Below are 56,123 nucleotides of genomic sequence, written 5' to 3'. Positions count from 1 at the left end.
CGCCGGGCTGCTGGCGATCGAGATCTTCGACCTGAAGCTGCACGTGGTGGCGCACGACATGGCCCTCTACGGCGGGGCGTGGCTGCTCGGCTTCGCCCACCACGACGGGATGCTGCGGAAGCTGAGCCGCGCCACCCTGGTCAAGCTGGCGGCGGGGCTGGCGATCCCGGGCGCGATCTGGATCGCGACGCACCCCGGGCCGCGCGGTTACGACCTCAACGACAACCCGATCGGCAACGTGCTCTGGTCCACCGCGTTCATCCTGATCGCGCTCGGCTGGCCCACGCCCCCGGTGGTCAGGGAGAGCCGGATGCTCACCGTGCTGAACGCGCGGGCGCTGAGCATCTACCTCTGGCACATCCCCCTGATCGTGGCGGTCAACCAGGTCGCCCTCGACCACCACCTGCCGGTCCGCGGCTGGATCGGCATCGGCTGGCGGATGGCCGTGGTGTTCGCGCTGCTCTTCGTGGTGATCATGCTGGTCGGCTGGATCGAGGACGTGGCCGCGGGGCGGCGCGCGACGCTGCTGCCCGGCCGGAAGGTCCCGGTGCCGGTCTCGCCCGCCCCGGCCTTCTCAGGGAGCACCGGTGACCGAGAGGTCGCCGGTGCTGGTACGTAGGTCGAGCACGTTCACGGCCTTCGCGTCGTTCGTCACGCGGCCGGCCACGTCCACGTCGCCGCTCTCGGTGTCGGTGCGGATCCGGTAGGACCCGCCCGGCACGATCGCCTCGACGTCCCCGGTGGTGCTCACCGCGGTGACCGAGGCGGCGGTGGTCATCTCCACGTCGATGTCGCCGGTCGTGGTCCGGGCGTCCACCGCGCCGGCGATGTCCCGTACGTGCAGATCGCCGGTGGTGGCCGTCAGGGTCGCGCTCGGCGCCCCGGTCACGGTCAGGTCGCCGACGCCGGACTTCAGGGTCACCGGGCCGCCGGCGTCGTCCACGTGGATGTCGCCCGCGGTCAGCCGTACGTCGACGGTGCCGATGCCGGTCAGTGAGACGTCGCCGTACGCCAGCTCGCCCCGGACGTTCACCCCGGGCGGTGCGGCGATCTCGTACGACACCTGGCAGTCCCCCTGGCACTCGGTGCCGAGGGTGAGCCGGGTGCCGTCCAGCGTGTAGGAGGGGCCGGGCTCACTGCCGCCCCGGACGATCCGGCGGATCCGGGTCCCGTCGGTCACCGCGTCGGTGGTGACCGTGACGTCCGCCGCGCCGCCGGTCAGCACGATCTCGGTGACCTTGACCGCCTCGGTGTCGTCGTAGGTCAGCTTGGCGCCGACCACGCCATCGCAGGCGGCAAGGAGGGTAGCGGAGAGGGCGAGGACGGCGACACGCTTCATGACCCTGACGCTAGGTGGTCCGCGCATCGACGGAATCCGGACGCGCCCCCGAGTCGACCCTGAGATCCGGGTCAGGGTTCGTCGTAGGTACCGGGCAGAATGGTCGGGTGCCCGCCGGATATCGACGCCAGCTCTACCGCGACGACGCGGTGGTGCTGCGTGTGCAGAAACTGGGCGAGAGCGACCGGATCGTCACCCTGCTGACCCGCCGCCACGGCCGGTTGCGTGCGGTGGCCCGTGGCGTGCGCCGGATCAACTCGCGCTTCGGCGCCCGGCTGGAGCCGTTCGGTCACATCGACCTGCAGCTGGCCGGCTCGCCCGAGGGGCTGGGCTCGTCGCTGCACTCGGTCAGCCAGGTCGAGGCGGTCCAGCTGTTCGGCAAGAACCTGCTGGGCGACTACCCGCGCTACACCGCGGCGAGCGCCATCTGCGAGACCGCCGAGCGGCTCACCCCGGTCGAGCGGGAGCCCTCGCTGCGGCTCTTCCAGCTCACCCTGGGCGCGCTGAAGGCCCTCGCCGCCGGTGAGCACGCCGGTAGCCTGGTGCTCGACGCGTACCTGCTGCGCGCGATGGCCTTCGCCGGCTGGGCGCCCGCGCTCACCGAGTGCGCGGTCTGCGGCGACCAGGGGCAGCACGCCGCCTTCGCGGTGCCGGCCGGCGGCGCGGTCTGCCCGGACTGCCGTCCGCCCGGTGCCGCGCACCCCAACCCGGCCACCCTGGGCCTGATGGCCGCCCTGACCTCCGGCGACTGGACGACCGCGGACGCCGCGGACGCGCCGATCCGCCGGGAGTGCAGCGGCCTGGTCGCCGCCCACCTGCAGTGGCACATGGAGCGGGCGCTACGCTCGCTGCCGCTTGTCGACCGACGGGAGTTGAACACGTGAGCCCGCGCCCGCCCACCCCGCACCTCTCCGGAGCCCGGCCCCCGCAGCTGCCGGCCGCCGCGATCCCGCGCCACGTGGCGATCGTGATGGACGGCAACGGCCGCTGGGCCAAGGAGCGCGGGCTGTCCCGGACCAAGGGGCACGAGCAGGGCGAGTACTCGCTCTTCGACACCGTCGAGGGCGCCATCGAGATGGGCATCCCCTACCTCTCGGCGTACGCGTTCTCCACCGAGAACTGGAAGCGCTCGCCCGAGGAGGTGCGCTTCCTGATGGGCTTCAACCGCGACGTCATCCGCCGCCGCCGCGACCAGCTGGTCGACCTCGGTGTCCGGGTGGTCTGGTCCGGCCGGGCCGGCCGCCTCTGGAAGAGCGTGATCTCCGAGCTGCAGACCGCCGAGGAGATGAGTAAGCACAACTCCACGCTCACCCTGCAGTTCTGCGTGAACTACGGCGGCCAGGCCGAGATCGCGGACGCGGCGGCGGCGATCGCCCGGGACGTGGCGGCGGGCAAGCTCAAGGCCGACCGGGTCAACGAGAAGACGTTCGCGAAGTACCTCTACCACCCCGAGGTGCCCGAGGTGGACATGTTCCTCCGGCCGTCGGGGGAGCAGCGTACGTCCAACTACCTGATCTGGCAGTCGGCGTACGCGGAGATGGTCTATCTGGACACGCTCTGGCCCGATTTCGACCGCCGGCACCTCTGGTACGCCTGCGAGCTCTACGCCCAGCGCGACCGGCGCTTCGGTGGCGCCCTGCCGAACCCGGTCAGCCCCACGTGACGGTTCGTCATCTGTGGATCGCCAGGCATGCCGAGGCGTCCCCCGATGAGGCCACGCTGACCGAGGCCGGTGAGCGCCAGGCGTCGCTGCTCGGCGCGCGCCTGGCCGGTGCCGGCCTGTCGCTCGCCGCGATCAGCCACGGGCCGCTGCCCCGGGCGGCCCGGACCGCCGCCATCGTCGCGGAGTCCTTCCCCGGCGTGCCGGTGGAGGCCGTGGACGAGCTCGACGACCGGATCCCGACCGATGCCCCCGAGATGTCGGCACGGATGGTCGCGCGCTTCACCGGCCCGGCACCGTCCGAGATCCACGAGCTGGTGATCACGCACGCGTTCCAGGTGGCGTGGCTGGTCCGGGAGGCGCTGGAGGCACCGCCCGAGCGATGGCGGGGGATCAACTCGTGCAACACCGGGCTGACCCTGATCCGCTACCTCCCGGGGCGCAAGCCGCGGCTGATCATGTTCAACGACGTCACCCACCTGCCGGAAGAGCTGCGGTGGTCCGGCTTCCCGGCCGAGTTACGCCCTTTCTGAGTACGCCGTGAGCGCCCGTACGGCGGCGTCGGCGTCGCTCAGATCGGGCAGGACCACGTGCGCCCCGGCGGCCGCCAGATCGTCGGCCGAGGTGGCGCCGGTGGCGACCCCGATCGCGACGGCGTCGTTGGCCAGCGCGGCGATCACGTCGTAGACGGTGTCGCCGATCACCACGGGCTGGAACGGCTCACCGTACTTGGCCCGGGCCCGGTCCAGACTGCGGCGGACCAGGGTGGCCCGGACGCTGTCGTCGGTGCCGTACCCGCCCACCTCGGCGTCGAACGAGCCCTCCAGCCCGAACGCCGCCACCTTGGCCGCGGCCACCTCCGGGACGTTGCCGGTGACCAGGGTCTGCACCACGCCCGGGTCGCCGCTCAGCCGAGTCAGCACCGCACGGACGCCCGGCATCAGCTCGCCCTGCTCGGCGAACTGGTGCCGGACGGTCTGGACCACCTCGACGTACCGGGCGAAGAAGCGCTCCGGCGTGCAGTCGGTCACCCCGTGCACCTCGAACACCTCGGCGCAGATGTCCCGGTCGGTGCGGCCTCCGAAGATCGGCGTGTCCCGCCAGGCCACCCCGGTCACCTCGGTGAACGCCGCCTTCCAGGCCGCCGCCGCGACCCCGCCGCCGCGCAGCAGCGTGTAGTCGATGTCCCACATCACCAGGCGTCTCACGGCTGCTTCAGCACCCGCTCGATGTGCTCCACCTTCGCGGTGATCGCCCCGGTCACGCCCGGCCGGACGTCCGCCTTGAGCGACAGGCTGACCCGTGGGGCCCGCTCGGCGACGGCCTCCACGGCCTTCTTGACCACCGCCATCACCTCGTCCCACTCGCCCTCGACGGTGGTGAACATGGCATCGGTACGGTTCGGCAGACCCGACTCGCGGACCACCCGGACGGCCTCGGCGACGACGTCACCGACCTCGTCCCCGATCCCGATCGGTGTCACAGAGAACGCTACGAGCATGTCCCCATCCTTCCAGCAGATCGATGACTCCCGGACAACCCGGGGGCGGGCATCCCGTCCCGGCCGCTGATTCCTAGGGTGGGGGCATGACTCGTGCCCGACTACCGCAACTGCTGGCGGAGGCGCGCAGTGGCGTGCTGCTGTTCAGCGTCACGCCGCCGAAGCGGAGCCATCCCGAGGAGCGGGTCAAGGAGATCGCCCGGCTCACGCTGGAGCGCCTCGACGGGCTGGACCTGGACGGCCTGATCCTCTACGACATCGACGACGAGTCGGACCGGAACCCGCAGGAGCGGCCGTTCCCGTTCCTGGCCACGCTCGACCCGGTGCGCTACTACCGGGAGCGGCTCGGCGGGTGGAGGCTGCCGGTGGTGATCTACCGGTGCGTGGGGAAGTACCCCGAGGACGAGCTGCGCGACTGGATGCGCGGCGCGGACCCGGAGACGGTGCTCGGCGTCTTCGTCGGCGCGTCCAGCGGCAGCAAGGAGGTGCACACCACCCTGCGCCGGGCCCAGGAGCTGCACGCCGAGGTCTGCCCGGAGATGCCGCTCGGCGCGGTGGCGATCGGTGAGCGCGACGGCGAGCACCTGCGGATGCTGGCCAAGCAGGAGCGCGGCGTGGGCTTCTTCGTCACGCAGGTGATCTACCACGTCAACGAGACCAAGAACCTGATCTCCGACTACTTCTACGAGTGCCGGGCGCGGGGTGTGCAACCTCGGACAGTGATCTTCACGGTGTCGCTCTGTGGGTCGCTCAGGACGCTGGAGTTCCTGCGGTGGCTCGGCGTGGACGTGCCGCGCTGGCTGGAGAACTCGCTGCGGCACGCGGACGACACCCTGGCCGAGTCGTACCGGCAGTGCCTGGACATCGTGCGGGACCTGCGGGACTACTGCGAGCACCTGGGCTTGCCCTACGGCTTCAACATCGAGAGTGTGTCGATCCGCAAGGCCGAGATCGAGGCGACCCACCGGCTCGCGGCCGACGTCGCCGAGCTGCTTCGAGAGTTCCGTCCGTCCGAGATGAGGGGCAATTCGTGATCGATTTCGCCAACGGGTCCGTCTTCAAGCTCAACCCGTGTGACCCGCAGGAGCTGTATCCGCAGGTGGCGCCCTTCCTGATCCAGGGCGAGCAGATCGTGTTCGCGTTCCGCTCGGTGCGCGACTTCGTGGTCTTCACCAACAAGCGCCTGATCGCGGCGAACGTGCAGGGGATCACCGGCTCGAAGACGGACTTCACGTCGCTGCCGTACAGCAAGATCCAGGCCTTCTCGGTGGAGACGGCGGGCAGCCTGGACCGCGATACCGAGCTGGACCTCTGGTACTCCGGCCTCGGCAAGATCCGCCTGGAGTTCAAGCGGAACGTGGACATCCGGCAGCTGAGCCAGATGATCGCCACCTACACGCTCTGATCGATCTCGGTCAGATCCTCGGGCCGCAGCGTGAGGGCGCCGGCGGCGATGTTCTGCTCCAGGTGGGCGACGTCGCCGGTGCCCGGGATGGCGAGGACGTGTTCTCCCCGATGCAGCGTCCAGGCGAGGCGGAGTCGCATCTCGGCGAGCGCTCCGAACCGTTCGGCGAACGTGCCGGTGCCGGTGCGCACCATCCGCAGGTTGACCAGGTCCAGCGTGTCCACGCCGAGCAGGCGCAGGTTCTCCTCGACCTGCCGGCGCAGCAGTGCCGGGGAGGCCATGTCACCCCAGCGGTGGTCCGGCAGGCGGTTCGGGCCGACCTTGGTCGCGATCACGAGCGTTTCCGGGTACGGCGAGAGGGCGTTTCGGATCAGCTCCGTGGCGTACCGGACGGGTCCCGGACCGACGTCGATGATCCCGCCCGGCGTGCGGTAGAAGGCGGCGGTGTCGATGTGGTCGACGCCGAGCTCGACGGCGCGCCGGAGAACCCGGATCGCCGCGCCGGTCTCCGGGTTCACGGTGAGCCGCATCGAGCCGAAGCCCATGCGGCGAACGGCCCGGTCGCCGAGGCGGTAGGAGCCGGCGGCCGACGCATCGATGTCGTTCGGTGTCATGGGGAAAGGTAGGGGAGCGCGGGGCCCTTCGCCCTCGGATGTCCGACCGATACCGTTTAGTGGATCTTGCTGCTACTTTTCTGGTGTGGACGCGAGCGGCATGGGTCCGCGTCGAGAGTGCGTGTGCGTCTACAGCCCGCGGGCGGCGGGCTGGCGATCCGGGGCGCCTCGGGGCGGTGGGCTTGTGGTCCGGGGTGTCTCAAGCCCGCCGAGTGACCCGTGAAGGCCAGCCGTGCCGGGTGAGCTGGCGCTCAGAGGTCGCTCGGACCGACCGAGACACCCGTGGTCGCCAGCCGTGAGGATCGCCCGTGGTCGATCATGGAATGTTGATCGAGTTCGGTCATGCAGGGGTCCAGCCAACCGGGAAACGGTGGGCGTTCGGCGGACGGGGTCAACCGGTGATCGGGCGGAAGAGGCCGAGCAGCGCGGTCGTGGTCAGGATGCCGGCAGAGAGGAGGACGGCCGCGATCAGCAGGGCGCCGTCGGCGGTGGTGAAGCGCTGCAGCCGGGCGTGGGTGCGCGGCGTGCCGGCGTCGAAGCCGCGGGCGTCCATCGCGACGGCCAGCCGTACGCCGCGTCGCAGGGCGCCGACCAGGAGTGCGAAAGCGGTCGTCAGGAAGAGGCGCGGGCCGGGGGCGAGACCGCGGGCGCGCCGGGCCAGGCTGAGCGTCTGCCACTCCTGGCCGAGCAGCGGGAGCAGCCGGAACGCGGCGAGCGCGCCGATCGCGAAGCGTTCCGGGAGCCGGGCGTTCTGGACCAGCGCGTCGGCCAGGTCGGTCGGGTCGGTGGTGGCGAGGACCAGGATGCCGGGCAGGGCGACCGCGAAGATCCGCAGCGTCAGCCCGGCGGCGCCGGAGAGCACGCCGGTGGTGACGTCGAACGGGCCGGCCGTGGCGAGCAGGTCGCCGCCCCGGTCGGCGGCGAAGAGCAGCATGCTGATCAGCACTCCGGCGGCCGCGATCAGGAGCGGCCAGGCACGGCGGGCGAGCAGGGACGGGCGTACGCCGGAGAAGGGGATGACCGTCAGCTCGACGGCGAGCGCCAGGGCCGGGGTGAGCGGGTCGACCGTCGCGATCAACGGGAGGGCGAAGAGCAGCGCGGCACCGAGTTTGGCGACCGGGTTCCGCCGGGCCAGCGGGGGTACGGGTGTCACGGGAGCCGCCGGGCCGGTGAGAAGAGGCGCGGGGCTGCTGAGAGAAGGCGTGGAGCCGGTGGGAGCGGGCGTGTCACCGGCGCCGCCGTCGGGGCAGTGGGTCGGGTGAGGGCTCTCCGAGGGCCAGGGTGCGGTCGGCGAGCGTACGGGAGAAGGCGGTGTCATGGGTGACCGCGACGATGCCGTGCCCCTCGTCGCGCAGCTCCGCCAGCAGCGCGACCAGTTCCCGCCAGGTCCGCCGGTCCTGACCGAACGTGGGCTCGTCGAGCACGAGCAGCCGTGGCGCGGTCGCCAGCGCGGTGGCGACGCTGAGCCGCCGGGCCTCGCCGCCGGAGAGCGTGTACGGGTTCGCCCCGGCGAGAGGCGCGAGCCGGAGCCGGTCCAGCAGCCCGTCCACGATCCGGGTGACCTCGGCGGTGGAGCGGCCGAGCCGGCGCGGGCCGAGGGCGAGCTCGTCGGCGACCCGCCCGGTGACGAACTGGTGCTCCGGGTTCTGGAAGACCGAGCCGATCCGCCCGGCCAGTGTGGACGCTCGCCAGCGGTGCGGCGGCCGTTTCTCGTCGCCGACCGTGATCCGTCCCGAGGTGGGCGCGAGCAGCCCGCCGAGCAGCAGGGCGAGGGTGGACTTGCCGGCGCCGTTGGGGCCGGTCACGGCGAGCACCTCACCGGCGCCACAGCTCAGCGAGACCGGCGGAAGCCGATGCGTGTACGCCGTCTGCTCGGCGGTCAGGAGCGGCGATCGTACCGGAGAGGGGGTTGAACGCAAGGGGGTGATGGCGGTGAAACCGGGGACCCAGACGCCCTCCTCGGCCAGCCGGTCGCCGTAGGCGGCGAACACGAGCTCGGGCGCGCCGTCGGCACGCACCCCGCCGCCGGGCTCCAGCACCACCACCCGGTCCACCAGCGGCAACGACTCGGCCACCCGGTGCTCGACGAGGATCAGAGTGGTCTCCGGGCCGCACGCGCGCCCGACCGCCTCGCGTACCAGCTCGGCGCCGGCCGGGTCCAGGTTGGCGGTCGGCTCGTCCAGGAGCAGCAGCCCCGGCCGGGTCGCCAGGACACCGGCGAGGGCCAGACGCTGCGCCTCGCCGCCGGAGAGGGCGGTGGTCGAGCGGTTGATCGGGTACGGGAACCCGACCCGGTCCAGCGCGTCCGACACCCGCGGCCAGATGTCGCCGCCCGGCACGCCCCGGTTCTCCAGCCCGAACGCCACGTCGTCGCCGCTACGCTCCATGATCAGCTGGGTCTGCGGGTCCTGGAAGACGACGCCGACCCGGTCGCGGGCCTTGCGCGCGTCGAGCCCGTCGATCTCGACGGTGCCCTCGGACTCGCCGGAGTCCTCGGGCAGCAGCCCGGCCAGCGCGGCGAGCAGGGTGCTCTTGCCGGCCCCGGAGGGACCCAGCAGCAGCACTCGCTCGCCGTGCCGGACGTGCAGGTCCAGACCGCGGACCGCCCAGGCGCGGCGACCGGCGTGCCGCCAGCCGAAGCCGCGGATCGCGACGTCGCTCATGGCGGTCTAGATGAGCGCCCGCTCGCGGCCCGCCTCGAAGCGGTCCAGCACACCGGTCGGCGCGAGCGCCCGGACCAGCGCCCACGCGCCCAGGCCGGCCACGACCGTCGCGCTGACCACGGTGATCGCCGCGTACGGGACGCGGTAGTCCCAGAGCGCGTACTCGGAGTTCCAGGCGAAGAAGTCGAAGACCGCCGCGCTGAGCCCGGTCAGTGCGCCGGCCAGCAGCGCGGTGGGCAGCCGGTACGACCGGTAGCGCAGCGCCGCGAAGGCCAGTTCGGCGCCGAGGCCCTGGACCAGCCCCTGCGGGATGACCATGGCACCCCACTGGTCGCCGAGGAGTGCCGAGATCAGCGCGGCCACCGTCTCGGTGTAGATCGACGCGCCCGGTTTACGGATGATCAGGGCGGAGAGGACCGCGGGCAGCAGCCAGACGCCGTAGAGCAGCGTCTGCGCCGGCGGGAAGAAGGCGAACGCGCCGGAGGTGACGCTCCAGACCGTGTTCCAGGCCCAGAAGATCACGCCGAACGCGACCGCGATGATCGAGGCGATCACGATGTCGATCGTGCGCCAGCTATTGCCTTTCATGACTGCCTCCATGCTCCCTGCGCTGGCATTACCCAGATCAGGTCCGAGGGTCTGCGGCCGTTTCGTGAACCGGCCGCACTCTCAGCGCGGTGCGCTCCCCTGTCGGAGCGATGTTTTCTTCGCGACCCACCTCGACCCGCGCGTCGCGTGAGCGATGCAGATGGTCCTCGCCGTCGCGAACAAACATCGTTGAATATGTTTCGATGAAAAGTAACACCTGGTCGGGGTACGGGAGAAGGTGGCGAACCTCATGCAGGTCACGGCGCGGGGACTGACGTTCGACGTGCATGTCGGTGGTCCGGAGGACGGGCAGCCGGTGCTTCTGCTGCACGGCTTCCCGCAGGATCACCGTGAGTTCGACCTGATCCTGCCCCGGCTGCACGCGGCGGGGCTGCGGACGTACGCGATGGACCAGCGCGGCACCTCACCCGGCGCCCGTCCGGCGCAGGTCGAGGCGTACCGGCTGCACGAGCCGGCGGCCGACGCGCTCGCGGTACTGGACACTCTCGGCATCGCGTCCGCGCAAGTGGTCGGGCACGACTGGGGCGCTCAGGTGGCGTGGCTGCTGGCCGGCCGGCATCCGGAGCGGGTGCGCACGCTGACCGCGGTCTCGGTCCCGCATCCGCGGGCCATGCTTCTGGCTCTTCGGGTACGCCCGAGCCAGAAGGCCCGTCTCTGGTACTTCCCGGTCTTCGGCTCACGGGTCGCGGAGCGCCTGTTCCTCGCCCGGAACGCCGCCGCGCTCCGAGGGTTGCTGCGGCCGGTGGGTGCCCGGGCCGCGCTCTACGCCGGCGCCGTGCGCGACGACCCGGGCCGGCTGACCGGCGGGCTGAACTGGTACCGCGCGTTCCGCAGCGAGGACATGGCCGTACTGGGCGAGATCACCGTGCCGACCACGTACGTCTGGAGCGATCGGGACGGCGTGGTCGGGCCGACCGCGGCGCTCCGGACCGCCGACTGGGTGCGCGCCGACTACCGGCTCGTCGCGATGCGCGGGGTCAGCCACTGGATCCCCGAGCAGGCGCCGCGCGAGCTGGCCGGCGCGGTGCTGGCACGCATCGGCGTTTGACCATGTGATCATCGGGGAAGGCTGTCGGACCATGGCCTCCTCGTCGCATGAGACCGAGAAGCAACGCTGGGACCGCAACTTCGCCGACCTGCTCCAGGAACTGCGTGTGGCGCAGACCGGCATCCAGATCCTCTTCGCCTTCCTGCTGACCATCCCGTTCGCCAACGGCTTCCCGAAGACCACCGACCTCCAGCGGGACGTCTACCTGGTGGCGCTGATCAGCGCGGCCTTCGCCGCCGCGCTGATCATCTCGCCGGTCGCCTTCCACCGCGCGCTCTTCCGGCAGGGCCGCAAGCCGGAACTGGTCCGGTACGCCCACCGGATGGCGACCGCCGGGCTCGCGTTCATGCTGGTCTCGATGGTGAGCAGTGTCCTGCTGATCACCGACTACGTGCTCGACCTGCGGTGGGCGATCGTGGTCGCGGTGGTGACCGGTGGGTGGTTCCTCACCTTCTGGGCGCTGCTGCCCTTCGTGCACCGTAACTGGGCGGCGGACGAGGAGAGCGACGGGTTCTCCCTCGAGGACACCCCGGTCACGCCCGGCGGCGTAGACCCAGGCGCTTGAGCTCGAGTTCGGCGAGGGCGTCGACCGCGGCGGGATCGCCGGAGCGCCAGCTCTGCGCGATGTCCGGGCCGAGCCGGGCCAGCTCGTTCAGCGGGCGGCTGGTCAGCGCGCGGAGCGCCAGCAGGTCCCGCCCGGCGGGCTCGTCGCGGACCGCGGCGGCGACGGCGGCCCGGCGGATCCAGCGCAGCCGCAGCGGCAGCCAGAGGAAGAGCACCAGCGCGAGCGGCACCGCGATCGCCATCAGCGGCAGGATCAGGGCCAGCTGGTCGACGTACTCCTGCTGCTGCTGCTGACCGGCGTCGGCGAGCGAGCGGGCCGCGTCGGCGGCCCCGGTGAACGGCTTGGTGAGCTCGTCGCCGACCAGCGGCACCCGGCCCACCTTGCTGCCGGCCTCGGCCAGGTTGTCGGCGATGCCGCTGCCGGCGCTCTCCAGCTTCTGGCCCGGCACGGCGAGCTTCTCCACCACGTCGTGCACCCAGAGGGCGACCTTGATCCAGGCATAGACCCAGACGACGACGAGGATGTCGGTGACGAGTTGGCGGATGGCACGCGGCATGCGGTCGGCATAAAGCTTCAGCTTCACATCCGGAAGCTTTCCACTCAGGCTTTCGCGGCGCACTCCGGGCGGAGGCCTCAGGACTTCGCGGCGCACTCCGGGCAGGTGCCGAAGATCTCGAGCGTGTGCGAGACGTCGACGAAGCCGTGCTGACCGGCGACCTTGTCCGCCCACGACTCCACCGCGGGGCCGGCCACCTCGACCGTACGGCCGCACGACCGGCACACCAGGTGGTGGTGATGGCCCTGGCTGCACCGCCGGTACAGGTGCTCGCCGCCGGGCGGCCGCATCACGTCGATCTCGCCGGCGTCGGCGAGCCCCTGCAGCGTCCGGTACACCGTGGTCAGACCGACCCGTTCGCCGCGTTCCCGCAGCATCGCGTGCAGGTCCTGGGCGCTGTGGAAGCCCTCGGTCTCGGCCAGCACGGCGCTGACCGCGCTGCGCTGCTTGGTGTTCCGCTGCCCGCTGCTGTCGGGGTTCACGATCGGCTCTCCCTCGAATGGCTGACGGCGTCGGCGACGATGTGCGCGACGTGTTCGTCCACCAGGGAGTATGCGATCTCGCGTCCGCGCCGGACACCCCGCACCACGCCGGCCCCCCGCAGCACGCGAAGGTGCTGGGAGACCAGCGGCTGTGGGGCGCCGAGCTGTGCTACCAAGTCGTGCACGCACTGCTCGCCCGTGCCGAGCTGCGCGACGATGGCGACGCGGATCGGCGCGGAGAGCGCCCGCAGCAGCGCGCCCGCCGCCTCGTACGCCTCGTAACCGGTGGCCGTCATGGTGCCGCCAACCGTACAACCCGTACGTGATCAGGAGTTGTGCAGCACGACATCGGGGGGCTCCACCTCGTTCGCGGGCGTGACCTGACGGTGCCGCGGCCGATGCCAGAGGGCACTGACCGCGGTGGTGATGAGGAACGCGACGAGCGCGATCAGGACCGTGGTGGCGCCCGGCGCGGTGTCGATCTCGCCGGAGACGACCACCCCGGTGCCGGCCGAGAGCAGGCCGATCAGCATGGCCAGCCCCATGGTCGCCCGGAACCCCCGGGTGACCTGCTGCGCCGCGGCGACCGGGACCACCATCAGGGCAGAGACCAGGAGCAGGCCGACGGTGCGCATGGCGATCGTGACGGTCACGGCGGTGGTCACCGCCAGCAGCAGGTTCAGGGTACGCACGGGGAGTCCGCTGACCCGGGCGTACTCCTCGTCGTTGCAGAGGGCGAAGAGGGCCGGACGGAAGACGAGCATGGCAGCCAGGACCAGTGCGCCCAGCGCGCCGATGACCGTGATGTCCTGCGGCGAGGTGGTGATCAGCGACCCGAAGAGGTACTGCATCAGGTTGGCGTTGCTGCTGTCGTCGGAGAGGCCGACCAGCACCACGCCGCCCGCGATGCCGCCGTAGAAGAGCAGTGCCAGCGCCAGGTCACCGGAGGTGCGGCCACGCTCGCGGACCAGCTCCACCGCGACCGCGCCGGCCACCGAGACCAGGACCGCGGTGAGTACCGGCGACTGGTGGGTGAGCAGGCCGACGCCGACGCCGGTCAGCGCCACGTGGCCGATCCCGTCGCCGATCAGCGAGAGCCGGCGCTGGACCAGGTAGATGCCGAGCGCGGGTGCGGCCAGGCCGATGATCAGCGCGCCGGCGAGGGCACGCAGCATGAAGGGGTACGCGAGCAGGTCCATCAGTACGCCTTCGTCCCCTCGGTCGGTGCCCATTCACAGATGCCGGCCTTGGCCTCGTCGGCGTGCGGGTGCACGTGGTCGTGTCCCGGCTCGGCGTGGTGCCCGGCCGGCTCCGGCGACGGCCCCCGGTACGCGATCGTCCCGTCGTGCACGACCACGGACCGCCCGATCAGCGGCCGCAGCGGTCCCAGCTCGTGCAGGATCAGCAGGATCGTGCCGCCGTCCGCCGCGAACCCGGTCAGCGCCGCCGCGAACGCCTCCTGGCTGGACTGGTCCACCCCGGCGTTCGGCTCGTCCAGCACCAGCAGGTCGGGCTTGCCGGCCAGCGCCCGCGCGATCAGGGTGCGCTGCTGCTGGCCGCCGGAGAGGGTGGCCACCGGGTCGCCGATCCGGTCGAGCAGACCGACCGACTCCAGGGCGTCCCGGACGGCGGCCCGGTCGGCGGCGCCGGGCAGCCGGAAGAAGCCGCGCCGGGCGAGCCGCCCGGAGGCCACCACCTCACCCACGGTCGCCGGTACGCCGCTGCCCGCCCCGAGCCGCTGCGGGACGTACCCGATCCTCTTCCAGTCCCGGAAGCGGCGTTGCGGCGTACCGAAGAGGTCTATCTCGCCACGACGCAGCGGAACCAGGCCGAGAACCGTGCGGATCAGGGTCGACTTGCCGGAGCCGTTGGCGCCGAGCACCGCGACCACCTCGCCGGGATCGACGGTGAGCGAGACGTCCCGGAGGATCTCCCGGCCGTCGTATCCGGCCGCCGCGTGGCGTACCTCGATCACGCTGCTCATCACGCTGGGCCCTCCTTTGTCATGCCCCTGCGGCCCTCGTGTCCGGGGCCGTCGGGCGGCTCGGCGGGGTGCCGATCGGTGCAGTCGGTCATGACGAGCACTCCAACGCCGTGCTGAGCGTCGACAGGTTGGTCCGCATCACGGAGAAGTAGTCCGCGCTCGTGTCGGTCAGGCCCTCCAGCGGGTCCAGGACCGCCGTCACGGCACCCACCTCGCGGGCGATGGTCTCGGCCACCTTCGGGCTGACCAGGGTCTCGAAGAAGATCGTGGTGGTGCCGGTCCGCTTCGCCTCGGCGGCCACCTCGGCGAGCCGGCGCGGCGACGGCTCGGCCTCGGGGTCGATGCCGGTGATCCCGATCTGGGTCAGGCCGTACCGGTCGGCCAGGTAGTGGAACGCGGTGTGGCTGGTCACCAGCTCGTGCCGGACACAGGTCTTCAGCGTGCCGGCGTACTCCGCGTCCAGCGCGTTCAGCTCGGTGTGCAGGGTGGCGGCGTTGGCGGTGTACGTGGCCGCGTGCTCCGGGTCGACCTGCCCGAGGCGGACGGCGAGCTCGTCGGCGATGCTCGCGAGGCGGGCCGGGTCCAGCCAGACGTGCGGGTCGGTGCTGGTCCCCTCCTCGCTGTCGGTGGACTTCAGCAGGGTCACCGCGGTGGAGACGTCGTACGTCCGGTCGTCGGAGGCGTCCTGTTTCACCGCGTCGTCCACGGCGGGCTGGAACCCGTTCAGGTAGACGACCAGCCCGGCGTCGCTGATCTCGGCGACCTGCCGCGGGTTGAGTTCGACGTCGTGCGGCTCGGCGCCCGCCTTGGTGAGGTTCGTGACCGACACCGCGTCCCCTCCGACCCGTTCGCTGATGAACTGCAGGGGGTAGAACGCCGCCACGACGTGGATCTTCCCGTCCTCCGCGGCCCGCTCACCGCAGCCGGCGAGAGCGGCCAGCAGGAGCAGGGCGGGGAGCAGACGGCGCATCATGCCATCCACTGTCGTCGAGAATGACAATGATTGTCAAAAGCGCATGGGTTCTACACCGCCTTGCTGACCACCGCGACGATCAGCAGGCTCAACAGCACCAGGCGCACCGTCCTGGTGATCGGGGACTGGACCGGCCAGGTGGTGAAGGTCAGCGTGCCCAGGGCCACCGCCAGCACCGCGAGCAGCAGCGCGCCGACCACGCCCGGCAGGAAGAGCCCGGCCAGGAGCAGGGCCAGCGCGATCGCGAACGCCGTGGTCGGACTCACCCGGGCCAGGCGCCGGAGAAACGGGTCGGACGGTGTCACAAGCGCTCCTGTCGGACTGCGTACCCTCGTCACATGCTGGTGCTCAACCGCTTCCTGGTGCCGGATGACACGCAGGACGGCTTCCTCGCGCGGGCGCACGCCGCGCTCGCCGCCCTGGCGCAGTGCCACGGCTACCGCTCCGGCCGGCTCACCCGGGCCCTGGAGGACACCACCCATTGGACCCTGGTCACCGAGTGGGAGTCGGTGGGAGCCTACCGTCGCGCGCTCGGGGCGTTCGATGTGAAGGTGCACGCGACGCCGCTGCTCGCCACCGCGCTCGACGAGCCCTCCGCGTTCGAGACGCTGGCGAGCGCCGAGCCGGGCGCCGAGGTCGAGGTGACCGCCAGCGACCGCGCGGCCGAGCCGTGGCGCTGAGCACTAGGCTGGAAAACATGAACACTCAGGCGCCCCCTCCGCCGCCGCCCGGCCCTGGTGTCCACCCGCCCTTCCCCGCGCCACCCGTCGAGGGTCGCGGCCGCCGGATCGGGCTGGGGTTCGGCATCGGCGGCGGCGTGGTGCTGCTGGTCTGCGGCGGCGGCCTGGCCGCGGTGATCGGCCTGGGCACCTCGCTGAGCGGGTCGCTCGGCGAGCGCGCCGACGCGGCCGTGACCGACTACATGGACGCCGTGCAGGCCCGCGAGTTCGGCCGGGCGTACGGTCTGCTCTGCGCCGAGGCCCGGGCCGGCGAGTCGTCCACCGCGTACGCGCAGCGGATGGCGCTCACCGAGAAGGTCACCGCGTACCAGGTCGGTGACCTGGACATGACCACGCTGCACGTGCCGGTCGACGTCACCTACGCGGACGGCGACACCGCGCACCTGAGCGCCCGTCTGGGGCAGGACGAGAGCACGGGCGAGTTCGAGGTGTGCGACCTCGGGGAGTAATCTCGCTTCTCGTCCGAACCACTACGAATGTCCCCGCCGACACCCAGCCGGCGTAGGAGGAACATGCCCGCCGATCGCATCGACAGCGTCGTCAGCCTGGCCAAGCGCCGTGGCTTCGTCTTCCCCTCCAGCGAGATCTACGGAGGAACCCGTTCGGCGTGGGACTACGGTCCGCTGGGCGTCGAGTTGAAGGAGAACGTCCGCCGCCAGTGGTGGCGGACGATGGTCCAGCAGCGGGACGACATCGTCGGTCTCGACTCCGCGGTGATCCTGTCCCGCGACGTCTGGGCCGCCTCGGGCCACCTGGACGCGTTCGTCGACCCGCTGACCGAGTGCCAGTCCTGCCACAAGCGCTTCCGGGCCGACCACCTGGAGGAGGCGTACGAGGCGAAGCACGGCAACCCGCCCGCCTCGCTGCAGGAGATGAACTGCCCGAACTGCGGCAACAAGGGCACCTTCACCGAGCCGAAGATGTTCAACGGCCTGATGAAGACCTACCTCGGCCCGACCGAGAGCGCCGACGGCCTGCACTACCTGCGGCCCGAGACCGCCCAGGGCATCTTCGTCAACTACAACAACGTGGCGACCGCGGCCCGCAAGAAGCCGCCGTTCGGCATCGCGCAGATCGGCAAGAGCTTCCGGAACGAGATCACTCCGGGCAACTTCATCTTCCGTACGCGTGAGTTCGAGCAGATGGAGATGGAGTTCTTCGTCCCGCCGGGCAGCGACGAGGAGTGGCACGAGTACTGGCTGCAGCAGCGCTGGAACTGGTACCTCGACCTGGGGCTCTCCGAGGCGAACCTGCGCTTCTACGAGCACGCCAAGGAGAAGCTCTCGCACTACTCGAAGCGGACCGTCGACATCGAGTACCGCTTCCAGTTCGGCGGGAACGAGTTCGCCGAGCTCGAGGGCATCGCGAACCGGACCGACTTCGACCTCTCGACGCACTCCAAGCACTCCGGCGTCGACCTCTCCTTCTTCGACCAGGAGAAGGGCGAGCGCTGGGTGCCCTACGTCATCGAGCCCGCGGCCGGTCTCACCCGCGCGGTGCTGGCCTTCCTGCTCGAGGCGTACGACGAGGACGAGGCGCCGAACACCAAGGGCGGCGTCGACAAGCGCACGGTCATGCGGTTCGACCCCCGGCTCGCCCCGGTCAAGGTCGCCGTGCTGCCGCTCTCGCGCAACCCGGAGCTCTCGCCGAAGGCCAAGGGTCTCGCCGCCGACCTGCGCAAGCGCTGGATCGTCGAGTTCGACGACTCGCAGGCGATCGGCCGCCGCTATCGCCGCCAGGACGAGATCGGCACCCCGTTCTGCGTCACGGTCGACTTCGACACGCTGACCGACGACGCCGTGACGGTCCGCGACCGCGACACCATGAAGCAGGAGCGGGTCTCCCTCAGCCAGATCGAGGACTACCTGATCAAGCGCCTGCCGGGTTGCTGAGCTGAGCCTGATCGCCTCGCTCCGCTCGGCTGCGTTTCGCCCTTTGAGTCGATGACGAGAGCACCGAAAACGGCCCCGCTTCGCTCGCCGTTTTCGGCACTCTCGTCATCGACGGGCGAAATGCGACTGTGGTTGCGCTGATCAGAAAGCGAAACCACCGGGTCGTCCGTTGCGGTCCGCGATCAACCCGGCCAGGGTCGCCACGGCGATCTCGGCCGGGGTGCGCGAGCCGATGTTCAGGCCGACCGGGCGGTGCACCCGCCCGATCTCCTCCTCCGGTACGCCCAGCTCGCGCAGCGCCGCGACGTGCGGCCCCTCGTGCCGGGGGTTCCCGAGGATCCCGATCCACCGCGACGTCCCGCTCAGTGCCTGCTGCAGCAGGGTCCCGATCTCGGCTCGATGATGATCGGTGACCAGCACGTCCGTGTGCTCGTCCGCCTCCGCCGCCCACAGATCGCTGACCAGCCGGTCCCCGTGCGGCCGGGGCGTCCCGTCCAGCCGCGCCGCGTCCGGCTCGACCACCACGACGGCGAACCCCAGCTCCACCCCGAACCGCCCCAGCATCTCCGCCACCGGCGACGCGAACACCGCCACCAGCCGCCGCGGCCCACTCTCCCGTTCCGTCACGCCATCGACCTCGCGCATGTCGTCGACTCTGCCAGACCACGAGGGGTGCCACACCCCGACCGTTGCCTAGTCGCGCGACCAGAGTGATCCGGCCGAGAGAACAGTGACCCCGGCAGCGTGCCGTGGCGGCAGAGGCGACCGGGGTCTTCGGCGCCGATGCTGGCGCACGATGGGACGGTGCCCTTTCCGGCGACAGCTCTCGCGCTCGCCGGCGGGATCCGTCCGGTCAGTCAGGCATGGATCGAGCGTGGCTGCCGGACCGGCATCCTTCCCGGGCAGTGCCCCGTCTCCTGACGTGGGCGCGATTCGGAGCATCGGCATCGGGCGTGTCACCCTAGAGCGCGTGACCGCACCGCTCCTGCTCGGCTCTCACGCCGTGAACCCGCCCGTCGTGCTCGCCCCGATGGCCGGGATCACCAACGTGGCGTTCCGGCGCCTCTGCCGTGAGCAGGGCGGTGGTGTCTACGTCTGCGAGATGATCACGACCCGGGCGCTGGTCGAACGGATCCCCAAGACGCTCAAGATGATCGCGTTCGCCGAGGACGAGGGGTTCCGCAGCCTGCAGCTCTACGGCGTCGACCCGGACGTCACGGCCGCCGCGGTCCGCATGATCGGCGAGAACGACCTGGCCGACCACGTCGACCTGAACTTCGGCTGCCCGGTCCCGAAGGTCACCCGCCGCGGCGGCGGTTCGGCGCTGCCCTGGCGCCGCAAGCTCTTCGGCCGCATCGTCAAGCAGGCCGTCGACGCGGCGAAGCCCTACGGGATCCCGCTGACGATCAAAATGCGCAAAGGCATCGATGAAGACCATTTGACGTACGTCGAGGCCGGGCTGGCCGCCCAGGACGCGGGTGTCGCCGCGGTCGCGCTGCACGCCCGGACCGCCGAGCAGCGGTACTCGGGCAAGGCCGACTGGGACGCGATCGCCACCCTCAAGCAGGCCCTCGACGTGCCGGTGCTCGGCAACGGCGACATCTGGGAGGGCTCCGACGCACTCCGGATGGTCGCGCACACCGGCGTCGACGGCGTGGTGGTCGGCCGGGGCTGCCTGGGCCGCCCGTGGCTCTTCGCCGACCTGGAGGCCGCGTTCACCCAGGGGGAGGCGTACCAGCCGGTGCTGCCCACCCTCGGCGAGGTCGCGAAGATCCTGGCCCGCCACGCCCAGCTCCTGGTCGAGGCCCTGGAGGACGAGAAGCACGGCTGCGCCGACTTCCGCAAGCACGTGGCGTGGTACCTGAAGGGCTTCCCGGTCGGCGGCGACCTGCGCCGCAGCCTCGCGATGATCTCCTCCTTGGCCGAGCTCGACGACCTGCTGGCCCAGCTCGACCCGTCGATCCCGTTCCCACCCGACACGCTCGGCCAGCCCCGCGGCCGCGTCAACGCCCCGGGCAAGGTCTCCCTCCCGCACGGCTGGCTCGACTCCCGCGACGACGACACGGTCCCCGAGGGCGCCGAAACCGACGAGTCCGGCGGCTAGCCACTCATCAGCCTGGACACGCTGCGCGCCTACGCCGTGGTGCTCGGTGCCGGGGTCGCCGTCGTCGTCTCGCGGGGGCCGATCACCGTGCGCGTCGCCTGACGCGGTCAGGAGCGGTTCAGCTGGATCGCGATCAGGATGGTGGCGAGCAGCAGGAGGGTGGCGGTGACCGCGGCGGCGATCTTGGCCTTGCTGTACGGGCGCTCGCCGCTGACCTCGGCGGTGCGGCCGTTGACGATGACGTTGTACGTGCGGCCGGCGTGCAGGTAACACGCGATCCAGACAGGTAGCAGCATCAGCTTGAAGGTGACGTCGGAGTACGCGGTCTCCACCGACGTCACCCGCTGCTCGTCGCCGCCGATGTCGTGGCGGCAGTCGCCGGTGATGACCGTGGCCATCCGGGACTGCGCGGTGCCCAGGCCGGTCTCCGGCTCGACGTCGTAGCGGAGCGTCTCGTGGCCGGCCAGGAACTCCGGGCGGTACGGTTCCGCGTCGGCCAGCGGCCACGGCTCCAGATCGTCCAGGTGCTCCGGCATGATCCGGGTGGTACCGGCGACCAGCACGTCGTCGAAGTCCCGGGCCACCGTGCCCGAGGCCGGGTACCAGCGGGTCTTCCGTACGCTGCGGGTCTTCGTCTCGCCGTTCTCCCGGTACTGCTCCTCGACCCAGTAGTGCTCGCCGCGCTCACCCCGATATTGCGAGACGGTGCGGGCATCGTACGTCCAATGCGGCAGGTAGGAGCTGTGCGACGACTCCGCCTCGGTGACCCGCTTCAGACTGTTCGGCGCGAACCAGCGGGACGACGCCCACCCGCGCAGTGCCGTGCGCAGCGCCGCCCGGTCCACCGCGAACGGCAGCACCGCCTCCGGGACGACCTGCTCGCCGGTGGTGACGTCGGCGACCAGCGGCGCGGCGCAGAACTGGCAGCGACTGGAGATCTTGTCGCTCTGGGTGACCGCGCCGCAGCCCCGGCAGGTGAAGGAGTACGGCGCGAGGGTGGCGACCGGCTTGCGGGGGAGACCGGCGAACCCGGCCCAGGAGTGCTCCCGGACGGCCCGTTCGGCGGGGGCGATCGCGGTCTGCGCCCCGCAGTAGGGGCAGGTCAGCACGGTGGTGCCGGGCGCGAACTCGACGCTCGCCCCGCACCCGGAACACGGGGTCATGCCTGCGGGGGCAGCGGCGGCGGCACGGCGGCGAAGACGCTCGCGATCTCGGCGACCTGCCCGGCCGCGGTCCAGCCGGTCATGCCGTTGCGCCAGACCAGCGTCTCCCTGGTGAGCCGCCCGGCGGTGGCATGCCCGGTCAGCGCGGCGACGTCGAACGGGCCCTGCTGCTGCCCGCCGATCGCCGCGAACCAGTCTCCGGCGGGCAACGGCGGCGGCATGGGCGGAGGCGCGGGTGCGGATGCCGGTGCGGAGGCCGCGGCGGCGCGCTGCCCGGCGGCCATCCCCAGCCCGATCCCGAACGCCTCGCCCGCGCCGCCCTGGTTGTTCGCGGCGTCCTCGATCGCGTTCGCGGTCTGGAACTTCGTGTACGCGTCCAGGTTCCCGACCACGCCCATCGAGGTGCGCTTGTCCAGGGCCTGCTCGACCTCGGGTGGCACCGAGATGTTCTCGATGACGAACCGGGGGATGGCGATGCCGGACGGCGCCAGCTCGTCGGTGAGCACGGCGGAGAGCGTCGCGCCGATCGCCACCTGCTTCGCCGCCAGGTCCAGCATCGGTACGCCGGCCGTGGCGAGCGCGCTGCCCAGGTGCCCCACGACCAGCTGCCGGAGATACTCCTGAACCTCGCCGGTACGGAACTGCGGGTCGGTGCCGACGAGCTCGGTGAGCAGCCGGGCCGGGTCGCAGACGCGCATCGCGAAGGTGCCGAACGCCCGGAGCCGGACCGCGCCGAACTCGGGGTCGCGGACCATCACCGGGTTCTGCGTGCCCCACTTCATGTCGGTGAACTGCCGGGTGTTCACGAAGTAGACCTCGGACTTCCACGGGGAGTCGAAGCCGTACTTCCAGCCCTTGAGGGTCGACAGGACCGGCAGGTTCTGTGTGGTCAGGGTGTGGGTGCCGGGCGGGAAGACGTCGGCGATCCGGCCCTCGTCGACGAAGACCGCGGTCTGCGATTCGCGGACGACGAGCTTGGCGCCCATCTTGATCTCGTTCTGGTACCGCGGGAAGCGCCAGACGATGGTGTCCCGACTGTCGTCGAGCCACTCGATGATGTCGACCAGCTCGCCCTTGATCTTGTCCCAGAGACCCATGCGGGAGACCGTACCAACCGGCCGCGATACCCGGTCCCACCTGGTGAAATGCCCGAAATCAGCGCAGGTTCGCCTCGTCTGCGGCGGCCCGTCCGGACTCCCAGCCCTCCATGCTGTCGACCCGGCTGCTCCGGACCCGGACCGTGTGCGGGAAGGCCCGGTCCATCGCCTCGTGCACCTGGACCTCGCGATTGCGCAGCACCGGGAGCAGGTCGTCGTGCCCGGAGAGCTCCCGGTCGGTGGCCTGCCGGAGTCGTTCGCCGATCCGTCCGGCGTACGCGATGAGGAAGGATCTGCGGAAGGCCTTGATCCTGGCCTTGCCCTTGGCCGGCTCGTCGCGGGTCATCGCCCGGCTCGCCTGGACCAGCAGGGACGTGTAGAGCAGCTCGACGGCGTCGATGTCCGTGTCGAAGCCGAAGACCGTGCTGAACGCCAGCTCCGGCGACCAGACCGTGCGGCAGGTGTTGGCCTTCGCCACCGCGTCGAGCAGGGCCGCCTTCTCGTTCTCGTACGGATGGTCCACGCCGATCCGCCGGGCGAACGGCGTGACGTCCACGGCAGGTGCGGTGACCTCCTCGATCCGGTAGCGCGCGATCAGCTCCTGGGCCTTGGCGCTGTACGACTCGGCCTCGGCCGGGAAGTCGGTCGCCTCGGCCTTCGCCAGCAGCGCCCGGACCTTGTCGAGCACCCGCCGGTCGGCGTGGTGGTGGACGGTGGTCGAGGGCGTCCCGGGCGGCGGGATCAGCGTCTCGATAGCCGGGAGCCGCCGGAGTTCGTCCAGCAGCCCCAGCGCGGCGTCGAGCAGCGCGATCCGGTCCGTCTTGCGCTGATCCCTGAGCTGCAGGGCGTCGCTCTCCGCGCGCCAGGCCGGGTCGACCGGGGCCTTCCCGGCGAGGAACGCGGCGGCCGCCTCCGCGACCAGGCGCGCCTGCAGGGGATCACCCCGGCGCGCCACCACCCGGTGCAGTTCGAGGGGTTGCCAGCCGTTCCCGAAGAGCCGGTCGAACTCGCCGGTCAGTGCGGCCCGCAGGACGGCGTCGGTCTCGGCGGCGGGGGTACCGGTCAGCGCGTCCAGGGCCGCCTCGTGATCGAGGGTTCCGGCCCGGACACGGTCGATGATCTCACGGGCCGACATGGTGGGAATGGTAGTTGCCGGGGTCCTGGTTCCCGGCCAGGACCCCGGCACCGTGATCGCCGAGCGGCCGGACGATCACGGAGTCACGAGCAGCACCTCGCGTACGGCGCCGGTCCGCGCGACCAGCCGGTAGGCGTCACCCGCGGCCTCGATCCGCCACTCGGTGCCGTCCATCGACCGCTTCGTCGCGGTATCGAGGACTTTGTACCATCCGCCGGTCGTGGTGACGAATCGCCACCGCTTCCCGATCAGCCGGGTGTTCGCCGGGTCGGTGAGCAGCACGTCGCCGACCGGTTCGAGCCGGAACTCCTGGCAGTCCCCGGTCGCCCAGGTCTGCACGGCCGCGCCGGTCGCGCAGACGGCCGGCCGGAGTGCCCGCCCGGCGAGCGGATTGACGATCCGGGACCAGCCGTCCGCGGTGGCGACCAGCCGGAAGCGCTGGCAGTCGTTGGCGAGCCAGCCCCACTGGGCGACCGCGGCGCCGTCGGCGTTCACGCAGGCCGCGACCTCGGCGACCTTGTTGCTGTACCGGTTGGTCAGGCTGACGTACCCGTTCCCGCGCTGGTCGAGCCGCCACTGTCCGCACCGGTCGCCGCTCGCCACGGGAGCCAGGCTGATCACGGCCCCCTCGTAGCCACAACCCGCGTTGGCCAGCGCCGCGTTCGTCTCACGCTGGATCAGTCTCACGTACGCCGGACCGTGCCCGTACCCCCGGTTGCCGGAGAGCGGGTCGGAGAGCGTGGGCCAGCCGTCGCGCCACCCGATCACGCGGACCGAGCCCTTCGGGTCACCGCCGTCCGCGGCGTCGTAGTAGTGATGCACGAAGAGGTCCCCGTAGACGTCCCCGCCGCCGGTGCCCACGAAGCCGTTGTACCCGGCCAGCAGCGGGGTCCCGCCGCCCTCGAGCATCGGGGTGCCCGCCGCGTCGAGGTACGGCCCGGTGATGCTCCGGGAGCGGCCGACCATCGTCCGGTAGTCGCTCTCCACGCCCCGGCAGCAGAAGTCGAAGCTGACGATCAGGTAGTACCAGCCGTCGTGGTACGTCACCGACGGGCCCTCGATCGCCCCGCCACCCCGGGACGCGAGCCGGTAGGCGGTGGGGTCGGCACCGTCGAGCAGTCCGGTCCGCCGGTCGAGCCGGCGCATCCGGATGCCGTCCCAGAAGGATCCGTACGACAGCCAGGGCACCCCGGCCCGGTCGAAGGCGATGTCCGGATCGATCGCGTTCACGTCGTCGGTCCCGCTCGACGTCCGCAGCACCGGGCCGCGGTCGACCCACACGGGCTTCTCCAGCGACGTCGTGGTGGCGAGCCCGATCACCGAATCGTTGGTGCCGAACGACGAGGCCGCGTAGTAGAGGTGGTACTCACCGTCGAAGTAGGAGATGTCCGGCGCCCAGAAGTCCCGCGGGGTGACGCCGAGTTCGGCCGTCACCCAGGCGGGCGCGGTGTCGAACACGGTCCCCACGAACGTCCAGTGCACCAGGTCGGTGGAGCGCCGCACCGGAAGGTAGGTGACGGTCGCGCTGTCCCCGGTGATGATCTCGTACCAGTACCGGCCCTCCTTGATCAGCGTCGGATCGTGCGCCACCGGATCGGGGTTCCCGGCCGGGGTGCTCCCGGCCGCCCCGCTCCCGCTCGCCGCGCTCTCCGCCGCCGCCGGAACGGCGGGCGTGAGCAGCGCGAGAGTCACGACGAGCGCCGCGGCACAACGCCGTCTCCACTGTGTCTTCACTCGGGTCCTCACAGGCGGATACGCCCGGGCCCCGAGGTGCTGGCGCACCGAAGGAGGAGCCCGGGAGATGCACGTCAGCGCCTTTGCAGCGCTGCAAAGACAGCATGCACGGGCCTCGATCCGACGGCAAGGGGAAACACCCCAGAAACCTTCTTCACGGTTCCGTCGTCCACAGCGCGGAGATCGGCAACGCCGCCAGACCGTCACCGAAGCTGAGCGACTCGTCGCCGCAGTAGAGGACGAAACCGGCGCGGAACCGCTCGCCGAGCCGTCGGCCGAGTAGCCGCAGCCCACGGAAATCGGCCCCGCTCACCGAGGCCGCGGCCTTGACCTCGACGCCGACCACCATGCCGGCGTTGTCCTCGAGTACGGCGTCCACTTCGTACTGATCGCGGTCCCGGTAGTGGTACAGCCGGGCGGAGAAGTCAGTCCAGGTCAGCTGCCGGCCCAGTTCACCGAGCACGAGATTCTCGATCAGCCGTCCGGCGGACACGTCAGCCGCGGCCCCGGCCGCCAGATGGCCGGCCAACCCGGAGTCCGGGAAGATGACCTTGGGTGTGGAGACGGCCCGGGCGGTCAGGTTCGCCGACCATGCCGGGACGATCCGGATCAGGTAGATGGTCTCCAGGATCTGGACCCACGATTTCACCGTGGGCGGGGTGACCGCGAGAGCGCTGGCCAGCCGGCTCATGTTGAGCAGTCCGCAGGTCTGGTCGGCGAGCAGTGAGATCAGCCGCCGCATGTCGGAGGTGCGATCGATGTCGGCCACCTGCTGGACATCGCGCAGGATCATGTCCGACACGTAGTCGGCGAAGAAACGCTCCCTGCGCCGATCGCTCTCCCGGCGGATCGCCTCCGGATAGCCGCCGCGCCGGGCCCGGGCCAGATAGTCACGCTTGGTCAGGCCCAGACCGGCGGCACGGAGCCGGGAGCCCTGCCGGAACGCGGCGCTCACGAAACCGTCCGGGCCTCCGTCGATCTCGCCCTGCGACAGCGGCCAGAGCTCGATCGTCTCGGAGCGGCCCGGCAGCGAGTCGGGCAGGCTCTTCAGCGCCAGTAGGCGAGCCGACCCGGTGAGCAGGAAGCGGCCCGGTCGAGAATCGCGGTCGACCAGGTGCTTGATGGCCAGCCAGAGGTCGGGGACCCGCTGGACCTCGTCGATCAGCATCAGGCCGTCGTGCTCCAGGAAGCCGAGCGGGTCCGCGGACGCTGCGGCTCGGGTGCCGGGGTTGTCCAGGAAGCGGGCGACGCCGTTCGGCCGGCTCTTGAGCACCATCTCGGCGAGAGTGCTTTTACCGGCTTGGCGAGGGCCGTTGACGACCACGACCCGGGTGTCGTCGAGCGCCTCTTTAACCAGCTCAGCGGCCTTCCGGGGAAAGTATTGATCGGCCTTGTGCATGGGTTCAGCGTACGGCAGGACTTTAGATCTGCCGAGTCTTTGACTTTAGATCTGCCGGGTCTTTGACTTTAGATCTGCCGAGTTTTTCGGCTGTCGTGGGGAGGGCGGGGAGGGCGGTGCGGACCCTCCCCGCCGGGGGTGGTGACCGCGGGTCAGACGTCGAGGTCGTTCTCGATGCGGCGGAGCTGGTGACGGGACATGGCCAGGTTCGCGCGGTCGCGGCGCAGCGCCACGTAGAGGAAGAGACCCTTCCCCGACCGGCTCGTGAGCGGCCGGATCATGTGGTACTGGGTGTCCAGGGTGATGAGGATGTCCTCGATCTTCTCGGAGAGGTTGAGCATCTCCATCGCCCGCAGCTTGGCGCGGACCACGTCGGTGTTGCCGGCGGCGGCGACCGTCAGGTCGAGCTCCTTGCCACCGCCCAGGGTGCCCAGGGCCATGCCGCTGGTGTGGTCAACGAGAGCGACGCCGATGCAGCCGTCGATCTCCATGATTTCCTTGAGTGCGGTGTCCATGTCGGGCATGGGATTGGTTCCTCCGTGTGCGGGTGGGATTGCGGCGGCTGCCGCAGTCTTTGTCGTACCGATCAGCCGGCGGCCTGGCGGCGTCGTGCACCGCTCGGCAGGGTCGCCATCGGGCTGCGCCGGACCAGCGGGCTCGGCGGCGGGGCCTGCTGGGGGATCTCGGGCCGCGGTTGCGGCTTGGTGACCACGGTCATCAGCTTCACGATCCGGCGTACGCAGCGCCGGGCCTCGAGATGGACCATGGCGAGGTTCGCGTCCCCCGAGGTCACCACGGTGAGCAGGGCGTTCGGGCCCGCGGCGTAGGACGTGATGTAGCCGCCGTCGCACTCCACCACGGACTCGCGCAGCTCGCCGTGGTTGACGGCGTGCGCGAACCGGCGGGCCAGCGCGAGGTGTGCCGCGGCGAGTGCGGCCAGGGTGTCCGCCTCGATGCCGTGCGAGTCGTGCGCGACGACCAGCCCGTCGGCGGTGGCGAGCACGCTGCCGGCGAGCTCGGGCACCCTACTGCGCAGGCGGCCGAGTTCGTCCAGTACCGCCGGATCCACCGTCATCCTCGCCTCGCTCCTTCAGCTTTCTCGGGGGTGCGCGCGTCACCGGAGGGCTCTCAATGCGGTGCGTATGCGCTTGAGCAGGACTTCGTCGGTGCCCTGATGCACCGGTGGGTTCTCGGCCGCCGCGATCTCCTTCGGCAGCTTGGCCCCGGGTTTCCGGCGGGCCAGGCGTGGCCGGTTACCGGGTCCGGCGTTGTGCTCGCCCGGCGGTGGCAGGCCCGATGGTGGCAGGCCCGGAGATGGCAGGTCCGGCGGTGGCAGGCCCGGTGGTGGCAGGCCCGGTGGTGGGTCGGCGAAGGCGTCCGGCCGCGGGCTCTCCGTCTGACCCTTGATGACGGGTACGGACGGGGACTCCCCCTTGAGCGAGGGGCGGGTCACGGGCACCGACGTGCCGCGATGCTGGGCGAGCCGGACGAAATCCGGGCCCTCCGGCACGCGTACCCCGGGAAGCTCGATCAGACCCTGCGCCGCGAGGCGCCGCAGCTCCTGGATGGTCGCGTAGCCGGAGCGCCCCAGCAGCTGGGCCAGGTCGGCCGGGGTGCGCTGGCCGTCGGCGTGCACCAGCAGCTCCCACTGCGGGGCGGTCAGCGTGACCCGCTCCCGGGGCGCCCTGGTCACCGGGATGACCGGGGCGGTGTCGATCAGCGGGTTCGGATGGATCTCGTCGAGCAGCCGGACCCGGCGGCGCACCTCGCGCAGCACCGCGGCCGCGTCGATGTGCACCACCGGGCCCAGCCAGTGGGTCGCGGCCGGGAGGAAGTCGACCGTCGCGTGCTCCGCGGCGAGCACGAAGTACGCGGCGTCGTAGGTCGAGCCCAGCACACACAGCTCCAGCTCACCCTGGGTGAGGTGGCCCTGCTCGACCAGCAACCGGCCCACCCGGGCCGTGGAGGTGCCCAGGTCAAGCGCGTTCTGCCAGGTCCGGCCGGCGAGCCGGCCGGACGAGGTGAGCAGCTCGCCGACGCCCGGTGCGGCCGGCGACTCGGCGTAGATGACCCGGCCCTCGAAGATGTAGACCGCGCCGCCGGGGTGGCCACCCACCACCAGCGCTCCGGTCTGCCGCTCGCCGGCGACCTGCGTCAGCAGCTCACGGGGCGGTGCGGTCTTCGTGGGGACCACCGGTTACTCCTTGTCCTCGTCAGTTGGCGACCGTCGATTCACGTGGCGATCAGTTCGTCGGTGAGGCGCTGCATCTTCCGGCGGGCCACGGCGAGGTTGCCGTTGACCCGGTCCAGCCATACGTAGAGCACCAGGCGGCTGTCGAACTCGGTCTGGACGATTCGCAGGAGGTGGTAACCCCCGGCGGTGGTGATGATCAGGTCTTCGAGCAGGTCGTGCGGGATGGCCGAGACGAACAGCGATCGGCTGTTCGCGGCCTGCACCACGTCGGCCGTGCCCGCCGCGGCGGCCTCGTGGTCCGCGTTGGGCGCGGCCCCGGTCGTGGCGACCGGGAAGCCGGTGGTGTAGTCGACGATGCTGGCGCCGACGGCGCCGGGGATCGTCATGGCCTCCTGCAGGCAGTGATCGACGCCGGGCACTTCTCTCCTCAGCGCTGCCGTGTGTACTTGTGGGTGATCGGGCCCTGATGGCGGGCCCGGTGGCGATCGCGCCCTTGCGGCCACCGTGGGCCATCCTCCGGTGACCGTGCGGCGACAAGTCGCACGCCGTGTGCGTCATGGTCGGGTGGCGGACACCGGGGTGATGAGGCGTGATTCACGGAACGTCATCCTGGGGTACTCATTGAGGTCCTTCGTCGCACGACCGGTGCGCCGTTGTGGCTCGGGTCACCCGCCCGGGTCGCGTAACATGATCGTTACATTTCGATCTTCTGGAGGTCGCATGCCCGTCCGGTGGGAGCAACTCGTGGTGGACGCCGACGACCCGGCCCGGCTGGCCCGATGGTGGGCCGAGGCGCTGGGCTACGTGATCGTCCGCGAGACGCCCGGTGAGGTGGAGATCCGCCGATCGGCGGACGAGCTGCCCGGCCTGCTCTTCACCCCGGTGGCCGACGCCAAGAAGACCAAGAACCGGCTGCACATCGACCTGCGGCCGGAGGACCAGGAGTCCGAGGTGGAGCGCCTGGTGAACATGGGCGCCCGCCCCGCCGACATCGGCCAGGGCGACCCGGCCTGGGTGGTCCTCGCCGACCCCGAGGGCAACGAGTTCTGCATCTTGGATTCGAAGCCGCCCATCAAGCGGTCTTCTTGATGGGCGGCGCCCACTTTTGTTTTCCGCTGCGGGCAAGTTCAGTCAAGCGGTCTTCTTGATGGGCGGCGCCCACTTCTGTTTTCCGCCGCGGGCAAGCTCAGCCGCGGGCAAGCTCAGTAGCGGAACTGGTTGATCAGCGAGCGGATCTCGTCGGCGGCGCCGCTCACCAGCTCGGCCGAGTGCCGGGTGGTGTTGGCGCCCTCGGCGGTGTGCGCGCTCGACGAGGTGATGTGCGAGACGGTGCCGCTGATCTGATCCGCCGCGGCGGAGACCGCTCCGACGTTGCGGGCGAGCAGGTCGGTGGTGGCGGCCTGCTGTTCCACCGCGGCGGCGATGGTCCGCTGCCCGTCGTCGATCCGGTTGATCACGGCGGCGATCGCCTGGATCGCCGCGGCGGTGCCGGTGGTCATCTCCTGGATGGCCGAGATCTTCGCGGTGATGTCCGCGGTCGCCTGCGCGGTCTCCTGAGCGAGGTCCTTGACCTCGGTGGCGACGACCGCGAAGCCCTTCCCGGCGTGCCCGGCCCGGGCCGCCTCGATGCTCGCGTTGAGGGCGAGGAGGTTCGTCTGCTCGGCGATGTTGGTGATCATCTGGACGATGTCGCCGACCTCACGGCTCGCCTCGCTCAGCTTCTCCACCGCCTCGGCGGTCCGGTTCGCGCTGGTGGTGGCCTCGCTGGTGGTGTCCGCCGCGACCGTGGTCTGCCGGGCGATCTCCCGGATCGAGGCGCTCAGCTGGCTGGTCGCGGTCATCATGTCGGTCACCGAGCCGGAGACGTGCCCGGTCGAGTCGTCGGCGCTGCGGGCGTGCGCCGAGGTCTGCTCGGCCGACTCGTCCAGCGTCCCGGCCAGCATCTGCAGCTCGGCGCTGGCGTCGCCGAGCGTGCCGACCCGGGCGGCGGTCGCGGCCACGGTGCTCTGCAGCGCGCCGGCCGCCGCGTTCAGCGCCTCGGCCATCGCGCCCAGCTCGTCCCGGTTCACCACCGGGGTGCGTACGGTCAGATCCCGCTCCGCCAGCCGGCGCAGCGCCGCCAGCATGTCCCCCAGAGGCCGGCGCACCGCACGCACGGTCAGCGCGCAGGCCAGGGCGGTGAGCAGCGCGGCCAGCAGGGCGGCGAGCACGATGAGCCGGTTGCTGGTGCTGGACGCCTCGGAGCCCTGGGCGGCGGCGGCCTGGACCTCGGCGTACATCTGCTCGTCCAGGGCGCCGAGCTTCTCCTCGAGGTCCGAGTAGAGGGTCAGGAACCCGCTGAGCAGCTTCGCGGCGGCCGCGTGACTGGTCGCGGCGGTGTCCACCACGTTCGCGGCGGCCTCGGTGTACTCGACCATCGAGGGGCGCACGGTCGCGTAGTCGTCCTGCAACGAGGCGGGGGCGAGCTTCGCCGCGGAGTCGTACATGTCGATCATGGTGTCGCCGTGGTCGGTGACCTCCTCGACCGCGTACGCGGTACGCATCGCCGCCGTGGTCGCGTACATCGCGGACATCACGTCGGCCCGCAGCGCGTCGTGCATCATGTCCGCGTTCCACTGGTCGCTCATCGCCTCGCTGATCGTGGCGATCTCCAGGTTCGCCTCGCTCTGCGCGGTGGCGTTACGGACCGCGAACCCGGTCACCAGCCCGACCGAGAGGAGTCCCGCACCGCCCATGATCAGCAGGCGTCCGACGATGGTGACGCCGCGATTGTCGGAAACGGACTCCACGGCTACCTCTTCGGCAACGGGGACAAGAGCCTTAGTCAAGGCCGGGACGGCGACTTATGGTGATCACATGACGGCCGCGGACGCCCAGCGCTGGGCACCCGAACCCGCCAAGGACAGCGGTTACGGACGTACCCCGTACCAGCGCGACCGGGCCCGGGTGCTGCACTCGGCCGGCTTCCGGCGCCTGGCGGCCAAGACCCAGGTGCACACCGCCGGGTCCGACGACTTCCTGCGTACGCGCTTGACGCACTCGCTGGAGGTCGCGCAGATCTCCCGGGAGATGGGCGCACGGCTGGGCTGCGATCCGGACGTGGTGGACGTGGCCGGGCTGGCCCACGACATCGGGCACCCGCCGTTCGGTCACAACGGCGAGTCCGCCCTGCACGCGGTCGCCGAGCCGTGCGGCGGCTTCGAGGGGAACGCCCAGACGCTGCGGGTGCTGAGCCGGCTGGAGGCGAAGGTGCCCGGCGCCGGGCTCAACCTGACCCGCGCCTCGCTCGACGCCTGCGGCAAGTACCCGTGGTTCCGCCGCCCCGGCACCCGCAAGTTCGGCGTCTACCCCGACGACGAGCCGGTCTTCACCTGGCTGCGCGACGGGCGGGACGACGACCGCCGCTGCCTGGAGGCGCAGGTGATGGACTGGGCGGACGACGTGGCGTACTCGGTGCACGACGTCGAGGACGGGGTGCACGGCGGCTACCTGTCGCTCGGGACGCTGCTGCGCGACCCGGCCGAGCGCGCCGAGCTCTGCGCCGACGTGGCCGGCGCGTACTCCGACGAGACTGCCGACGAGCTGGGCGGCGCCCTCGACCAACTGCTCGCCGACCCGGTGGTGACCGCGGTCGGCGACTACGACGGTGGGTACGCCGCCCAGGTCGCCCTCAAGCGGATGACCAGCGTGCTGACCGGCCGTTTCGTCTCCTCCGCGGTCGGCGCCACACACAACCGGTACGGCACCGACCCGATGCGCCGCTACGACGCCGACCTGATCGTGCCGCGTACCGTCCGGAACCAGTGCGCGCTGCTCAAGGGGATGGCCCTGCGGTACGTGATGCGCAGCCGGGCGGCCGAGCAGTGGTACGAGCAGCAGCGGACGATCCTGACCGAGTTGGTGGGAGCTCTCGCCCGTACCCCGGAAAGCCTTGATCCTTTCTTCCGGCCGCGCCACGAGGCGGCCGTGAGCGACGCGGAGGCCCTGCGGGTGGTCATCGATCAGGTGGCGTCGCTCACCGACCACACGGCGGTGGTGTGGCATCGCGCCCTGGTGGCCGGCCCGGTCTGAATCCCCCTGGTCAGCGGGCGGCGCGCCCGGCGACCGACCCTGGTGGCGGCGGCGGGTCCCGGCGAGGCAGGATGTATGCCGTGGCGGGCAGGGTCAAGGACGAGGACATCGCACTGGTCCGGGACCGGACCTCCATCGCCGACGTGATCAGCGAGACGGTGACGCTGCGCTCGGCCGGCGGCGGCAACCTGAAGGGCCTCTGTCCCTTCCACGACGAGAAGACCCCGTCGTTCAACGTCTCACCTGCCCGGAATGTCTATTTTTGTCATGGCTGTGGCCAGGGCGGCGACGCGATCAAATTCCTGATGGACGCCGAGCACCTGTCGTTCATCGAGTCCGTCGAGCGGCTGGCCGGCAAGGCCGGCATCCAGCTGCGGTACGACACCGACAACAGCCCGGCGGCGCCGCGTCCGCAGACCGGGCAGCGGCAGCGGCTGATCGCGGCGCACGCGTCGGCCGTCGAGTTCTACCAGGACCAGCTCGGGTCGGCCGGTGCCCGCAAGGCGCGCGAGTTCCTCGCCGAGCGGGGCTTCGGCCGGGACGCCGCGGAGAAGTACGGCTGCGGCTTCGCGCCGGACAGCTGGGACGCGCTCGCCAAGCACCTGCGGATGATCGGGTTCACCGCCGAGGAGCTGACCGCGGCCGGGCTCTGCAAACCGGCCCGGTCCGGTTCGCTGATCGACCGGTTCCGGCGGCGGCTGCTCTGGCCGATCCGGGACCTCAGCGGCGAGGTGATCGGTTTCGGTGCCCGCCGGCTCTTCGACGACGACGACGGCCCGAAGTACCTGAACACCCCCGAGACGCCGATCTACAAGAAGTCGCACGTGCTCTACGGCATCGACCACGCCAAGCGGGAGATCGCCAAGCGCGGCCGCGCGGTGATCGTCGAGGGCTACACCGACGTGATGGCCTGCCACGAGGCGGGCGAGCCGACCGCGGTGGCCACCTGCGGCACCGCGTTCGGGATCGACCACATCGGGGTGCTGCGCCGCCTGCTGATGGACAGCGACAGCTTCACCGGCGAGATCATCTACACCTTCGACGGGGACGCGGCCGGGCAGAAGGCGGCGCTGCGGGCCTTCGAGGAGGACCAGCGCTTCGTCGGCCGGACCTTCATCGCGGTCAGCCCGGACAACATGGACCCCTGCGACCTGCGGCTGGCCCGGGGCGACCTCGCGGTCCGCGACATGATCGCCGGCCGGGAGCCGCTGGTCGACTTCGCGCTGCGGCACACCATCTCCCGGTTCGACCTGGACACGGTCGAGGGCCGGGTGGAGGCGATGCGCAAGGCCGCCCCGCTGGTCGCCAAGATCAAGGACCGGGAGAAGCGCCCGGAGTACACCCGCAAGCTCGCCGGCGACCTGGGCATGGACCTGGAACCGGTGCAGCGCGCGGTGAACACGGCCGTCCGCGGCGAGGCGGCCGAGGCCCGCGCGCCCCAGCAGGCCCCCGACTCGCCGCAGCGGCTGGTCGAGCGCGAGGCGCTGAAGCTGGCCCTGCAGGAGCCGGTGCTGGCCGGCCCGATGTTCGACGCGCTCGGCCCGGAGAACTACGCCGACCCGCTGCTGGCCGGGCTGCGCGGCGCGGTCGAGCAGGCCGGCGGCGCCTCCTCGGCCACCGGCGGCGTGGTCTGGATCGAGAAGGTCCGCGACTCCTGCGCCGATCTGGGCGCCCAGATGCTGGTCAGCGAGCTCGCGGTGGAGCCGCTGCGGGTGGACGGCACGGCCGACCCGCGGTATGTGCAGGTCACCCTGGCCCGGCTGCAGGGTGGCGCGCTGGCCACCCGGGTCCGGGATCTCAAGTCCAAGGTCCAGCGGATCAACCCGGTGGCGAACAAGGACCAGTACCTCGCTCTCGCCGGTGAGCTCTTCTCCCTCGAACAGCAGGCACGGGCCCTGCGTGACCAGGCGGCAGGTGGCGTATGAAGCTCTTCCGACGGCGTCCCGCACTGCCCGCCGCGTCGCAGCCCCCGCTGGAGGCGGAGGAGCGGGTCATCGCCTGGTGCCCGGCGGCCCCGCCGGACGGCCCGGAGCAGCCGCTGGTCGCCACCAACCGGGGGATCTGGCTGCCCGGCGCCACCGAGCGGCTGGGCTGGCACGAGATCCACAAGGCCGCGTGGTCCGGACGGGAGCTGCGGATCACGCCCGCCGAGGTGGCCGAGGAGCGCGACGGCTACACCGTGCTGGTGGACGGGCCGGTGACGTCGTTCCTGCTGCTCGCGCCGGGCGAGGTGCCCGACCAGGTGCGCAGCCGGGTGTCCCGGTCGGTGGCGTACACCACGCACCACACGCTGGAGCGGGGTGCGGTCCGGGTGGTCGGCCGCCGGGTGAGCGGCCAGGACGGCCTGACCTGGACGGTCCGCTACGACTCCGGCACCCCGGTGGACCGGGCCGGCGTCCGCGAGTCCACCGACGAGCTGGTCGACGCCGCACAGAATTCTGTCGCACCCCCTCCGTAGGGTCACCGGCATGGTCTCTCTGATCCATGCCCGCGGATTGATCAAGCGATTCGACACCTTCACGGCGGTCGACGGCATCGACGTCGACGTGCGGGCCGGGGAAGCGTTCGGCTTCCTCGGGCCGAACGGCGCCGGCAAGAGCTCGACCATGCGCATGATCGGCTGTGTCTCCCCACCCACCGGCGGCGTGCTGCGGATCCTCGACATGGACCCGCGCCGCGACGGCCCGGCGATCCGGGCCCGCCTCGGCGTCTGCCCCCAGCTCGACAACCTCGATCTCGAGCTGACGGTGCGGGAGAATCTCGTGACGTACGCCCGTTTCTTCGGCATCTCGCGTGCCGTGGCCCGGCGGCGCGCCGACGAGCTGCTCGACTTCGTCCAGCTGAGCGAGCGGGCTGGCAGCCGGGTCGAGCCGCTCTCCGGCGGGATGAAGCGGCGCCTCACCATCGCCCGCGCGCTGGTCAACGAGCCGGACATCGTGCTGCTCGACGAGCCCACCACCGGCCTCGACCCGCAGGCCCGGCACCTGGTCTGGGAGCGGCTGTTCCGGCTCAAGCAGCAGGGCGTCACGCTGGTGCTGACCACCCACTACATGGACGAGGCCGAGCAGCTCTGCGACCGGCTCGTGGTGATGGACGGCGGCCGGATCGTCGCCGAGGGCTCGCCACGGGAGCTGATCGAGCGGCACTCCACCCGCGAGGTGGTCGAGCTCCGGTTCGCCACCGAGGACCAGGGGACGTACGCGGAGAAGCTGGCCGGCATCGGCGAGCGGACCGAGGTGCTGCCCGACCGGATCCTGCTCTACGTGGCCGACGGCGACGACGCCCTCGCCGAGGTGCACCGGCGCTCGCTGAGCCCGTCCGGCTCGCTGGTCCGCCGCAGCGGCCTGGAGGACGTCTTCCTGCAGCTCACCGGCCGGACGCTGGTGGACTGATGACGCCCGCGGTCTACGTCCTCGAGTACCACCTGGTCAACTACCGGCGGACCTGGCGGGCCAACGTCCTGTCGAGCATGCTGCTGCCGCTGCTCGCGCTCCTCGGCTTCGGCCTGGGCGTCGGTGGCTACGTCCGGGGCGGTGTCGACGGCGTCGCGTACCTCGACTGGATCGTCCCCGGCCTGATCGCCTCGACCGCCGTGCAGACCGCGCTCGGCGAGTCCACCTGGCCGGTGATGGGCTGCTTCGAGTGGGTGCGGACCTACTTCGCGCAGGTCGCGGCGCCGCTCCGGATCGCCGACATCCTCGGCGGCCACCTCGCCTTCATGCTGCTGCGGGTGGCGATGAGCATCGGGGCCTTCCTGCTGATCGCCGCCGCCTTCGGCACCCTGCGCTCGGCCTGGTCGCTCGCCGTGCTGCCGATCGCGGTGCTGGCCGGTGCGGCGGTGGCGCTGCCCGCGGCGGCCTACACGGCGACCGTCTCCAGCGACACCTACCTCGCCGTGCTGTTCCGCTTCGCGGTACTCCCGATGTCGCTCTTCTCCGGGGTCTTCTTCCCGGTCGAGTCGCTGCCCACGCTGCTGCGCTGGGTGGCGTACGCACTTCCCCTCTGGCACGGGGTGGACCTGACCCGGGCCGCCACGCTCGGGGAGAACCCGGGGCCGGCCGGTCTCGGGCACGTGCTCTACCTGGTGCTCTGGTGCGCGGCCGGCTGGCTGCTCGCCCACCGGCGCTACCGGCGAAGGCTGGTGATCTGACGTGCTGAACCTCGTGCTGCCGCGGCTGGTCTCGTTCGAGGGCAGCGGGCGCCGTGCGGCCTCGGTCGCCGGGCGGAACGCTGCGTCGCTGCGCTCGGTCTACTGGCTGGTCATGGTCGGCGGCCTGCTGGAGCCGGTGCTCTACCTCTTCTCGATCGGGGTCGGGGTGGGCGCGCTGATCGGCGACATCGCGCTACCCGGTGGCCGGCTGGTGAGCTACCCGGAGTTCGTCGCCCCGGCGATGCTGGCCGCCTCGGCGATGAGCGGTGCGCTCGCCGAGACCACCTTCAACTTCTTCGGCAAGATGAAGTTCATGCGGCTGTACGACGGCATGCTCGCCACGCCGGTGCGCCCCTTCGAGATCGCCCTCGGCGAGCTGGCCTGGGCGATGATGCGCGGCAACATCTACTCGCTGGCGTTCTTGGTGATCATGGTGGCGATGGACCTGACGACGCCGCTGCGGGCGCTCGCCGCGTTCCCGGCCACCGTGCTGGTCGGCTTCGCGTTCGGCGCCCTGGGGATGACGGTGGCCACCCTGATCCGCAGCTGGCAGGAGTTCGACCTGATCGCGGCGGGCCAGTTCGCCCTCTTCCTCTTCTCGGGCACCTTCGTCCCGGCCACGGCGTACCCGGCGGCGGTCCGCTGGCTGGTCGAGCTCTCCCCGCTCTACCGCTCGGTCGACCTGATCCGTGGCATCACCACCGCCGGCGTGGGCCCGTCCCAGGTCGCCGACGTGCTCTACCTGCTCGCGCTACTGGCGCTCGGCCTGACTTTCGCCGGCCGCCGGATGGGCAGGCTGCTCTGCGAATGAGGCGCTGACATGCGGCGGGGCGCCCTGATCGGGCGCCCCGGCGGGCGGGCTGGGCTGGAGCCCGCCCTGGAGGGTGGTCAGTCCTGGCGCAGGCCGTGCTCGCGGTGCTTCTTGACCTTGCGAGTGTCGCGCAGCTCCAGGAACGGCTCGGCGTCGGCGGGGTGACCGGCCGCGATGGCGCGGCCGCGTTCCAGTTCGGCGTCGAGCTCGGCGCCGAGCAGGATGGCGATGTTCGAGATCCAGAGCCAGACCAGGAACGCGATGACACCGCCGAGGGTGCCGTACGTGGCGTTGTAGTTGGCGAAGTTGGCCAGGTAGATCGCGAAGGCCGCGGAGGCGGTGCCCCAGAGGATCACCGCGAAGATCCCGCCGGGGCTGACCCAGCGGAAACCGCCGGTCTTGGCGTTCGGTGAGGCCCAGTAGAGGACCGCGAACATCAGGCTGACCAGAGCGATCAGAACCGGCCACTTCACGATGTTCCAGGTGCCGACCGCGACGCCGCCGAGGCCGATCTTCTCGCCGACCACCCGGGCCAGGTCACCGGTGAAGACGACGATCGCGGCGGAGATGATCAGCATGACGCCGACCGCGGCGGTGACGCCCACCCGGATCGGCAGGGTCTTCCAGATCGGACGGCCCTCGGGTACGTCGTAGATGGCGTTCGAGGCGCGCATGAAGGCCGCGATGTAGCCGGACGCCGACCAGAACGCGGCGAGCAGACCGATGATCGCGGCGAGGCCCGCCTTACCGGTGCCCTGCACCTGGGTGAGCACCGTGTCGACGAGGTCGCGCAGCTGCTGGTTGGGCGCGATCTGGTGAACCGCGTCCTGCACCGTCTGCTGCCCGTTGTCGTCGATCAGCCCGAGCAGCGAGACGATCACCAGGACGCCCGGGAAGATCGACAGGACGCCGTAGTAGGTGAGCGCGGCGGCCCAGTCGGAGACGTTGTCCTCGGAGAACTGCTGGAAGGTCCGCTTCAGGGCGGCGAACAGCCCTCGGGTACGCAGCTCGGTGGGGCGGTCCGGCCCCGCATCGGGCCCGGGCGCGTTCAGATCGCGGGGGTCGTGGCTCCGCCCTACGTCGGTGGTCGCCGCGGCCGCCAGATCGTAGTCACCGTCCTCGCGACGCCGCGCACCCTCGGGGCCGCGAGGACGGTCGTCCTGCCCGCCGTCGCCGTGTTCTCGTGTGTTCGCGGGCTCGCCGACCGCCCGCTCGGCGGAAGCGGCGGTCTCCTGCATCGATGTGGCCTCCGCGTGCGTGGCCGTCGGCGAAGTGGGAGTTCCCGCGGATGAAACGAGACCGGCCGTGGGGGAGGTGCCGTTCTCCGGGAGGTCGGAGGGACGGTCGTCGGGGCGGTGACGGAGTCTCATGTGCGGCATCCCTCCGGGCGACGGGCGAAGCGCCGTGTCACGCCTCCCATCGTGGTCACGGCGTGCAATGGCTTCCTCCCTGTGGTTCCCGGTGTCGGTGCGGCCTAATCACGCATCGGATGCCGAGTGCGACGGCCGGTGTGCAGACGGGTGTGCCGCGGCACGGGGCGTACGCACGGGCAGGCGACCAATGCATGTCCATTTGTGCACATGGTGAACGTCCAGGGGTGCCCGAAAACGCTCTCTCAATGGGTGTGAGGAAATGCTACCGCCAGGTCACCCGGCACCTGATCATTGTCCGACATGAATGTCTCTGACAGTTCTAGATCATGTTCCGGCCGGTCACCGCGTCGCACCCGCCGTACGCCGGTGATCCGCGTCGCGACGCACGCTCGTATCGGAAGGTGAGGCATTCCACGGATGGAGGCGGTCATGGCACCCCGCAGGCAGGTTGTCGGCGTATCAGGGATCGCCCTGCGGATGGTCCATACTGGATCCGCTAGCACGCGCGAATGCACGTGCACCTGCACGGGTGGTCACGTCCGGGGAGGAAAATGATGCGGCTGCGACATCCCTCCGGCCGGATCGTGCACCTGAACTGCGGCGTCAGCCTAGCCGACGCGCAGACCCCGGTCGCGGCGTACGCGCAGATCGACGCCGCAGCCTCGGTGCTCCGGTCCAGGCTCGGTTCCGGCACTCTGGCGATCGCTCTGCGTCTGCCGTACGTCCTCGCCGCCGCCCTCGTGAACGACGGGCGCGCCCGTACCCGGCTGCGTGCCGAACTCGACGCCCGTGGCCTCGAGGTCGTCACGCTGAGCGGCGGTCCCGGTGTCCGGGGCGGCGGCGAGAAGGATCCCGACCCGTGCGGCGGCGGCCCGGTCGGTCTCCCCGGTGGTGCGGCCCTCCGTGAGGCCGCAGGCGGCCCGGTGGGTGAGCCCGCGGACGGCGCTATACCCGGCGGGGCGATACCCGGCGGTGCCATATCCGGCGACGCGGCCGGGGGGATAGCCGGCGGTGCCATATCCGGCGACGCGGCCGGGGGGATAGCCGGCGACGCGAAGGAGCCGGCGAGCCTGGAACTGCCGGACTGGAGCCAGCCGGCGCGCCTGCAGCACACCCTCGACCTGGCCCGGATCCTGGTCGACCTGCTGCCCGAGGACGAGGTCCGGGGCGCGGTCATGAGCTGCGGGCTGGGCCGGCGCGAGGACTGGGACGAGAACCACGAACGTAACGGGGCGCGGCACCTCTCCCGCCTCTCCGGCAGCCTCGCCGATCTCGCCTGGCGGGTCGGGCGGGCGGTCCGGGCCGGATTCCAGCCCGGGCCCGGTTGCGTCCTGGACAGCCCGGAGGACGTGGTGGCCGCGCTGACCCGGGTGGACAAGGACCGGCTCGGCGTCTGTCTGGACCTGGCGACCGTGGTGCGGGACTGGGCCGCCCCGGAGGACGGGATCGACCGCCTCACCGACGCGGGCCTCTCGGTGATCACCGCGCGGATCACCGACCCCAGGGCCGGGTGGCAGCCGGTGCTGCGGCACCTCCTCGCCGCCGACGCGGCGCGCACCGAGTACATCGAGGTCGAGGCTCTGGCCGGCGGCACCGATCAGGCGGCGGCCGATCTGGCGTACGTGATGGGGGAACTCACCACCCTCGGCCTGGTGCCGGAGCAGGAAGCCTGCGCCGCACCCTGAAGCCGGGGCGCATCTGGGGGAAGTCCGTCGCCGCGGCCCGGAGCGAGCCGCCGGAGACGCGACGAGCCGCCCCGGAGGGCGGCCCGAACGATACGGTCTCGCGTCAGTACGTGCTGCCGGTGCTCTTCGTGCCGGAGAGCGTGTCGGTCGGTGCCAGCAACTCGTCGGTGGTGTCCGGGGTGGTGGTGCCGGTGGTGTTCAGCTTCTCGCCGAGCTTGGACGACTGCAGCTTGTCCTTGCCCTCGCTGTAGAGCTTGTTCGCCTGGGCCTGGGCGACGCCCGCGGCCTCCTGGACCGTCGGGTGCTCCCAGAGCTTCTGGGCGTTCGCCCGGATCTCCTCGTACTTCTCCCGGCCGGCACGACTGCCCAGGACGAAGCCCGCGCCGAGACCGGTGAGGAACAAGAGCTTTCCGCGCATGATGGCGGCTCCTTCCGTTTCGTGACGCGCATGCGTCTGCGGGGGTGCTTACCCATCCTGCCGCGCCGATACTCCCTCCATGCCGGTTTCCGGCCGCTTCTCCGGTGCAGGCGTGACTCGAGGGGTAACCCCTTCGCGCCCGGGTCCCACGGTCATGTAGTCTGTTCTCCGTCACCAGGGAGACCGCAAGGAAGACCTGATGGCGAGCACGATCCCCTGTAGCTCAATTGGCAGAGCAGCCGGCTGTTAACCGGCAGGTTATTGGTTCGAGTCCAATCGGGGGAGCGTTTACCCAGGTCAGGGGCCACTTCGGTGGCCCCTTTGCCGTACCAGCCCCGGTCTTGTCGGATAACTGGTTCCGTTGGCTCGTAGCGCTGCCGGGGTGTGATCAGGTTTCCTATGCCGCCCGCAGCCCTTCGGTGTACTCACACGCCAGGGGCAGAGCGAGGTTCCGCATCTCTACACTCGTACGCTGCCGGATGCTGGACTGCCGGCGCCGTTCATCGTCCCGAGCGCGAAGTTCCTGGGCCTCTTCGGCACGTTCGATCGCTCGGGCCAGTGCCGCTCGCAGTGCCTCAGCCTCGGTCACCGTCATCTCGCAGTCGTCGAGACCACCGACGTAGACCACTGGTCCGTACGCTGCGTCTGAGCACGGGGCACTCGTGTAGCAGGTGCTGACCGTTGCCGTCTTTCTGCCCTCGCTGACGGTGATGTCGTCGTCGATCGAGTGAAACTGACTGTTGTCGCCGAATTTGAAGGCGTGGTCGTCCCGGCACCAGGTCGGGCAAGGCGAGTATTCGTACGGTTGAGCATCCTCGGCCTCGGCCAGAGCTTCGGTGAGCCGTCCGCCCTGGCCGTGCATCAGCACCGCTCGCTTCTCATCGAGGATCTGCCAACGCCACCACTGATCGTCCCAGCGGATCTCCGCGGTGCGGACGCCGAGCCGGCGCACCAGCTTCACCCCACAGCCTTCCTCCCTGACGGCATACCAGCGCCAGTCGGAGATGTCCTCAACCGCGACGCGCAGCGCCGGGAACGTGAGGCCGCCGACGACATGCCCTTTCACTTTGCCCACTTCTTTCCTCTCTGTTCATCCCCTTGGGTAAGGAGGTCCGACTGAACAACGAGGGATGTCCAGTCGACGCGCCGTGCGGATACTGTCCGAAAGGAGACAGATGAGGGTGGTGAGTGATCGACCACGGCGGCAGGGCATCTTTGGAACGTAAACGGCTGCTTGGGCCTCGCAAGATCGACAGAGCAGTCGCTGCAGCGGAGGAGATAGTTTGTCCAGCCAGTCCATCTCAATAGCTTCCGTGGCGATCTCTCGCTGCTGACAATCCGTAGGCCATAGGGGACACTTCGTGAATGCATGAGGGAGGTGACGGCATTGATGCCGTCGATGCAGTGCAGGTGCGTTCGATCTCCACTCGTGACGTCGGACTGATCGATCAAGTCATCGAACTTGGCGATCAGAACAGCAAGACAGTCGGCTTCATGTCGCCGAGCGCCTACTTGGAGCACATCGCGCGAGGAACGCTGCTGGTGGCATTAGAGCGAGACAAGGTCATCGGATACGCCCTGTACCGACTCAGCCGGAACCGAGTCGCTCTGGCGCACCTCTGCGTTCGCGGAGACCGACGTCGCGAAGGAATCGCCCGAAAGCTGGTAGCCCACCTCAGCTCGAAGCATGCCGATCAGCTAGGCATTCTGGTCAAATGCCGACACAGTTACGGCATCGACGCGATGTGGGTTCACCTTGGTTTCCGGCAGCGAAGTGAGATGAAAGGCCGGAGCAAGCAGGGGTTTCCTCTGGTGGCCTGGTGGCTTGACCATGGTCATACCGACCTGCTCTCACGTCCGGAACCGGCTTTACTGCGCGCCGCAGTCGACCTCAACATCATCAGAGACTTCGTCGATGGTTCACGCACCGACGCCGGCGCATCTCGCGCATTACGTGCCGATCACATCGTCGATCAGCTCGAGTTGGTCGTCACCCCCGCCTTACTGCTGGAGATCGCTGGTATCGACGGGGACGAGATGCGGAAGCGCTGCACCATCACAGCCAGCGAGTTCGTTGATGTACGTGCCGACGCAGGCGAAGCGGACCGCTGCGAGCAGACACTGGTGGATGCAGCCCGGCGACTTGCTCCGGCATATCCGCAAACCCCGCAGGACAGAGCCGATGTTCGCCACGTAGCAGAAGCTGCAGCCGCCGGTATCACCGTGCTGGTGAGCCGCGACGAGAACCTACGCCGGCTCGTTGGCAGCGCCGCAGCGGATAAGTTCGGCTTGCGGATCCTCCACCCGGCTCACGTGCTGCTACACATCGACGAGCTGACTCAGGCGCAGGTCTACCGGCCCGCGGCCGTGCAGGGCAGTGAATACCGCAGCCAGCCTGTCGGCGCTGCTCAGGAAGAAGCGCTTCTCCCTTTCGTCAACGGCCCGGCACGGGAACGGCCGAATGCTTTCAAGCAACGGCTGCGCCGACTTGCAGTCGGGGGCAACAGGTGGGAGACGATCGCTGATCCGGCGGGCCGCCTCGTCGCCCTGTATGTGGTGAGCACGACGGAGACGCGGGTCGAGGTGCCGATCTTGCGGGTGCTTGACCATCGACATGCCGACACCATCGCCCGGCAGCTTCTGTTCTCGCTACGCCGTCTGACAGTCGAGGCTGGCCGGTCGGTCCTGATGGTGACCGATCCTCATCCGTCTCAAGCCACTGAGTACGCCGCCATCGCCGATGGGTTCCGGCGGACCGAAGACGGCTACTCCACCCTGGTTCTCGGGCTCAGCGGCTCCGCTGATGACGTGTGGCAGGCCGCCTCGAAAGCAGCACGCCGCGCGAATCTTCCAGAGCCTGTCCCGTTACGATCGGGTATGCCCGCAGCAGCCGCCACTGAGATCGAGCGGACATGGTGGCCTGCGAAGATCCTCGACGCGCAGATCCAAACTTGCATCGTCTCCATACAGCCGCGGTGGGCGGCTGAACTACTCGGCGTACCCGAGACACTCACCGCCCGGCCCGCCGAGCTCGCTCTCAGCCGCGATCACGTCTATTACCGCAGCCCGCGGCCCGGTGTCGTAACCGCACAGAGCCGGATCCTCTGGTATCTCAGTTCCGATGCTCGCGCGTCTCAACACGCTCCGGGGATCATCGGCTGCTCGCACGTTGACGCTGCTGTCGTCGATAGTCCCGAGGCACTATATGAACGTTTCCGGCACCTCGGTGTCTGGCAGTTGGCGCAGATCATGGAAGTTGCCCGTAACGGCAAGGCACAGGCGATTCGTTTTAGCAGTACAGAGAACTTCCCGCGCCCTGTGCCGCTTAGCCGCCTGAAGGCCCTCGGCAAGGCATACAACGCGGCGGTGATCCCGTACTCGCCCCGGCGCATTCCCCGCGATCTCTTCGCCGCTATCTACCAGGAGGGACAGGTCGCCTCATGACGTCACCGCGTGCATTGGTGCTGTCGTTACGCCCCCGCTTTGCCGACGCCATCCTCGATGGCCGTAAGACTGCGGAGCTACGCCGGCAGCGAGTCGGTGCGCCGAAGGGAACGCGCATCATTCTTTACTCCAGCGCTCCCATCATGGCGGTAGTGGGGACCGCGAGGATCGCGGAGGTCCACGCGTTACCTCCAGCAACCGCCTGGCGCCGCTTTGGGAGCCGGCTAGCGCTGACTCGGACGGAGTTCGATCAGTACCTCGATGGGTGTGCCACAGCATGTGTCATCGACGTGGAACATGTCCAACGGCTCGACGCACCCCTGCCCTTAGGTCAACTGCACAATGCGACCCGATTTAGGCCGCCACAAAGCTACCGATACCTAACACCCGGCGATCCTCAGCCGCTACAGGAGCTACTCAGATAGAGGATGGCCAGCGACGTCGGTTCGTCCGGACAGAAGTGCGAACCGTCGATTTTCACGGATATTGGCAGAGCGCGCTTTCGCGGCGGGCCATTCGGTGCTGTGTTTGCCCACGGCTGCCGAATCTAGGTCCCATCGGACCTTGCCCGGGCACTATGCAACAGTGGAGTTCTTTGAGCGGTCGACCTCAGGCGGCCGCTCGGACCCCTTGCCGCTCGCGGCACTTATTTGAGCAGTCCGGCGCCAGCGAGGTACTTCCGTGGCCAGTTGCCCCGATGTGCAATATCCGATACGAATGTTGGATTTATGCCGGTTTGGCTATCCCTGTCTTCGCGCTGAGTCGATGGTATGCGGCTTGGCGATGGTAGAGCGCTCAAGCGGAATAGACGTGTCCAGGTCACACGGACGGTGTCGGTGCTGGGATGGACGGTAATGTCATAGGTCGCCGGTAGGCTCAGCGAGCTATCGAGCTGGAGGTAGTCGGTGAAGCTTGAGGATCTTTCGTCCGGTGTCCGTGTTACCGGAGTGGTGCCCGGCGAGACGGTCATCGTGGTTGCCGCGCAGTGGCACGGCGCCGATGCGCTCGAGTTGACCTACAAAACGCTTGACGGCGGTCTTCGCCAGCAGGTCATCTTCCGCGCTGACGAGGCCAAGCTCCAGCTTTCCGATGCGGGTAGCCGGCCATTTGACGCCGACGCTGCAGAGTTTCGGCTGGTCGCCGAAGCACAGCGGATCTCGCTGGCCGGCCTGTTCGATCCGATGCTGGCCGTCGCCACCAGCGACGTCGAGCCGCTGCCCCACCAGATCCGAGCCGTGTACGGCGAGATGCTCGACCGGGCGCCGCTCCGATTCCTGCTCGCCGATGACCCGGGCGCCGGCAAGACCATCATGGCCGGCCTGTACATCAAGGAGCTCCTGCTCCGTGATGACGTCAAGCGCTGCTTGATCGTCGCACCAGGGGGATTGGTCGACCAGTGGCAGGACGAGCTGTTCTTCAAGTTCGGCCTGCGCTTCGACATTTTGAGCGGTGGCATGGTCGACACCACGCTCGGTGTAAGCGTCTTCGAGCAGTATCCACTGCTTATCGCCCGAATGGACCAGCTCGCCCGCAACGAGGACCTGACCGCCCAGCTCGAAGAAGCCGAGTTCGACTTGGTGGTCGTGGACGAGGCCCACCGCATGGGCGCTCACTACTTCGGGGGCAAGCTTTATAAGACCCGGCGCTTCCAGTTGGGCGAGACGCTGCGTGACCGCACCCGCCATCTGCTGCTCATGACCGCCACACCACACGCTGGCAAGGAGGAGGATTTCCAGCTCTTCCTCACACTGCTCGAGCGCGACGGCTTTGAGGGCAAGTTCAAGGCCGGCCTGCACAACCCTGACACCAGCGGGCTGATGCGACGCATGGTCAAGGAGGACCTGCTTACCTTCGACGGCAAGCCGCTTTTCCCCGAGCGGATCGCTCAGACGGTTCCTTACGACCTCACCGCGGACGAGAAGGATCTCTACGAGCGAGTCACCCGATACGTCCGGGAGGGCATGAACCGGGCAGCCCGGCTTGACGACAAGCGACGCAACACCGTCGGGTTCGCCCTTACTGTGCTCCAGCGACGGCTGGCATCCAGCCCAGAGGCCATCTTCCAATCTCTCGTCCGGCGATCAGACCGGCTCAAGCGCCGCCGCGACGATCTTATCCATGGCCGGGGGGTGAGCGACGAGCCCGCGCCGATCGACGTCAGCGACTGGGACGATGACGACCACAGCGCGGAGGAATCGGAGCGGATCGAGGATGAGCTCCTTGATGCAGCCACTGCCGCCCGCACGATCGAGGAACTGAACGCCGAACTCGCTGACCTCGATGAACTGATCCACGTGGCCCGCCGGGTCCGCGGCCTCGACACCGACCGGAAGTGGGTCGAACTCCGCAAGATCCTGGAGGACAACGACCTTATCCACCCCGATGCTGATAAGCCGCGCAAGCTCATCATCTTCACCGAGCACCGCGACACCCTTGACTACCTGACTCGCAAGATCCGGTCGTTGTTCGGGAAGCCTGAGACTGTGCAGGCGATCCACGGCGGGGTTCGGCGAGGAGACCGCCGCGCCATCACCGAGGAGTTCACCAAGAACCCGGTCTGTCAGGTCCTCGTGGCCACCGATGCTGCTGGCGAGGGCCTCAACCTCCAGGCCGCCCACCTGATGGTCAACTACGACCTCCCCTGGAACCCCAACCGCATCGAGCAGCGGTTCGGCCGGGTTCACCGCATCGGGCAGACCGAAGTGTGCCGCCTATGGAACCTCGTTGCCGTCAACACTCGAGAAGGCGAGGTCTTCGCCCGGCTGCTGCTCAAGGTCGAGGAACAGCGGAAGGCATACGGCGGCAAGGTCTTCGATGTGCTGGGATCTGCCTTCGACGAGACGCCGCTGCGTGACCTGCTGATCGATGCCATCCGGTACGGCGACCTGCCGGAGACCCGGGCCAAGATGGAGAAGGTCATCGACGAGTCGGTTGCGCACGGGCTCAAAGAGCTTCTTGAAGAGCGCGCCCTTGCCCGCGACGCCATGTCGGACGCCGACCTGGCCAAGATGCAGCGGCTGATGGAGGAGGCGCGGGCACGCCGCCTCCAGCCGCACTACATCGAGTGGGCCTTCCGCCATGGCTTTCAGCGGCTTGGTGGCCGGCTGGCACGACGCGAACGGGGCCGCTTCGAGATCACCCACGTTCCAGCAAACGTTCGAGCGGTCACCAAGCATGGACCTGTCGCCACCCGCTATGAGCGAGTCACCTTCGAACTCGACCGCGTGGATGTTGACGACCGGCCACGAGCGGATCTTCTGGCGCCTGGGCACCCGCTGCACGACGCCGTCGCCACGCTCACCATCGCTCAGCTCCGTCCGACGCTCGAGCGGGGCACCGTTCTCGTATCTCCCGAGATCGAGGAGCCGAATCTGCTGGTGGGAGTCGTCGAGGAAGTCGTCGACGGCACGGGCGAATCGATCGCCCGCCGATTCGGGTACGCCTACGTCGATCCTCGGGGAGAGGTCCGCCCGGCGGGCCCTGCCCCGTACCTCGACTGTGTTGCGGCGCCGCGGAATGCAGTCGTGGCATCAGTAACGAAGCAGGCATGGCTTGCCGATGCTGAGTCGCGGGCGCGGACATGGATCATCGGTCATCAACTGAAGGAGTACCTCGCTGAGGTATCACCCCGCCGGCTTGCCGAAGTCGAGCGCACGCGCGGGCGGGTGGACCAGCGGCTGGCGCATGAGTCGAACCGACTCATCGGCGAGTCGATGGCTGCCCAGGAGAAGGAGAGGGTCGGAGTCAAGCCGAAGGAGACCTCCGACAGCCTCATGCGTAAGGCTCAGGAACTCATCGCCCGCCGAGAGAACCGTCTGGCGGTTCTTGATCAGCAATCGCAGCTTGCCACCAAGCCGCCTCGTATCATGACCGCGGCCCTCGTGTTGCCGCTCGCCATGGTTGATGACGAAATCGCGCCCGAGGCACCCATCCACGCAAAGGAAACCAAGGCCGTGGAGCGACGGGGTGTTGAACTGGTGCTCGCAACTGAACGGGCCCTCGGCCGTGAGCCGCAGGAGCAAGCGTTCAACAATCCCGGCTACGACATCTTGTCTATCCCCGGCGACGGTGCTGCTTCAATCCGTATCGAGGTGAAGGCTCGCATCGAGGGCGCCGAAGATTTCTTCGTTACTCACAACGAGGTCATTACCGGCAAGAACGCTGTCCCTGATTACAGGCTCGCTTTGGTCATTGTTAGCAAGGCCGGCCCCGATCAAGATCAAGTTCGCTACGTCGCTGATCCATTCGCGGGTGTGGGTTTCGGAGACCTTGACGCAACCGGAATTCGTGTTGGCTGGACGAAGACCTGGGCCGCGGGTAGCTCGCCGTTCTGATTAGGAAAATCTGAGGAAGTTGATGAAGCGCAAGCTGATTGAAGTCGCGCTCCCGCTGGAGACGATCAACCGTGAGTCGGCTCGAGAAAAATCGATTCGTCACGGCCATCCCTCGACACTCCATCTGTGGTGGGCTCGTCGGCCACTTGCGGCGGCAAGGTCGGTGCTTTTTGCCCAGCTTGTCGACGATCCATCGTCTGATCCTGAAACCTTCTCTACGGAAGATTTGCAGCGAGCGGAGCGCGACCGGCTGCATAAAATCATCGAACGTCTGGCCGTTTGGGAAGACATCCGTGACCCCGAGCTTCTGGCCGAAGCTCGAGCGGAGATCATGAAGTCCTGCGATGGCCATCCGCCGGCGATCTTAGATCCTTTTGCTGGCGGTGGAACCATACCTCTTGAAGCGCAGCGGCTTGGGCTGGAGGCGCGCGCCTCGGATCTTAATCCCGTGGCGGTTTTGATCAACAAGGCCCTGATTGAGATTCCGCCCAAGTTTCGCGGCCTTGCACCAGTATTTCCTGATCTGGCTACGTCTGAGTTCCGATCATGGAGTGGACTTGAGGGTTTAGCTGCAGATATTCAGGCGTATGGCAACTGGATGCGTGAAGAAGCCGAAAGGCGGATAGGTCACCTCTATCCAAAGGGGAATCTGAAAGACGGTTCTCGGGCTACGTCCATTGCCTGGATCTGGGCCCGAACTGTCACATGTCCTAATCCTGCCTGCGGTGTTGAAATGCCGTTGGTTCGGTCGTGGTGGTTGGGTAAGAAGAAGGGAAAAGAGGCGTACATCGTTCCTTCGGTTGTGACTGACCAAGATCACCCATCTGGGCTTCGGGTCAAGTTCGACATTGGCCATTCTGTGGCTAACGCGCCTACTGTCGAGAATGATGGTACCGTGGGTAGGACTGGAGCATTCTGTCTTGCATGCCAGGCTTCAGTTGACCTCAAATATGTGCGGTCTGAGGGGCGAGAAGGCCGCCTACGGCAGCAGTTGATGGCCGTTGTTGCTGAGGGAAAGCGGCAGCGTTCTTACCTCCCCCCAACGGATGACGCGGTAAAAGCCGCAGAAACCTTGCCGCTCATGGACTTGCCTGATGCCAGGATTCCTGATCAGGCGCCGAGTTTCCGCGTTCAGGCGTACGGTATGAAGAAATGGACTGAGCTTTTTACTGATCGTCAGCTTGTTGCTCTTGCTACCTTTAGCGACCTGGTTTCGGAAGCCCGTGAGGTCGTTCTTCGTGATGCCGCTGCGGCTGGAATGCCGAGGGCGCAGCGATTGGAAGAAGGCGGAGCTGGAGCCGAGGCCTACGCTGACGCTGTCGCGACATACCTCGGCTGCGCGGTAAGTCGCCTGGCGGACTATGGATCTACCATCTCAACTTGGATGCCAGATCCGAAGAACGAAGGGCTGCGAAACACCTTCGCTCGTCAGGCTGTTCCAATGACGTGGGATTTTGCCGAGGCGAATCCATTTTCTGAGGCGTCGGGCAACTTCACTTTTATGCTTAGAGGAGTAGTTCGAGTAGTTGAGCGGCTGGATGGGGTGGCGTCAGCATCTGTTGTTCAGGCCGACGCGATCAAGGCCGTTTCCCAAGAGGCACTGATCTCAACGGATCCACCCTACTATGACAATATTGGGTACTCGGATCTTTCTGATTTCTTCTATGTATGGCTTCGGCGATCATTGCGATCTGTTCATCCGCAACTGCTAAGCACAATGCTAGTTCCGAAGTCCGAAGAGCTTGTGGCTAATCCCTATCGGCAGAATGGCAGGGAAGGTGCTCGTAGGTTCTTTGAGGACGGTTTCAGAAGCATCTTCTCTAATGCCCGAAAGTATGCTAATGGTGACTATCCAATCACTGTCTGGTATGCGTTCAAGCAGTCTGACTCCTCGGACGAGGGAACTACCTCCTCTGGATGGGAAACATTGCTGGATGGCATGGTAAAAGGCGGATGGGCGATCACCGCGACCTGGCCGAGTAGAAGTGAGCGTGGCGGCCGCATGATCAGTATCGGTACGAACGCGCTCGCATCTTCAATCGTGCTCGCTTTGAGGCCGCGGCCCGAAAACGCTTCCACGGTCGATCGCCGCGGTTTTATTTCTGCGCTTCAGGCAGAGCTGCCAGATGCCTTGAGAAAGTTGCAGCAGGGCGCTATTGCTCCGGTTGATCTACCTCAGGCCGCGATCGGCCCGGGAATGGCTGTATTTAGTCGTTACGCGAAGGTTCTGGAGCCGGATGGAACTCAGATGACAGTCCGGTCTGCTCTGGCGCGTATCAACGAAATCCTGGACCAGGTATTGAGTGAGCAGGAAGGCGACTTCGACGCAACTACTAGATTCGCAATCGCCTGGTACCGTCAGTATGGCTACAGCACTGGATATTTCGGTGATGCGGACAGTCTAGCGCGGGCCAGGAACACATCGGTTGACCGAATGGACCGCGCTGGAATCTTAACGAGTCGTGCTGGCAAGGTGTCGCTCATTAGGCCGGCCGACTGCCCAGACGATTACGACGTGATCGCTGACGATCACCCCTCGGCTTGGGAAGCATTGCACCATGCTATTCGGGTATTCGAGTCTGACGGTGTGCCAGCAGCTGGCGCCTTCTTGGCAGCTGCGCAAGCTCGTCCTGATGGTGCAGTTGACTTGGATCTGGTCAAGGAGTTGGCGTTTCTCTTGTTCTCTATCGCTGAGAAGAGTGGCTGGGCGAAGGACGCCATTACGTTCAACACCGTGGCTCAGTCGTGGGGCGATGTGATGGAGGCGTCCAAAACAGCGCCTGTCCGGCATGTGCAGGGCGAGATCGACTACTCGGAGGCCGAGTACTGATGCCGCGGGCATTGCTGTACGAAGGCAGGATGGACATGCGTACCGGCCAGCTTGATCCCACCGACGACGTGGTCGTCTCGGACCAGGAGGTGCCCCATGGCGACGAGTAACCGCGACCGCATCGGCGAGATGTTCGATGTTCTTTCGCCGGCGCTGGACGCCTTCATCAGCCGACTCGTGGAACCTGAGCTGCCGTCGGGAGCGAAGTGGGTCCAAGTCGTGGCGTCGGTCGACAACGCGATGGACCGTGAGTACAACCGTGGTGACCCGCAGGTTCAGCTCAAGTTGCTGTCGCAGAACTACACGGGACGCTTCAAGAGGGGCTGGTACCCGTTCCGCGGGCAGCTGAGCCGGGTCCATGAGGCATACGCCGGCGAGCTCCTTGATGTGCGGAACGCCTGGGCTCACATGAAGTCATTCAGCGATGATGATGCCTACCGCGCGCTTGACACTGCTGAGCGGCTGGCGAACGCGATCGGGGCGGGCGATGCCACAACCCGGATCGGCCGGATCCGACTGAACCTGCGTCGGGTGGCGGCGGACAAGGAAGATCGTCGGACACTCAAGGCCGCCGCGGAGACAGCGGACTCGTCTGGCTTGAAGCCCTGGCGTGAGGTTCTTCGGCCGCACGACGATGTTGCGACCGGCAACTTCCAGGCCTCGGAGTTCGCCGCCGACTTGTTCAAGGTCGCTCAAGGTGAGGCGACCAACGACTACGCCGACCCTGTTCAGTTCTTCCTGCGCACCTACCTCACGGAGGGTCTGCGGGACCTGATCGAGCGAGCGGTCCGCCGAATGTCGCGCGACGACAACGCCTCTCCGGTCATCAACCTGCAGACGAACTTCGGTGGCGGTAAGACCCACTCGATGCTGGCTCTCTGGCACTTGGCCAATGGCACTGAGCTGGGGGAGTTCCCGCAGGAGACTCAAGAGTTGCTCGGGCCGCTCGGGTATGACTCCATCGACAGTGCCAAGCGTGTCGCGATCGTCGGTAACCACTTCGCTCCGACAGGCGAGACCAAATCCGACGGCACCGTAGTCAAGACGCTGTGGGGCGAGCTTGCTTGGCAGTTGGGTCAGGCGGACGGCTACGCGTTCGTGGCCGACGCCGACCAGGCGGGAACCAACCCCGGCCGGGCGCTACATGATCTGCTGGCGGAGTACGCGCCGGCGGTCATTCTGATCGACGAGTGGGTCGCCTATGCGCGTCAGCTGCCCGACGACCCGGACGAGGCGCGAGCTGCCGGCATCGCCGGTGGCACCTTCGACACTCAGTTCACCTTTGCTCAGTCGTTGACCGAGGCGGCCAAGTCGACCAGCGGGATCCTCCTCGCTGTCTCGATCCCGGCTTCGGAGACCGGCAAGGATCCCAACGAGGTGGTTGCTGGCAACGCTGAAGAAGTTGGTGGTCGGCGTGGCCTCGAGGCGTTGCAGCGGCTCCAGAACGTCGTACGTCGGGTTGCGGACCAGTGGCGGCCAGCCTCGCCGGACGAGTCCTACCACATCGTCCGGCAGCGTCTGTTTGTCACGCCTGACGCAGCCTCGCTTGCCTCGATAGGGGCGACTGCCCGAGCGTTCGTCGAGTTTTACCGCAAGCATTCCGACGAGTTCCCCCGAGAGGCGCGCGACGGCGCCTACGAGGACCGCATCAAGCGAACCTTCCCGATCCATCCGGAGCTGTTCGATCGGCTTTACGAGGACTGGTCCAGCCTTGAGCGGTTCCAGCGGACTCGTGGTGTTCTGCGGCTGATGAATACCGTCATCCATGCGTTGTGGGTGGGGGAGGACAGCGGGCCGCTGATCATGCCGAGTTCGATCCCGATCGGGACATCGTCGGTGAACTCGGAACTCACGCAGTACCTCCAGGACTCCTGGAAAGCGGTCATCGACGCCGACGTCGACGGCACCAACTCCGAGCCCACGAAGATCGACAACGAGAAGCCGCTGTTCCAGGCGCGGCGGATCACCAAACGCCTTGCTCGGACGGTCTTCTTCGGCGCAGCTCCCACCATTGGATCAGCGCACAAGGGCCTGGAACGTCAGCGAGTCTTCCTCGGCACCGCGATCCCGGGAGACATCCCAGGCAACTTCCATTCGGCCCTCGCCACACTGGGCGATCGCGCTACGTACTTCTACTCGGGCTCGGGCAAGTACTGGTACGACCTCCAGGCGAACATTACGCGCCGGGCCAAGGACCAGGCAGAACGGCTGCACATCGAAGAAGTCTGGGCCGAGGTGAAACGGCGGCTGGCGGACCAGGAACGGCGCACCGGCGACTTCGCCGGCGTCCACGTCTGCCCCGACGACAACGGCGACATCCGCGACATCGACGAAGCCCGCCTGGTCATCCTCCACCCCAAGGTCACCCACAAGAAGGGCGATCCGGAGTCCAAAGCTGTCAACTTCGCGCGGGAAGCGACCGAACATCGCGGGACCGCGCAGCGTACGCATCGCAACATGCTGGTCTTCCTCGCGGCCGACGTGAACCGCTGGGAGGAACTGGAAGCAGCTGTGCGGGACTACGTGGGCTGGTCCCGCGTGCTGGACGACGCCGACGAACTGGACCTCACCCAGAACCAGAAGAACCAGGCGACGGAGAAGAAGCGGCAAGCCCACGAAACCGTGGACGCCCGACTGCTCGGCGCCTACCACTGGGCGCTCGTGCCCGAAGCCCCGAACCCGGGCTCCCCGTTCGTCATCACCCCGACCAAGGCAGAGGGGCAGTCGACGTCGCTGGCGGAGCGTGTGTCCAAGCGGCTCGGCGCTGACGGCAAGCTGGCCACCCAGCAGGCCGCCGCGGCGATCTCGCTCTGGCTGCACCGTCTCCCGAAGCTCTGGGAGAACGGCCACGTCAAGGTCGGCGACCTGTGGCGGCAATACACGACCTACCCGTACATGCCACGGCTTCGTGATCGGTCAGTCCTGGTTCGCGGGATCGCCGACCAGCCTCTCGTCTGGCAGCAGGAAGGCTTCGCGATCGCGCTGTCATACGATGGCGATCACTACGATGGGCTCAGGCTCCCCCCTGCGGACTTCGGCCAGATTTCAGACGCCGTGCTGCTGGTCAAGCCGGACGTAGCTATCGCCCAGCGAGACCGGGACGCGGCAGCGGCGGCCGGCGGCGAAGGAAGCGACGGTCAGGAAACCGGCAGTAGTCCAGATCCCGGCGGTTGGCATGGGTCTGGTTCCGGAGGAGGGTCTGGAACTGGCAGCGGGGCGGGCTCTGGTTCAGGATCCGGCGCCGGTGGAAAGGCCCCGTCGCACGAACTCACGGTTGACTACTTCTTCGGAAGTAAGACCCTCGACGCGACGCACTATGGCTTGGACTTTAAGAAGCTCATGGACGAGGTGATCCAACACCTGGCTGGCACCCCGGACGTTAACCTGACCATCCGCGTCGAGATCGAGGCTTCTGCCTGGCACGGCTTCTCGGATTTCCAGATTCGCACGGTCTCCGAGAACAGCCAGGCTTTGAAGTTCGACCAGGCTGGCTTCGAGGAAGGGACACATAGCGACAAACGTTGACGGCTGCTCCGTACGCCGTCTGCTTGCATTGCGTTTACGGGCTGATCGCTCGCCGCTAGCGATCAGCCCGTAAACGAACCCATCGTGGCTTTGCGCCGCACGGGAGTCAGATCCGCATCTCACGGCCAGCGGCGCTATCCCGGATCTCTCGATCGGCGCCCCGACGCGCCGTCAGTGAGCCCTCTTCACCTGCGTAGCGGTTCGCTTCGATGTGGGGCAAGACGAGGGTGGCCCGCACGATTGCTGTGGCCCGGCGCGGGCAACAACGGAGCTTGGCTAGGACTTTCCTGGTCTTGAGCGTGGTGATCTCGCGCTCGCCATGGGCGCGGATTTCGCGTCCGTCCAGTCGGCTGCCTTCTGCGGGCGTGACAGCTTTCGACCGGAAGCGGCGCCGCTTGAAGGAGGTGCGCACGCAGCCGCCGACACCTTCGTAGCCATTGTCGGCGAACGTAATCACGTCAGCGTTGTTCAGCGCGTTGATGATGCCATGGCCGCGGGCGGCGCTCAGGTCTTGGGCCAATGCCGTTAATTTAAGGCGTTTGGGCAGGCCACGATGGGTATCGCTGGTTCGGGGTGGCGGGTTCCGTGGTCGGTGGGGCGTTTGACGCGGTGGGAGTTGTGGCGG

The 56,123-nt window shown here is 68.9% G+C and carries 53 protein-coding genes, 1 tRNA gene, 1 pseudogene and 1 riboswitch (1 of these 56 running past the window's edge); of the genes and pseudogenes, 26 read left to right on the top strand and 29 right to left on the bottom strand.

Features of this window, described 5'->3' with window-relative positions:
• Positions 1–619: the 3' portion of an acyltransferase gene (locus AB0M08_RS24815; RefSeq protein WP_364497582.1), read on the top strand. It extends 440 nt beyond the left edge of the window; only the last 619 of its 1,059 coding nucleotides appear in the window; its start codon lies beyond the left edge, outside the window; it ends in the stop codon at positions 617–619.
• On the opposite strand, the gene AB0M08_RS24810 is transcribed toward AB0M08_RS24815, so the two are convergent.
• On the bottom strand, positions 575–1,339 hold the full coding sequence (locus AB0M08_RS24810) for a DUF4097 family beta strand repeat-containing protein (protein ID WP_364497579.1): 765 nt from the start codon (positions 1,337–1,339) through the stop codon (positions 575–577). The genes AB0M08_RS24815 and AB0M08_RS24810 overlap by 45 nt on opposite strands.
• A 107-nt stretch (positions 1,340–1,446) precedes the next feature.
• On the opposite strand from AB0M08_RS24810, the gene recO reads away from it, so the two are divergent.
• The 3 genes from recO to AB0M08_RS24795 are packed head-to-tail and all read left to right on the top strand — an operon-like array spanning position 1,447 to position 3,532.
• Positions 1,447–2,223: a DNA repair protein RecO gene (gene recO / locus AB0M08_RS24805; protein ID WP_364497576.1), complete on the top strand. Its 777-nt coding sequence runs from the start codon at positions 1,447–1,449 to the stop codon at positions 2,221–2,223.
• The gene (locus tag AB0M08_RS24800) at positions 2,220–3,002 is read left to right on the top strand and encodes an isoprenyl transferase (RefSeq protein WP_364497573.1); all 783 of its coding nucleotides are present in this window, start codon (positions 2,220–2,222) and stop codon (positions 3,000–3,002) included. The genes recO and AB0M08_RS24800 overlap by 4 nt, the downstream gene beginning before the upstream one ends.
• Positions 2,999–3,532, top strand: a complete 534-nt coding sequence (locus AB0M08_RS24795) for a histidine phosphatase family protein (protein WP_364497570.1) — start codon at positions 2,999–3,001, stop codon at positions 3,530–3,532. Before AB0M08_RS24800 ends, AB0M08_RS24795 begins: the two co-directional genes overlap by 4 nt.
• On the opposite strand, the gene AB0M08_RS24790 is transcribed toward AB0M08_RS24795, so the two are convergent.
• Both AB0M08_RS24790 and AB0M08_RS24785 read right to left on the bottom strand, forming a co-directional pair.
• Positions 3,518–4,207, bottom strand: coding sequence for an HAD family hydrolase (locus AB0M08_RS24790; protein ID WP_364497567.1), 690 nt, complete (start codon positions 4,205–4,207; stop codon positions 3,518–3,520). The genes AB0M08_RS24795 and AB0M08_RS24790 overlap by 15 nt on opposite strands.
• Positions 4,204–4,500, bottom strand: a complete 297-nt coding sequence (locus AB0M08_RS24785) for an MTH1187 family thiamine-binding protein (RefSeq protein ID WP_364497564.1) — start codon at positions 4,498–4,500, stop codon at positions 4,204–4,206. The genes AB0M08_RS24790 and AB0M08_RS24785 overlap by 4 nt, the downstream gene beginning before the upstream one ends.
• Before the next feature lie 86 nt (positions 4,501–4,586).
• On the opposite strand from AB0M08_RS24785, the gene AB0M08_RS24780 reads away from it, so the two are divergent.
• Complete coding sequence (locus AB0M08_RS24780; protein WP_364497562.1) at positions 4,587–5,534, top strand: 5,10-methylenetetrahydrofolate reductase; 948 nt, start codon at positions 4,587–4,589, stop codon at positions 5,532–5,534.
• Positions 5,531–5,905: a PH domain-containing protein gene (locus AB0M08_RS24775; RefSeq protein WP_364497559.1), complete on the top strand. Its 375-nt coding sequence runs from the start codon at positions 5,531–5,533 to the stop codon at positions 5,903–5,905. Before AB0M08_RS24780 ends, AB0M08_RS24775 begins: the two co-directional genes overlap by 4 nt.
• Here the strand turns inward: AB0M08_RS24775 and AB0M08_RS24770 are convergent.
• From AB0M08_RS24770 to AB0M08_RS24755, 4 genes are all read right to left on the bottom strand, one after another.
• The gene (locus AB0M08_RS24770; RefSeq protein WP_364497556.1) at positions 5,893–6,519 is read right to left on the bottom strand and encodes an aldo/keto reductase; all 627 of its coding nucleotides are present in this window, start codon (positions 6,517–6,519) and stop codon (positions 5,893–5,895) included. The genes AB0M08_RS24775 and AB0M08_RS24770 overlap by 13 nt on opposite strands.
• Positions 6,520–6,910: 391 nt before the next feature.
• Positions 6,911–7,672: an energy-coupling factor transporter transmembrane component T gene (locus AB0M08_RS24765; RefSeq protein WP_364497553.1), complete on the bottom strand. Its 762-nt coding sequence runs from the start codon at positions 7,670–7,672 to the stop codon at positions 6,911–6,913.
• Positions 7,673–7,745: 73 nt separating this feature from the next.
• On the bottom strand, positions 7,746–9,182 hold the full coding sequence (locus tag AB0M08_RS24760; RefSeq protein ID WP_364497551.1) for an ABC transporter ATP-binding protein: 1,437 nt from the start codon (positions 9,180–9,182) through the stop codon (positions 7,746–7,748).
• Between the two features lie 6 nt (positions 9,183–9,188).
• The gene (locus AB0M08_RS24755; protein WP_364497548.1) at positions 9,189–9,782 is read right to left on the bottom strand and encodes an ECF transporter S component; all 594 of its coding nucleotides are present in this window, start codon (positions 9,780–9,782) and stop codon (positions 9,189–9,191) included.
• Positions 9,767–9,881: riboswitch (TPP riboswitch) on the bottom strand. It overlaps the preceding gene by 16 nt.
• Positions 9,882–10,020: 139 nt before the next feature.
• On the opposite strand from AB0M08_RS24755, the gene AB0M08_RS24750 reads away from it, so the two are divergent.
• Positions 10,021–10,839, top strand: coding sequence for an alpha/beta hydrolase (locus tag AB0M08_RS24750; protein ID WP_364497545.1), 819 nt, complete (start codon positions 10,021–10,023; stop codon positions 10,837–10,839).
• Between the two features lie 31 nt (positions 10,840–10,870).
• The gene (locus AB0M08_RS24745) at positions 10,871–11,404 is read left to right on the top strand and encodes a DUF6328 family protein (protein WP_364497543.1); all 534 of its coding nucleotides are present in this window, start codon (positions 10,871–10,873) and stop codon (positions 11,402–11,404) included.
• Here the strand turns inward: AB0M08_RS24745 and AB0M08_RS24740 are convergent.
• The 7 genes from AB0M08_RS24740 to AB0M08_RS24710 form a co-directional block, all read right to left on the bottom strand.
• Positions 11,373–11,960 (bottom strand): hypothetical protein, encoded by a 588-nt coding sequence (locus tag AB0M08_RS24740; RefSeq protein WP_364497540.1) that lies wholly within the window; start codon positions 11,958–11,960, stop codon positions 11,373–11,375. The genes AB0M08_RS24745 and AB0M08_RS24740 overlap by 32 nt on opposite strands.
• Before the next feature lie 77 nt (positions 11,961–12,037).
• Positions 12,038–12,442 (bottom strand): Fur family transcriptional regulator, encoded by a 405-nt coding sequence (locus AB0M08_RS24735; RefSeq protein WP_364497538.1) that lies wholly within the window; start codon positions 12,440–12,442, stop codon positions 12,038–12,040.
• The gene (locus AB0M08_RS24730; protein WP_364497535.1) at positions 12,439–12,738 is read right to left on the bottom strand and encodes a metalloregulator ArsR/SmtB family transcription factor; all 300 of its coding nucleotides are present in this window, start codon (positions 12,736–12,738) and stop codon (positions 12,439–12,441) included. Before AB0M08_RS24730 ends, AB0M08_RS24735 begins: the two co-directional genes overlap by 4 nt.
• 30 nt (positions 12,739–12,768) lie before the next feature.
• Positions 12,769–13,641 carry a metal ABC transporter permease gene (locus AB0M08_RS24725; RefSeq protein ID WP_364497532.1) on the bottom strand — a complete coding sequence of 291 codons (873 nt, stop codon included), beginning with the start codon at positions 13,639–13,641 and terminating at the stop codon, positions 12,769–12,771.
• Positions 13,641–14,426: a metal ABC transporter ATP-binding protein gene (locus AB0M08_RS24720; protein WP_364497529.1), complete on the bottom strand. Its 786-nt coding sequence runs from the start codon at positions 14,424–14,426 to the stop codon at positions 13,641–13,643. The genes AB0M08_RS24725 and AB0M08_RS24720 overlap by 1 nt, the downstream gene beginning before the upstream one ends.
• A gap of 88 nt (positions 14,427–14,514) precedes the next feature.
• On the bottom strand, positions 14,515–15,399 hold the full coding sequence (locus AB0M08_RS24715; RefSeq protein ID WP_364497526.1) for a metal ABC transporter substrate-binding protein: 885 nt from the start codon (positions 15,397–15,399) through the stop codon (positions 14,515–14,517).
• Positions 15,400–15,449: 50 nt separating this feature from the next.
• A complete protein-coding gene (locus tag AB0M08_RS24710) occupies positions 15,450–15,704 on the bottom strand; it encodes a DUF6703 family protein (RefSeq protein ID WP_364497523.1) in 255 nt (84 codons plus the stop codon).
• 33 nt (positions 15,705–15,737) lie between these two features.
• On the opposite strand from AB0M08_RS24710, the gene AB0M08_RS24705 reads away from it, so the two are divergent.
• From AB0M08_RS24705 to AB0M08_RS24695, 3 genes are all read left to right on the top strand, one after another.
• A complete protein-coding gene (locus AB0M08_RS24705) occupies positions 15,738–16,079 on the top strand; it encodes an antibiotic biosynthesis monooxygenase (RefSeq protein WP_364497520.1) in 342 nt (113 codons plus the stop codon).
• Between the two features lie 17 nt (positions 16,080–16,096).
• A complete protein-coding gene (locus tag AB0M08_RS24700) occupies positions 16,097–16,588 on the top strand; it encodes a hypothetical protein (protein ID WP_364497517.1) in 492 nt (163 codons plus the stop codon).
• Between the two features lie 63 nt (positions 16,589–16,651).
• The gene (locus AB0M08_RS24695) at positions 16,652–18,031 is read left to right on the top strand and encodes a glycine--tRNA ligase (RefSeq protein ID WP_364497514.1); all 1,380 of its coding nucleotides are present in this window, start codon (positions 16,652–16,654) and stop codon (positions 18,029–18,031) included.
• 141 nt (positions 18,032–18,172) lie between these two features.
• Here AB0M08_RS24695 and AB0M08_RS24690 read toward each other — a convergent pair whose 3' ends face one another.
• The gene (locus AB0M08_RS24690; protein ID WP_364497512.1) at positions 18,173–18,676 is read right to left on the bottom strand and encodes an XdhC family protein; all 504 of its coding nucleotides are present in this window, start codon (positions 18,674–18,676) and stop codon (positions 18,173–18,175) included.
• A 325-nt stretch (positions 18,677–19,001) separates the two neighbouring features.
• Here AB0M08_RS24690 and dusB point away from each other — a divergent pair, with 325 nt between their 5' ends.
• On the top strand, positions 19,002–20,135 hold the full coding sequence (gene dusB / locus AB0M08_RS24685) for a tRNA dihydrouridine synthase DusB (RefSeq protein ID WP_364497510.1): 1,134 nt from the start codon (positions 19,002–19,004) through the stop codon (positions 20,133–20,135).
• A gap of 107 nt (positions 20,136–20,242) precedes the next feature.
• Here the strand turns inward: dusB and AB0M08_RS24680 are convergent, their stop codons facing one another.
• The 9 genes from AB0M08_RS24680 to AB0M08_RS24640 all read right to left on the bottom strand — a co-directional run bounded on the left by AB0M08_RS24680 (position 20,243) and on the right by AB0M08_RS24640 (position 29,276).
• The gene (locus AB0M08_RS24680; protein WP_364497507.1) at positions 20,243–21,298 is read right to left on the bottom strand and encodes a hypothetical protein; all 1,056 of its coding nucleotides are present in this window, start codon (positions 21,296–21,298) and stop codon (positions 20,243–20,245) included.
• The gene (locus AB0M08_RS24675; protein ID WP_364497504.1) at positions 21,295–22,395 is read right to left on the bottom strand and encodes an SPFH domain-containing protein; all 1,101 of its coding nucleotides are present in this window, start codon (positions 22,393–22,395) and stop codon (positions 21,295–21,297) included. Before AB0M08_RS24675 ends, AB0M08_RS24680 begins: the two co-directional genes overlap by 4 nt.
• 58 nt (positions 22,396–22,453) lie before the next feature.
• The gene (locus tag AB0M08_RS24670) at positions 22,454–23,530 is read right to left on the bottom strand and encodes a DUF2786 domain-containing protein (protein WP_364497501.1); all 1,077 of its coding nucleotides are present in this window, start codon (positions 23,528–23,530) and stop codon (positions 22,454–22,456) included.
• Positions 23,531–23,605: 75 nt separating this feature from the next.
• A complete protein-coding gene (locus AB0M08_RS24665) occupies positions 23,606–25,222 on the bottom strand; it encodes a family 43 glycosylhydrolase (protein WP_364497498.1) in 1,617 nt (538 codons plus the stop codon).
• Between the two features lie 196 nt (positions 25,223–25,418).
• The gene (locus AB0M08_RS24660; RefSeq protein WP_364497495.1) at positions 25,419–26,663 is read right to left on the bottom strand and encodes an ATP-binding protein; all 1,245 of its coding nucleotides are present in this window, start codon (positions 26,661–26,663) and stop codon (positions 25,419–25,421) included.
• A gap of 152 nt (positions 26,664–26,815) precedes the next feature.
• Positions 26,816–27,187 carry a hypothetical protein gene (locus tag AB0M08_RS24655; RefSeq protein ID WP_109591698.1) on the bottom strand — a complete coding sequence of 124 codons (372 nt, stop codon included), beginning with the start codon at positions 27,185–27,187 and terminating at the stop codon, positions 26,816–26,818.
• Positions 27,188–27,249: 62 nt separating this feature from the next.
• A complete protein-coding gene (locus tag AB0M08_RS24650) occupies positions 27,250–27,738 on the bottom strand; it encodes a roadblock/LC7 domain-containing protein (RefSeq protein WP_364497492.1) in 489 nt (162 codons plus the stop codon).
• A 39-nt stretch (positions 27,739–27,777) separates the two neighbouring features.
• Positions 27,778–28,857, bottom strand: a complete 1,080-nt coding sequence (locus AB0M08_RS24645; protein WP_364497489.1) for a DUF4388 domain-containing protein — start codon at positions 28,855–28,857, stop codon at positions 27,778–27,780.
• A gap of 38 nt (positions 28,858–28,895) precedes the next feature.
• The gene (locus AB0M08_RS24640; RefSeq protein WP_364497486.1) at positions 28,896–29,276 is read right to left on the bottom strand and encodes a hypothetical protein; all 381 of its coding nucleotides are present in this window, start codon (positions 29,274–29,276) and stop codon (positions 28,896–28,898) included.
• Positions 29,277–29,577: 301 nt separating this feature from the next.
• Between AB0M08_RS24640 and AB0M08_RS24635 the strand changes: the two genes are divergently transcribed.
• Positions 29,578–29,946 carry a VOC family protein gene (locus AB0M08_RS24635; RefSeq protein ID WP_364497483.1) on the top strand — a complete coding sequence of 123 codons (369 nt, stop codon included), beginning with the start codon at positions 29,578–29,580 and terminating at the stop codon, positions 29,944–29,946.
• Between the two features lie 113 nt (positions 29,947–30,059).
• Here AB0M08_RS24635 and AB0M08_RS24630 read toward each other — a convergent pair whose 3' ends face one another.
• Positions 30,060–31,646: a methyl-accepting chemotaxis protein gene (locus tag AB0M08_RS24630; RefSeq protein WP_364497480.1), complete on the bottom strand. Its 1,587-nt coding sequence runs from the start codon at positions 31,644–31,646 to the stop codon at positions 30,060–30,062.
• 67 nt (positions 31,647–31,713) lie between these two features.
• Between AB0M08_RS24630 and AB0M08_RS24625 the strand changes: the two genes are divergently transcribed.
• The 6 genes from AB0M08_RS24625 (at position 31,714) to AB0M08_RS24600 (ending at position 37,889) form a co-directional block, all read left to right on the top strand.
• Complete coding sequence (locus AB0M08_RS24625) at positions 31,714–32,928, top strand: deoxyguanosinetriphosphate triphosphohydrolase (RefSeq protein WP_364497478.1); 1,215 nt, start codon at positions 31,714–31,716, stop codon at positions 32,926–32,928.
• A gap of 71 nt (positions 32,929–32,999) precedes the next feature.
• Positions 33,000–34,853: a DNA primase gene (gene dnaG, locus AB0M08_RS24620; RefSeq protein ID WP_364497475.1), complete on the top strand. Its 1,854-nt coding sequence runs from the start codon at positions 33,000–33,002 to the stop codon at positions 34,851–34,853.
• Positions 34,850–35,386 carry a hypothetical protein gene (locus AB0M08_RS24615; RefSeq protein ID WP_364497473.1) on the top strand — a complete coding sequence of 179 codons (537 nt, stop codon included), beginning with the start codon at positions 34,850–34,852 and terminating at the stop codon, positions 35,384–35,386. The genes dnaG and AB0M08_RS24615 overlap by 4 nt, the downstream gene beginning before the upstream one ends.
• 10 nt (positions 35,387–35,396) lie before the next feature.
• The gene (locus AB0M08_RS24610; protein ID WP_364497470.1) at positions 35,397–36,320 is read left to right on the top strand and encodes an ABC transporter ATP-binding protein; all 924 of its coding nucleotides are present in this window, start codon (positions 35,397–35,399) and stop codon (positions 36,318–36,320) included.
• Positions 36,320–37,078, top strand: a complete 759-nt coding sequence (locus tag AB0M08_RS24605; protein WP_364497467.1) for an ABC transporter permease — start codon at positions 36,320–36,322, stop codon at positions 37,076–37,078. The genes AB0M08_RS24610 and AB0M08_RS24605 overlap by 1 nt, the downstream gene beginning before the upstream one ends.
• A gap of 1 nt (position 37,079) precedes the next feature.
• Complete coding sequence (locus tag AB0M08_RS24600) at positions 37,080–37,889, top strand: ABC transporter permease (protein WP_364497465.1); 810 nt, start codon at positions 37,080–37,082, stop codon at positions 37,887–37,889.
• A 77-nt stretch (positions 37,890–37,966) separates the two neighbouring features.
• Here AB0M08_RS24600 and AB0M08_RS24595 read toward each other — a convergent pair whose 3' ends face one another.
• The gene (locus AB0M08_RS24595) at positions 37,967–39,259 is read right to left on the bottom strand and encodes a YihY/virulence factor BrkB family protein (RefSeq protein ID WP_364497463.1); all 1,293 of its coding nucleotides are present in this window, start codon (positions 39,257–39,259) and stop codon (positions 37,967–37,969) included.
• Positions 39,260–39,816: 557 nt separating this feature from the next.
• Here AB0M08_RS24595 and AB0M08_RS24590 point away from each other — a divergent pair.
• A complete protein-coding gene (locus AB0M08_RS24590; RefSeq protein WP_364497460.1) occupies positions 39,817–40,947 on the top strand; it encodes a hypothetical protein in 1,131 nt (376 codons plus the stop codon).
• A 103-nt stretch (positions 40,948–41,050) separates the two neighbouring features.
• Here AB0M08_RS24590 and AB0M08_RS24585 read toward each other — a convergent pair whose 3' ends face one another.
• Positions 41,051–41,365 carry a hypothetical protein gene (locus AB0M08_RS24585; protein WP_364497457.1) on the bottom strand — a complete coding sequence of 105 codons (315 nt, stop codon included), beginning with the start codon at positions 41,363–41,365 and terminating at the stop codon, positions 41,051–41,053.
• Between the two features lie 212 nt (positions 41,366–41,577).
• Between AB0M08_RS24585 and AB0M08_RS24580 the strand changes: the two genes are divergently transcribed.
• Positions 41,578–41,650: transfer RNA gene (locus AB0M08_RS24580), tRNA-Asn, on the top strand.
• A gap of 112 nt (positions 41,651–41,762) precedes the next feature.
• Here the strand turns inward: AB0M08_RS24580 and AB0M08_RS24575 are convergent.
• Entirely contained in the window at positions 41,763–42,440 is a 678-nt protein-coding gene (locus tag AB0M08_RS24575; protein WP_364497454.1) for a hypothetical protein, read from the bottom strand.
• Positions 42,441–42,730: 290 nt separating this feature from the next.
• Between AB0M08_RS24575 and AB0M08_RS24570 the strand changes: the two genes are divergently transcribed.
• The 5 genes from AB0M08_RS24570 (at position 42,731) to AB0M08_RS24550 (ending at position 55,498) form a co-directional block, all read left to right on the top strand.
• A complete protein-coding gene (locus AB0M08_RS24570; protein ID WP_364497452.1) occupies positions 42,731–44,809 on the top strand; it encodes a GNAT family N-acetyltransferase in 2,079 nt (692 codons plus the stop codon).
• Positions 44,806–45,234 (top strand): ASCH domain-containing protein, encoded by a 429-nt coding sequence (locus AB0M08_RS24565; RefSeq protein WP_364497449.1) that lies wholly within the window; start codon positions 44,806–44,808, stop codon positions 45,232–45,234. Before AB0M08_RS24570 ends, AB0M08_RS24565 begins: the two co-directional genes overlap by 4 nt.
• Positions 45,235–45,714: 480 nt before the next feature.
• Positions 45,715–49,143 (top strand): helicase-related protein, encoded by a 3,429-nt coding sequence (locus AB0M08_RS24560; protein ID WP_364497446.1) that lies wholly within the window; start codon positions 45,715–45,717, stop codon positions 49,141–49,143.
• A 22-nt stretch (positions 49,144–49,165) separates the two neighbouring features.
• Positions 49,166–51,973: a DUF1156 domain-containing protein gene (locus AB0M08_RS24555; protein WP_364497443.1), complete on the top strand. Its 2,808-nt coding sequence runs from the start codon at positions 49,166–49,168 to the stop codon at positions 51,971–51,973.
• Between the two features lie 96 nt (positions 51,974–52,069).
• Positions 52,070–55,498, top strand: a complete 3,429-nt coding sequence (locus tag AB0M08_RS24550; RefSeq protein WP_364497440.1) for a Swt1 family HEPN domain-containing protein — start codon at positions 52,070–52,072, stop codon at positions 55,496–55,498.
• Between the two features lie 187 nt (positions 55,499–55,685).
• On the opposite strand, the pseudogene AB0M08_RS24545 reads toward AB0M08_RS24550, so the two are convergent.
• Positions 55,686–56,009, bottom strand: a pseudogene (locus tag AB0M08_RS24545) (IS5/IS1182 family transposase); the annotation flags it as partial.
• Positions 56,010–56,123 lie beyond the last annotated feature (114 nt).

The sequence above is a fragment of the Actinoplanes sp. NPDC051851 genome (genome assembly GCF_040681165.1).
Classification (GTDB): domain Bacteria; phylum Actinomycetota; class Actinomycetes; order Mycobacteriales; family Micromonosporaceae; genus Actinoplanes.
Note: the sequence above shows the minus strand (reverse complement) of the source record. Positions and strands in the feature narration are given on the sequence as shown.

Bases quoted from the DNA above. Each gene is read 5' to 3' on its own strand.
- AB0M08_RS24590 (WP_364497460.1), top strand. From the start codon at position 39,817: ATGCGGCTGCGACATCCCTCCGGCCGGATCGTGCACCTGAACTGCGGC.
- AB0M08_RS24675 (WP_364497504.1), bottom strand. From the start codon at position 22,395: ATGGGTCTCTGGGACAAGATCAAGGGCGAGCTGGTCGACATCATCGAG.
- AB0M08_RS24730 (WP_364497535.1), bottom strand. From the start codon at position 12,738: ATGACGGCCACCGGTTACGAGGCGTACGAGGCGGCGGGCGCGCTGCTG.
- AB0M08_RS24595 (WP_364497463.1), bottom strand. From the start codon at position 39,259: ATGAGACTCCGTCACCGCCCCGACGACCGTCCCTCCGACCTCCCGGAG.
- AB0M08_RS24755 (WP_364497548.1), bottom strand. From the start codon at position 9,782: ATGGAGGCAGTCATGAAAGGCAATAGCTGGCGCACGATCGACATCGTG.
- AB0M08_RS24690 (WP_364497512.1), bottom strand. From the start codon at position 18,676: ATGCGCGAGGTCGATGGCGTGACGGAACGGGAGAGTGGGCCGCGGCGG.
- AB0M08_RS24655 (WP_109591698.1), bottom strand. From the start codon at position 27,187: ATGCCCGACATGGACACCGCACTCAAGGAAATCATGGAGATCGACGGC.
- AB0M08_RS24760 (WP_364497551.1), bottom strand. From the start codon at position 9,182: ATGAGCGACGTCGCGATCCGCGGCTTCGGCTGGCGGCACGCCGGTCGC.
- AB0M08_RS24705 (WP_364497520.1), top strand. From the start codon at position 15,738: ATGCTGGTGCTCAACCGCTTCCTGGTGCCGGATGACACGCAGGACGGC.
- AB0M08_RS24745 (WP_364497543.1), top strand. From the start codon at position 10,871: ATGGCCTCCTCGTCGCATGAGACCGAGAAGCAACGCTGGGACCGCAAC.
- AB0M08_RS24550 (WP_364497440.1), top strand. From the start codon at position 52,070: ATGGCGACGAGTAACCGCGACCGCATCGGCGAGATGTTCGATGTTCTT.
- AB0M08_RS24670 (WP_364497501.1), bottom strand. From the start codon at position 23,530: ATGTCGGCCCGTGAGATCATCGACCGTGTCCGGGCCGGAACCCTCGAT.
- AB0M08_RS24780 (WP_364497562.1), top strand. From the start codon at position 4,587: ATGACTCGTGCCCGACTACCGCAACTGCTGGCGGAGGCGCGCAGTGGC.
- AB0M08_RS24625 (WP_364497478.1), top strand. From the start codon at position 31,714: ATGACGGCCGCGGACGCCCAGCGCTGGGCACCCGAACCCGCCAAGGAC.
- AB0M08_RS24605 (WP_364497467.1), top strand. From the start codon at position 36,320: ATGACGCCCGCGGTCTACGTCCTCGAGTACCACCTGGTCAACTACCGG.
- AB0M08_RS24585 (WP_364497457.1), bottom strand. From the start codon at position 41,365: ATGCGCGGAAAGCTCTTGTTCCTCACCGGTCTCGGCGCGGGCTTCGTC.
- AB0M08_RS24650 (WP_364497492.1), bottom strand. From the start codon at position 27,738: ATGACGGTGGATCCGGCGGTACTGGACGAACTCGGCCGCCTGCGCAGT.
- AB0M08_RS24785 (WP_364497564.1), bottom strand. From the start codon at position 4,500: ATGCTCGTAGCGTTCTCTGTGACACCGATCGGGATCGGGGACGAGGTC.
- AB0M08_RS24770 (WP_364497556.1), bottom strand. From the start codon at position 6,519: ATGACACCGAACGACATCGATGCGTCGGCCGCCGGCTCCTACCGCCTC.
- AB0M08_RS24635 (WP_364497483.1), top strand. From the start codon at position 29,578: ATGCCCGTCCGGTGGGAGCAACTCGTGGTGGACGCCGACGACCCGGCC.
- AB0M08_RS24615 (WP_364497473.1), top strand. From the start codon at position 34,850: ATGAAGCTCTTCCGACGGCGTCCCGCACTGCCCGCCGCGTCGCAGCCC.
- AB0M08_RS24750 (WP_364497545.1), top strand. From the start codon at position 10,021: ATGCAGGTCACGGCGCGGGGACTGACGTTCGACGTGCATGTCGGTGGT.
- AB0M08_RS24720 (WP_364497529.1), bottom strand. From the start codon at position 14,426: ATGAGCAGCGTGATCGAGGTACGCCACGCGGCGGCCGGATACGACGGC.
- AB0M08_RS24570 (WP_364497452.1), top strand. From the start codon at position 42,731: ATGCATGAGGGAGGTGACGGCATTGATGCCGTCGATGCAGTGCAGGTG.
- AB0M08_RS24555 (WP_364497443.1), top strand. From the start codon at position 49,166: ATGAAGCGCAAGCTGATTGAAGTCGCGCTCCCGCTGGAGACGATCAAC.
- AB0M08_RS24700 (WP_364497517.1), top strand. From the start codon at position 16,097: ATGAACACTCAGGCGCCCCCTCCGCCGCCGCCCGGCCCTGGTGTCCAC.
- AB0M08_RS24740 (WP_364497540.1), bottom strand. From the start codon at position 11,960: ATGCCGCGTGCCATCCGCCAACTCGTCACCGACATCCTCGTCGTCGTC.
- AB0M08_RS24565 (WP_364497449.1), top strand. From the start codon at position 44,806: ATGACGTCACCGCGTGCATTGGTGCTGTCGTTACGCCCCCGCTTTGCC.
- AB0M08_RS24660 (WP_364497495.1), bottom strand. From the start codon at position 26,663: ATGCACAAGGCCGATCAATACTTTCCCCGGAAGGCCGCTGAGCTGGTT.
- AB0M08_RS24810 (WP_364497579.1), bottom strand. From the start codon at position 1,339: ATGAAGCGTGTCGCCGTCCTCGCCCTCTCCGCTACCCTCCTTGCCGCC.
- AB0M08_RS24715 (WP_364497526.1), bottom strand. From the start codon at position 15,399: ATGATGCGCCGTCTGCTCCCCGCCCTGCTCCTGCTGGCCGCTCTCGCC.
- AB0M08_RS24680 (WP_364497507.1), bottom strand. From the start codon at position 21,298: ATGACCCCGTGTTCCGGGTGCGGGGCGAGCGTCGAGTTCGCGCCCGGC.
- AB0M08_RS24610 (WP_364497470.1), top strand. From the start codon at position 35,397: ATGGTCTCTCTGATCCATGCCCGCGGATTGATCAAGCGATTCGACACC.
- AB0M08_RS24725 (WP_364497532.1), bottom strand. From the start codon at position 13,641: ATGGACCTGCTCGCGTACCCCTTCATGCTGCGTGCCCTCGCCGGCGCG.
- AB0M08_RS24695 (WP_364497514.1), top strand. From the start codon at position 16,652: ATGCCCGCCGATCGCATCGACAGCGTCGTCAGCCTGGCCAAGCGCCGT.
- dnaG (WP_364497475.1), top strand. From the start codon at position 33,000: ATGTATGCCGTGGCGGGCAGGGTCAAGGACGAGGACATCGCACTGGTC.